The organism is Nonomuraea sp. NPDC050540 (assembly GCF_044457485.1).
GTDB lineage: Bacteria > Actinomycetota > Actinomycetes > Streptosporangiales > Streptosporangiaceae > Nonomuraea.
On sequence record NZ_JBITHA010000028.1, the window covers coordinates 1 to 55,700 of the forward strand.

The following is a 55,700-nucleotide window of genomic DNA, read 5'->3' on the forward strand; positions in this document are numbered from 1 at the left end:
CAGACGAGGTGTTGCATGAAATACTTCATGCACTGGCTTTTAACACACTGTTGAGTTCTCAAGAAACGGACGCGTTTTCCAGCGGCTCATTTCGTATTTCTATAGTTTCACCCGGCTTGCTTCCTGTCAAATCCGAGGATTTGACGTTTCGCAAATTCCGAGCAGCAAGAAACCCCTAAAAACGTACCGTGCCATCATGGGCGTGTCGAATCAACGGAGTTTTCCGGTGGCTCTACGCGTACCCGAGACGGAGTCTCAAGGGGCTTGTGCCCTGGGGCCCGTCCGCCTGACACGGCGTCCGGATCGCTCCCGGGGCGAAAACAAAGACTAGGTCGCGATCGGCGTGACGTCAAATCACCACGTCGGCGCGCCGCCGACCAGCTTCCTGACCTGCGCGGCCGACGTGAACACCTCGGCCGCCATCCCCACCGCCCGCGCCGCCCGTACGTTCACCTCGCTGTCGTCGAGGAACAGGATCCGCTCCACGGGCACCCCGAGCTGCCCGGCCGCCACCTCATAGGCACGCGGGTCCGGCTTGGCCACGCCGATCCGGCACGAGAAGGTCCGTGCAGCGAAGCGCTTCAGCCAGTCGCTGCGCTCCCACACCGGCACCAGGTCCTCGATGATGTTCGACAGCAGGCCGAGCGTGCGGCCCTCGTCGGCCAGCTCGTTCACCAGCGCCACCATCTCGGGGTCGGACTCCGACCAGCTGTCCAGGTCCGCCGCGGTCAGCGCGGCCACGTCGGCGAAGGTGGTCCCGAGCCGCGCGGCCACGTTCTCCCAGTACGCCGCGCTGCCGAGCCCCGCGTCGTAGTCCGGCCGGCAATCCCAGTAGGCCTTCCAGAACCGCTCGCCCGGCACCCCCGCGAGCTCCACGAGCCGCTCGCGCGCCTGCTCGGTCTGCGTGCGGGCGATAACCCCATAAAGGTCAAACAGAATCACGTCGCTCATGTTTCGAGCGTATTCTTCCCCGGTGACTGCCACGATCATCCGCCCAGCCCCGCCGGCGACCCGTTCGTACGCCTGGCTCCCCTGGCCGATGGCCGCACTGGCAGCCGCGGTGGCGCTGTCCGGCTCCGGAATAGCCTCGCTCAACGGTGACGAACTCGCCACGGTCAGCGCGGCCAGACGCTCCATCTCCGGGTTGTGGGAGCTGTCGCAGCACATCGACGGCCATTTCCTGCCGTACTACGTCTTCATGCACCTGTGGGTGAAGCTCGGCACGGCGGAGCTGTGGCTGCGCCTCCCCTCGGCGCTGGCCATCGGCGTCGCCGCCTGGTTCCTGACCGATCTGGGCCGCCGCCTGCACGGCACGACCGCGGGCGTGACGGCCGCGGTGATCTTCACGGCGCTACCCTCCGTGTCCTATTACGGCGCCTTCGCCCGCTCGTACGCGTTCGCCGCCGCCGCGGTGGTCTTCGCCTTCTGGGCGCTGCACCGGGCGATCGAGGAGCCGCGCCGTACCGGCCGCTGGGTCCTTTACGGCGGGGCGATCGCGCTGGTCTGCTGCACCCATCTGTTCGCCGTGCTCACGCTGCCCGCGCATCTGCTGCTCGCGCGCCGCGCGACCTGGTCGCGCATGCTGGCCGCACTCGCCATAGGCGGCCTGCCCGCCGTCGCCCTCGGCCTGATCGGGTACGGCGAGCGCCACGCGATCAGCTGGATCCCGCAACGCGGCCCCGACGTGCTGCTGAAGTTCCCCAAGATGGCGGCGGACTCGATGGAGGTCGGCCTGCTGCTGTTCGCGGCCGCCCTGCTCGGGGCGGCACTGACGTGGCGCCTGAAGGAGAGCCCCGCGCTGCTGGCCTGGCTGGTGCTGCCGCCGGTCCTGTTGCTGGCGGTCTCCCATCTGGTGACACCTGTGTATGTCGACCGCTACCTCTTTGTCACCACTCCGGCGCTGGCCCTCCTGGCGGGGCTGGCCGCGGCCAGTGTGCCGCGCCTGCCCGTCGTCGCGGGCGCCGTGCTGGCCGGGGTGACGGTCGCGCTGGCCGTACCGGCGCATCTGGACGTGCGCGACCACAACGGGCGGTACGCGGACTTCCCCGGAGCCCTCGCCAGGATCAAGACGCGCCCCGGCGACGCCCTCGTCTACGGCCAGAGCTCCGAACGCAAGGGCGTCCTCTACTACGCCGCCAAGCCCCTGCCCGACGACGTGCTCCTGGCCTCGCGGGAACCGGAGGCGCACGGCTTCGCCTGGCCCGAGCGCGACGACGTCACCGCCGCGCTGGAGGGGCGCGAACGCGTCTGGATGTTGTGGCGCGGGGCGAAGACGGCGAAGCTCCCGCGGATCGCGGCGGTACAGGCGGCGGGCTTCGAACAGGCCTCCGCCTGGCATTCGGCCGAGATCCCCGGCATCACGGTCGCCCTGTTCACGCGCCGCTGAATTCCGCTGAGCACCAACCGCAGCCGAGCACACCGAGGACGCGATGTCACCGGAAGTTTCGCGATTGTTGGCACAACCGGAGGTTTCGGTCCTTACCATAATCGCCGCGGTGATCGACCGGTGAGAGTCTCCGGCGATGGCGCCGCAGGGAGTTCCACGTGCGAAAGATCGCAGCGACCACGCTCGCCGTCCTGACCCCTCTCACCGGAGCGGGAGCGAGCGCGGCCACCGCCGCCGACCACCGTCCCGAGCGTTCGCAGGTCGTCGTCATCGGCCACCGCGGCTCGGCCGGGCACCGCCCCGAGCACACCCAGGGCAGCTACGAGCTGGCCGTGGCCATGGGCGCCGGCTGGATCGAGCCCGACCTGGTGCCGACCAAGGACCACGTGCTGGTCGTGCGGCACGAGAACGAGATCTCCGGCACCACCGACGTCTCGGCGCGTCCGGAGTTCGCCGGGCGCAGGACCACCAAGGTCGTCGACGGGCGCAACGTCACCGGCTGGTTCACCGAGGACTTCACGCTGGCCGAGCTCAAGACGCTGCGCGCCGTGGAGCGGCTGCCGGCCATCCGCCAGCGCAACACCGTCTACAACGGCTACTACCAGGTCATGACCTTCCAGGAGGTGCTCGACCTGGCGAAGAAGCTCTCCAAGAGGTACGACCGGGAGGTCGGCGTCTTCCCCGAGACCAAGCATCCGACCTATTTCCGCTCGATCGGCCTGCCGCTGGAGGAGAAGCTGATCGAGACGGTCCGGCGCAACGGGCTGAACCGGCCGCGCGGGCCCGTGGTGGTGCAGTCGTTCGAGCCGTCGAGCCTGAAGCGGGTGGCCGGCGCGCTGCGGGTGCCGCTGTGGCAGGCGCTGGGGACGACGGGCCAGCCGTACGACCTGAAGGCGGCGGGCGACCCCACCACGTACGCCGACATGATGAAGCCCGAAGGACTGGCGAAGATCGCCGGCTACGCCCAGTGGATCGGCCCGGACAAGTCCTCGGCCATCCCCCTGAACCCGGACGGCGGCACCGGCGCGCCCACCTCGCTCGTCTCCGACGCGCACAAGGCCGGGCTCAAGATCGGCGTCTACACGTTCCGGAGCGAGAACCAGTACCTGCCGCTGCAGCTACGGCGCGGGAGCGTGCCGACCGAGCACGGTGACGCGCTGGCGGAGTACCGGGCGCACATCGAGCTGGGCGTGGACGCGTTCGTCACGGACTACCCGGACACGGCGGTGCTGGCGCGCGGGGAACGTACCCGGCCGAACGGGCAGACGCCGGCCGACCAGCTCACCCCGCTCAACGCCGACGAGCCCGAGGAGGGCCGGCACTAGACGCGGACGAAGGCGGGCCCTTCCGCCGAAGGAAGGGCCCGCCCGCGTTCAGCCGACCTCGACGCCGCCGATCGACTTCTTGCCGCGGCGCAGCACCAGGAAGCGCCCCTGCAGCAGGTCCTTGGCCTCGGGCACGTACGCCTCGTCGGTGATCTTCATGTTGTTGAGGTACGCGCCGCCCTCCTTGACCGCGCGCCGCGCCGCCGACTTCGACTCCACCAGCCCGCTCTCGGCCAGCAGGTCGATGAACGGGGCTCCGAGCGCCGGCACGGCCGCCTTGGGCACTTCCGCCAGCGCCGAGCCGAGGGTGGCCGCGTCGAGCTCCTCCAGCGAGCCCTGCCCGAACAGCGCCTTGGACGCCGCCTGCACCTTGACCAGCTCGCCGGCCCCGTGCAGCAGCGTGGTGAACTCCTCGGCCAGCGCCCGCTGCGCCTCGCGGGCGAAGGGCCGCTCGGCGACGGACTTCTCCAGCTCCTCGATCTCCTCGCGCCCGCGGAAGCTGAAGATCTTGAGGAACTTCACGATGTCGCGGTCGTCGGAGTTGAGCCAGAACTGGTAGAAGGCGTACGGCGAGGTCATCTCGGGGTTGAGCCACACCGCGCCGCCGGCCGTCTTGCCGAACTTGGTGCCGTCGGCCTTGGTGATCAGCGGCACGGTCAGGGCGTGCACGTGCGCGCCCTCGACCCGCCGGATGAAGTCGACGCCCGCGGTGATGTTGCCCCACTGGTCGCTGCCGCCGAGCTGCAGCGTGCAGCCGAAGCGGCGGTGGAGCTCCAGGTAGTCGTTGGACTGCAGCAGCTGGTAGCTGAACTCGGTGTAGCTGAGCCCCTCACCGGCCAGGCGGGCGGCGACCACCTCGCGCGCCAGCATGCGGTTGACCGGGAAGTGCTTGCCCACGTCGCGAAGGAAGTCGATCGCCGACAGCTCGGCGGTCCAGTCGAGGTTGCTGACCATGACGCCGCGCGCCTCGTCGGACAGGTCGAGGAAGCGCTCGACCTGCACCCGGATCTTCGCCACCCACTCGGCCACGACCTCGGCCGGGTTGAGCGCCCGCTCGGTGCTGCGCCCGCCCGGGTCGCCGATCAGGCCGGTGGCGCCGCCGACCAGGCCGATCGCCCGGTGGCCCGCCTGCTGGATCCTGGCCAGCGTGAACAGCGGGACCAGGTTGCCCACGTGCAGGGAGGGCGCGGTCGGGTCGAACCCGCAATAGGCCGTGATCGGACCGGTCGCCAGCGACGCGCGCAGGGCGTCGAGGTCGGTGGACTGCGCGATCAGGCCGCGCCAGGCGAGGTCATCGAGAATGTCGGTCACGATCTCGGCTTTCCGGGTAGTGGATGTCGGTCCCAGCCTGCCCGATCCATACGGATGAGCGCCACTTGGATACGCTCGGTCTCCATGTGGAAGGTCCGTCGCGAGCTGGCCGCTCTCAAGATCCTAGGGGCTGTCGTGTGCGCGGCTCTCGCCGTGTACTGGTGGCTGGCGGGAGACACCCGCGGGTTGATCCTGGCCGTCCCCGCGACACTGCTGGTCGGCGCCATGGCACTGCGCGATCTCCTGGTCCCGGTACGGCTGCGCGCCGACGAGAGCGGCATCACGGTCGTCCACGGCTACGCCGGCCACCGGCACGTGCCGTGGGAGCAGATCCAGGACGTCAAGGTGGATGTGCGCACCCGGTTCGGTCTGCGCAGCGAGATGCTGGAGATCGACACCGGCGACGCCCTGCACATCTTCAGCCCTCACGAGCTGGGCGCCTCCCCCACCGAGGTGGCCGCCGCGCTGCGCCGCCGGGGGACGTGAGCCTTGTAGGGCGAGACGGTCGGGTCGCCGTCGATCCAGAACCGCCACGGCACCTCTTTGGCGGTGGAGATCCCGGTGCGCGGCCCGGACCGGACGTGGGTGCGCTCGGGCGGCTCGCCCTCCAGCACGGCGAGGGTGCCGGATCCGGTGCGGATCGCGTCGAGGCCGTTGTGCTCGCGGTGCAGGCCGAGCGCGACCGCGAGCCTGGCGGGGCCGCGCGCGAGGTCGCGGTCGGGCATCCGCCTGGCCGCCGGGCGCGTGGCGCCGCGCCGGGATCGCGCGGTCTCCAGTCCGTCCACGATCTCGCCCGCGCGCAGCAGTACCGCCGAGCCGTGCTCCTCCGGCAGGCAGACCAGGTTGGCGCAGTAGTGCATGCCGTAGGTGAAGTACACGTACAGGTGGCCGGGCGGGCCGAACATGACCGCGTTACGCGGCGTTCTGCCCCGGTAGGTGTGGGCCGCCGGGTCCTCGCCCGGCCCGCCGTACGCCTCGACCTCGGTCAGGCGCAGGGAGACGGGGCCGTGCACGAGGACGCGCCCGAGCAGGTCGGGCGCGACCTCGTGCGAGGGCCGGTCGAAGAAGGAGCGCGGCAGCGGCTTCAGGATCCGGCCGCCCATGCCGCCTGCGCGTCGACCGCCTCCCGCAGCGCGACGAGCTGGTCGCGGACCCGGTCGGGCGCGGTGCCGCCGGGCGCCTTGCGGGCGGCCAGGGCGCCGGGGACGTTGAGGACGTCGCGCACGTCGGGGGTCAGGTGCGGCGAGACCTTGAGCAGGTCCTCGTCGCTGACGTCACCGAGCTCGACGTCGTTGACCTGGCAGTAGACGACCAGGTGGCCGACGGCCTCGTGGGCCTCGCGGAACGCGACGCCCTTGCGGACCAGCAGCTCGGCCAGGTCGGTGGCCAGGGCGAAGCCGTCGGAGGCGGTGGCCTGCAGCCGGGCGGTGTTGACCCGCATGGTGGCCACGAGCCCGGCCATCGCGGGCAGCACGAGCAGGAGCGTGTCGACGGAGTCGAAGACGGGCTCCTTGTCCTCCTGCAGGTCGCGGTTGTAGGTGAGCGGCAGGCCCTTCAGCACGGTCAGCAGGGACACGAGGTTGCCGATCAGGCGCCCGGACTTGCCGCGCGCCAGCTCCGCCACGTCGGGGTTCTTCTTCTGCGGCATGATCGAGGAGCCGGTGGAGTAGGCGTCGTCCATCTCGATCCAGCGGAACTCCTGCGAGGCCCACAGGACGATCTCCTCGCCCAGCCGCGACAGGTGCATGCCGATCATGGCCGCGTCGAAGAGGAACTCGGCGGCGAAGTCGCGCTCGGCGACGGCGTCCATCGAGTTGGGGGCGGCGGAGGAGAAGCCGAGCTCGTCGGCGACCGCCTCGGGGTCGAGCGGGAGCGAGGAGCCGGCCAGGGCGCCGGCGCCGAGCGGGGAGACGGCGGCGCGCTTGTCCCAGTCGGTGAGGCGGTCGATGTCGCGGGCGAAGGCGTGCACGTGGGCGAGCAGCTGGTGGCCGAAGGAGACCGGCTGGGCGTGCTGCAGGTGCGTCATGCCCGGGGCGGCGGTCTCGGCGTGCTGCTCGGCCTGCGCCATGAGCGCCGTCTCCAGCTCCACGAGCCTGAAGACGATCGTGCGCGCGTGGTCGCGCAGGTAGAGCCGCAGGTCGGTGGCGATCTGGTCGTTGCGCGAGCGTCCGGCGCGCAGCTTGCCGCCGAGGGCGCCGAGCCGTTCCAGCAGGCCGCGCTCCAGGGCGGTGTGCACGTCCTCGTCGGCGACGGTCGGCCGGAACTCGCCCGACTTGCAGGCGCGCTCCAGGTCGTCGATCGCGCCGATCATGCGCTCGAGCTCGTCCCGCGTGAGCAGACCCGCCCTGTGCAGGACCCGCGCGTGCGCCCTGGACGCGGCCAGGTCGTACGGCACGAGCCGCCAGTCGAAGTGCACGCTCACCGACAGCCGGGTCAGCGCGTCGGCCGGACCACCTTCGAAGCGTCCGCCCCACAGCCTCATCGGCTTACCATCACTCACCGTCAGCTCCTCAATCTCCACAGCGAAGTCCTCCGCGACCATAGTGCACCTCAGGCCCGCTTGGCGTCCCGGGCGGCCGCGATCTTCGCGGGCAGCGAGAACAGCTGGACGAACCCCTTGGCCAGGGACTGGTCGAAGGTGTCGCCGGTGTCGTAGGTGGCCAGCGAGAAGTCGTACAGCGACTCCTCGGAACGCCGGCCGGTGACCACGGCCTTGCCGGCGTGCAACGTCATCCGGATGTCGCCGGTGACGTACTTCTGGGCGTCGTCGATGAGCGACTCCAGGGCGTCCTTGAGCGGCGAGAACCACAGGCCGTCGTAGACGAGTTCGCTCCAGCGCTGGTCCACGCCCCGCTTGAAGCGCGCCAGATCCCGCTCGACGGTGACGTTCTCCAGCTCCATGTGCGCGGCGATGAGCGCGACGGCGCCGGGCGCCTCGTAGACCTCGCGCGACTTGATGCCGACGAGCCGGTCCTCGACCATGTCGATGCGCCCCACGCCCTGCGCGCCGGCGCGGGCGTTCATCTCCGCGACGATCTGGTACGGCGTCAGCGCCCGCCCGTCGAGCTTGACCGGCACGCCCGCCTCGAACGTGATGACGACCTCGTCGGCCGCGCGCGGCTGGGCAGGGTCGGCGGTGTAGGAGTAGACGTCCTGGGTGGGGCCGTTCCAGATGTCCTCCAGGAAGCCGGTCTCGACGGCGCGGCCCCACAGGTTCTGGTCGATGGAGAACGGGTTCTTCTTGCTGGTCTCGATCGGCAGGTTCTTCGACTCGGCGTACTCGATGGCCTTGTCGCGGGTCCAGGCGAAGTCGCGGGCGGGGGCGACGACGCGCAGGCCGGGCGCGAGGGCGGCGAGGCCGGCCTCGAAGCGGACCTGGTCGTTGCCCTTGCCCGTGCAGCCGTGGGAGACGATCGTGCCGTTGAAGCGCTGGGCGGCGCTCACCAGGTGCTTGACGATGAGCGGGCGCGAGAGCGCGGAGACCAGCGGGTAGCGGTCCATGTAGAGGGCGTTGGCGCGCAGCGCGGGCAGGCAGAAGTCGGCGGCGAACTCCTCCTTGGCGTCGACCACGACGGACTCGGCCGCGCCGCAGTCGAGGGCCCGCTTCTGGATGACGTCCATGTCCTCACCGCCCTGGCCGAGGTCGACCGCGACGGCGATCACCTCGGCGTTCATCTTCTCGGCGAGGTACGGGATGGCGACGGAGGTGTCGAGGCCGCCGGAATATGCGAGAACTACTCTCTCGGTCATGGTGTCTTCTCCGATTCGGTGACTGATGGTGGCGCGAAGAGCCCGCGGTCAGCGGGCTAGCTTCGTCGGTCGGCCACCTTCAGCAGCGACTGCGCGACGCCGGCGCCGCCCTGCGGGTCGCGGGCGATGACGAGGACGGTGTCGTCCCCGGCCACGCAGCCGAGGATCGACTCCCAGTCGGCGTGGTCGATCGCCGAGGCGAGGAACTGGGCCGCGCCGGGCGGGGTCTTCACGATGACCAGGTTCGCGCTGGCCTCGGCCGAGACCAGGAGTTCCTCGGCGATGCGGTGGAGCCTGGCGGCCGGGGTCTCGCCGGTGCCGAGCCTGGCCAGCGGGATGCGGCCGCCGCCCTCGCCGGGCAGCGCGTACACCAGCGAGCCGTCCTCGGCACGCAACTTGAGCGCCCCCAGTTCGTCGAGGTCGCGTGAGAGCGTCGCCTGGGTGACCTCGACGCCGCTCTCGGCCAGCAGTTTGGCCAGCTCGGGCTGCGAGCGGACCGCCTGCCGCTGAAGCAGCTCGGTGATCTTCGCCTGGCGGGCGACCTTGGTCATCGGGATGGTCATCTCAGCTGTTCACCAGCCAGTGCAGCAGCGCCTTCTGGGCGTGCAGCCGGTTCTCCGCCTGGTCCCACACGGCGCTCTTCGGGCCGTCGAGGACGTCGGCGGTGATCTCGTAGCCCCGGTAGGCGGGCAGGCAGTGCAGCACGATCGCGTCACCGGCGGCGTGGGCCAGCAGTTCGGTGTTGACCTGGAAGGGCATGAGCGCGGCGACGCGCTCGTCCTTGCCGTCCTGGCCCATGGAGACCCAGGTGTCGGTGGCGATCACGTGCGCGCCCCGGACGGCGGCGGCCGGGTCGCTCAGCGAGACCACCGAGCCGCCGGTCCCGGCCGCGATGGCGGCGGCCCGGTCGAGGATGACGGCGTCCGGCTGGTAGCCGTTCGGGGCGCCGATCCGCACGTGCATGCCGGCGGTGGCGCCGCCCAGCAGGTAGGAGTGGGCCATGTTGTTGGCGCCGTCGCCGACGTAGGCGAGGGTCAGGCCCTTCGTGGTGCCGAAACGCTCGCGGACGGTCTGCAGGTCGGCGAGGATCTGGCAGGGGTGGTACTCGTCGGTCAGCGCGTTGACGACCGGGACCGTGGTGCCCTCGGCCATCGCCTCGATGCGCTCCTGGCCCGCGGTGCGCCAGACGATGGCGGCGCACTGGCGCTCCAGGACGCGGGCGCTGTCCTCGATGGGCTCGCCGCGGCCCATCTGGGAGGCGCCGCCGTCGATGATCAGAGGCAGGCCGCCCAGCTCGCCGACGCCGACGGCGAAGGAGACGCGGGTCCTGGTGGAGGGCTTGTCGAACAGGACGGCGACGGTCTTGGGCCCCTCGAAGGGGCGGTAGCCGTAGCGGTCCTTCTTCATCGCGGCGGCCAGCTCCAGCACCTCGGCCTGCTCGGCCGGGCTCAGGTCGTCGTCCTTGAGGAAGTGTCTCCTGGTCATGGTGCGGCCTCGGCGAGGATCTTGGGGAAGGCGTCCACGAAGGACTGCACCTCGGAGTCGGTGACCACCAGCGGGGGCGCGAGCCGTACCGCGTCGGGCTGCAGGGCGTTGACCAGGAAGCCCGCGTCGGCGGCGGCCTTCTGCACGGCGGCCGAGACGTCGGAGGTGAGGACGGCGCCCAGCCACAGGCCGCGGCCGCGCACGCCCTTAAGCAGCGGGTGCTCGATCGCCTCCAGGCCGGTGCGCAGCTGCACGGCGACCTTCTGCACGTGTTCGAGATCCACGTTCTCCAGTACGGCCAGCGCCGCGGCGCACGAGACCGGGTTGCCGCCGAACGTCGAGCCGTGGTCGCCCTTGGCGAACAGTGTGCCGGCCTCGCCGAAGCCGACGCAGGCGCCGATCGGCAGCCCGCCGCCCAGGCCCTTGGCCAGCGTGAGGATGTCGGGGACGACGCCGTCGGCCTGGTGGGCGAACCAGTGGCCGGTGCGTCCGATCGCCGACTGGATCTCGTCGGCGACCATGAGCGCGCCGGTGGAGTCGCAGATCTCCCTGACGGCCTGGAAGTAGCCGTCCGGCGGGGGGACGACGCCGGCCTCACCCTGAGTGGGCTCTAGGAAGACCGCGATGCACTCGCCGCCGACCTCCTCGCGCAGGGCCTCGGCGTCGCCGTAGGGGACGAACCTGACCTCGACCGGGAACGGGCCGAACTGGTCGCGGATGGCCTTCTTGCCGGTCAGCGACAGGGAGCCGATGGTGCGGCCGTGGAAGCCGTTCTCGGCGGCGACGAAGTAGCGCCGGCCCTCACGCCGGCCGTACTTGAGCGCGAGCTTGTACGCGGCCTCGTTGGCCTCGGTGCCGGAGTTGGCCAGGAAGATCTTGGCCGGCTCCTTCAGCAGCCCGAGCAGTTTCTCGGCGAGCAGGACCTCGGGCTCGTGCACGAACAGGTTGGAGGTGTGGGCCAGCGTGGCGACCTGCCGGGAGACCGCCTCGACCAGCGCCGGGTGGGCGTGGCCGAGCGAGCTGACCGCGATGCCGCCGATGAAGTCGAGGTAGCGCCTGCCGTCGACGTCCCACACCGCGCTGCCCTCGCCGCGGACCAGGGCGACCGGCGGGGTGCCGTAGTTCGGCATGAACGACTTCTCGAACCTCTCGAACAGGCTCATCAGGGCATCACCATGGTTCCGATTCCTTCGTCGGTGAAGATCTCTAGCAGCAGGGAGTGCGGGACGCGGCCGTCGAGGACGTGGGCGTGGTTGACGCCGCCCTGGACCGCGCTCAGGCAGGCGCCCATCTTGGGCACCATGCCGCTGGACAGGGTGGGCATCAGCTCTTCGAGCTCGGCGGCCTTGAGCTTGCCGATGACGTCGCTGTCGTCGGGCCAGTTGGCGTACAGGCCTTCGACGTCGGTCAGGACGATGAGCTTCTCCGCCTTGAGCGCCACGGCCAGCGCGGCGGCGGCGGTGTCGGCGTTGACGTTGTAGATCTGGCCGTCCTCGCCGCGGGCGACGCTGGAGACGACCGGGATGCGGCCGTCGTCCATGAGCGCGCGCAGGGCGCTGGGGTCGACGTGGACGATCTCGCCGACCTGGCCGATGTCGACCTTCTCACCGTCGACGACGGCGTGCTTGCGCTCGGCGGTGAAGAGGTTGGCGTCCTCGCCGGACAGCCCGACCGCGAACGGGCCGTGCCGGTTGACCAGGCCGACGACCTCGCGGTTGACCTGGCCGACCAGGACCATCCTGACGACCTCCATGGCCTCGGGCGAGGTCACGCGCAGCCCGGCGGTGAAGGTCGACTCGATCCCGTGCAGGTCGAGCGCCTTGCTGATCTGGGGGCCGCCGCCGTGGACGACGACCGGCTTGAGACCGGCGTAGCGCAGGAAGACGATGTCCTCCGCGAATCCCGCCTTGAGCGACTCTTCGGTCATGGCGTTGCCACCGTACTTGATGACGACGGTGGCTCCCTGGAAGCGGGTCAGCCAGGGCAGCGCCTCGATCAGCGTGGCCGCTTTCGTGAGCGCGGAGGCCGACCTCATGAGGAGTAGGCCGAGTTCTCGTGGACGTAGTCCGCGGTCAGGTCGGTGGTGTGGATGGTGGCCGAGTTGGTGCCCGCCGACAGGTCGATGGTGATGGTGACGTCGCGGGGACGCATGTCGACCTTGTCGCGGTCGTCGCCGACGGCGCCGCCCCGGCAGATCCACACGCCGTTGATGGCGACGTTGAGGCGCTCGGGCTCGAAGACGGCGTCGGTGGTGCCGACCGCGGCCAGGACGCGGCCCCAGTTGGGGTCCTCGCCGTGGATGGCGCACTTGAGCAGGTTCGAGCGGGCGACGGTCCGGCCGACCTTGACCGCGTCGTCCTCGGAGGCGGCGCCGACCACCTCGATGGCGATCGCCTTGGAGGCGCCCTCGGCGTCCACGAGCAGCTGCCTGGCCAGGTCGGCGCAGACCTCGGTGACCTTCTCCTCGAACTCCCTCAGCACCGGCTTCACCCCGGCGGCGCCGGAGGCGAGCAGGAGCACGGTGTCGTTGGTCGACATGCAGCCGTCGGCGTCGAGCCGGTCGAAGGTCTTCGCGGTGGCCTTGCGCAGGACCGCGTCGAGCTCCTCGCTGGTCACGTCGGCGTCGGTGGTCAGCACGACGAGCATGGTGGCCAGGGCCGGGGCGAGCATCCCCGCGCCCTTGGCCATGCCGCCGACCATGTAGCCCTCACCGCGCTTGAAGGAGATCTTCGAGACGGTGTCGGTCGTCCTGATCGCGTCGGCTGCGGCCAGGCCGCCGTCGCGGGAGAGCTGCTCGGCGGCCGTCTCGACGCCGCCGAGCAGCGCGTCCATGGGCAGTCGCTCGCCGATCAGGCCGGTCGAGCAGACCGCGATCTCGCCCGCGGAGTCCTGGAGCGAGGCGGCCACCTGCTCCGCGGTGGCATGGGTGTCCTGGAATCCCTCGGGGCCGGTGCAGGCGTTGGCGCCGCCGGAGTTGAGCACGACCGCTCGGACCCGGCCGCCGCGCAGGACCTGCTGCGACCAGAGCACGGGGGCGGCCTTCACGCGGTTGGCGGTGAAGACGCCCGCGGCGGCGCGCGAGGGTCCTTCGTTGACGACGAGGGCCAGGTCGCGGTTGCCGCTGGCCTTGATGCCCGCGGCGATACCTGCGGCCTTGAAGCCAAGCGGGGCGGTCACACTCATGGAGCAACTCCTGTCAGGGGGAGGCCGAGCTCTTCCGGCAGGCCGAGGGCGAGGTTGACGCTCTGGATCGCGCCTCCGGCGGTGCCCTTGGTGAGGTTGTCGATGGCGATGACGGCGATCAGGCGCCCGGCGCGCTCGTCGAGCGTCACCTGCAGGGCGGCGGTGTTGGCGCCGTAGGTCATCGCGGTGGCGGGCCAGGCGCCCTCCGGCAGCAGGCTCACGAACGGCTCGGTGGCGTACGCCTCGTGGTAGGCGTCGCGCAGTGCCCGCCTGGTCAGCCCGGGTACGGCGGGAGCCGTACAGGTGGCCAGGATGCCGCGGCTCATCGGGGCCAGCGTCGGGGTGAAGGAGACCCGGACCCCGGTTCCGGCGACGGCGCCGAGGGTCTGCTCCATCTCGGGGGTGTGCCGGTGGCCACCGCCGACGCCGTAGGCGCTGACCGAGCCCATGACCTCGCTGCCGAGCAGGTTCGCCTTGAGCGACTTGCCGGCGCCGCTGGTGCCGGAGGCGGCGACCACGACGACGTCGGGTTCGGCCAGGCCGGCGGCGAAGGCGGGGAACAGGGCGAGGGTCACGGCGGTCGGGTAGCAGCCGGGTACGGCGATGCGCCGGGCGCCCTTGAGCACCTCGCGCTGGCCGGGCAGTTCCGGCAGCCCGTACGGCCAGCTGCCCGCGTGGGCTCCGCCGTAGAACTCCCGCCACGCGGCGGGGTCGGTGAGCCGGTGATCGGCGCCGCAGTCGACGACAATGGTGTCGGGCCCGAGTCCGGCGGCGACGGCGGCCGAATGGCCATGCGGCAGGGCCAGGAAGACGACGTCGTGGCCGTCGAGGGTCTGGGGGCTGGTTTCCTCGATGACCCGGTCGGCGAGCTGGGGCAGGTGCGGCTGGTGGGCGCCGAGCGTGCTGCCCGCGCTGGCAGCCGCGGTGAGCGCGCCGATCCGCAGTTTGGGGTGACCGAGCAGCAGGCGGAGCAGCTCTCCGCCGGCGTAGCCGCTGGCACCGGCGATCGCCGCCCTCATCGAACCTCCTGCATGTTCATGCACTGTAACTCATGTTCTTGCTTAGAAAGATGATGCACAACAGAGGATGAACATGCAAGTGAGACCGCCCTTCCCGTCCACATGGTGAGATCGGACAAATCACCCATTTCATGCATAATCACTCACAGAACAAGGCTCTAGCGTCACGTACCTACTGGTCGGTACTGTGATTTATCCGGATCGCCGAGCCACGCGGGAGTTCTGCGCATGACCATCAGCCACGCCCAGGTCCAGGCCCAGCTCACCGGCCCCGGCCAGCTCTTCGAGACCGAGGAGATCGGCGACACGGGCGTCCGTACGTGGAAGCACGCGCCCGGCCACTTCAGGGCGCTGCTGGAGATGAGCCGCTTCCACGGGGAGAAGGTGTTCCTCGTCTACGAGGACGAGCACATCACCTTCGAGGAGCACTTCCGCCGCGCGGCCACGCTCGCCAACCGGCTCGTCACGGACTACGGCGTGGCCAAGGGCGACCGGGTGGCCATCGCCATGCGCAACTACCCGGAATGGGTGGTCTCCTTCTCGGCGGCGCTGGCCGCGGGCGCGATAGCCGTACCCCTGAACGCGTGGTGGACCGAGCAGGAGCTCGCCTACGGCGTGCGGGACTCCGGCGCGAAGGTGCTCATCGCCGACGGCGAGCGCGCCGTCAGACTGGCGGGCACCGGCGTCCCGCTGATCGTCACCCGGGGTCAGGCGCCCGCGGGCGCGCGCTCCTTCGAGGAGGTCATGGGCGAGGTCGCCGCCGACGTCACGCTGCCCGCCGTCGAGCTGGGCCCCGAGGACCCGGCCACGATCTTCTACACCTCCGGCACGACCGGGCGGCCCAAGGGCGCGCTCGGCAGCCACCGCAACCTGGGCCAGTCGCCCATGACCGTCGCCTACGGGCTGCTGCGCGCGGTCGCGCTGGCCGGAAAGGACATCGGCGCCGCGGCGGGCGTGCGCAGGGTGACGCTGCTGACGGTGCCGCTGTTCCACGTGACGGGATGCTTCTCCGCGCTGACCACGACCATGTTCACCGGCGGCGGTCTCGTGCTCATGTACAAGTGGGACGCCGGGCAGGCCCTGGAGCTCATCGAGCGCGAGAAGGTCACCGCGATGATCGGCGTGCCGACCAACGCGTGGCAGCTGATGTCCCACGCCGACTTCGGCAAGCGCGACCTGTCCTCGCTGACCACGCTCGGTTACGGCGGCGCCCCCGCCCCGCCCAAGCTGCTGGAGCGCATCAACGAGAACATGCCCGAGCGCTCGGCCTCCAACGGCTACGGCATGACCGAGACCACCGCGCTGGCCGTCGGCAACGGCGGCCCCGACTACCAGGCCAAGCCCGACAGCATCGGCCTGCCCTCCGCGGTCGTGGACGTCAGGGTCGTCGACCCGATGGGCGAGGTACTGGCCGCGGGCGAGGTCGGCGAACTGTGCGTACGCGGGCCCAACGTCATCATGGGCTACTGGAACAAGCCGCAGGCCACCGCCGAGACCTTCGTCGGCGGCTGGCTCCACACCGGCGACCTGGCCAGGATCGACGAGGAGGGCTTCGTCTACATCGTCGACCGGGCCAAGGACATGGTCATCAGGGGCGGGGAGAACGTCTACTGCGCCGAGGTCGAGGCCGCCCTCTTCGAGCATCCGGCCGTGGACGACGCGGCGGTCATCGGCGTGCCCCACGACGAGCTGGGCGAGGAGGTCGGCGCCGTGCTGCGGCTCAAGCCGGGCACCGCGACCACCGCCGAGGAGGTCCGCTCGTTCCTGGCCGAGCGCATCGCCAAGTTCAAGATCCCGGCCCACTTCTGGTTCCGCGAGGACGAACTGCCCCGCAACCCCGGCGGCAAGATCCTCAAGACACACCTGCGGCGCGAGGTCCTGGGCGGCTGACGGGCGCGCCTCCGCCCCCGGAAGTTCGGCCGTGGGCCGCATGCCCCGCGGCCCACGGCGCTCAGCCGCCGGTGTGCTCGGCGACCGCGCGGGTGGGCGGCACGACCGTGGGCAGGCGCGGGCCGTCGAAATAGCCGGGTTTGTGGGTGCGCAGCAGCGCCTGCCCGCTGCGCTCCCACAGGAAGCCGGGCCGGCCCAGCAGCCCCGCGAACAGCTCGCCGGCCTTGGCGTGGTCGCGCTCGGCCAGGCGGACGATCGGCACCGGCGAGACCGCGTCGCCCTTGAGGTAGGAGGTCACCAGGTCGCGCCCCTCGCGCCGGGCGACCAGGCCGGGCCGGTCGAAGATCTCGGCCAGCCGGGCGAACTCCGCGTAGTAGCCCAGGCCGTCGGTCTCATCGAAGATCAGGGCCACGCTCCCGGCCCGCGACACGTGCTCGGGGATCTCGGCGTCGACCCGCCCGCCGAGCCGTTCGGCCTGGTAGCCGAGATAGCCCTGGATCTTCGCCGCCACCTCCGCGCCCGCCACCACGACCTGGTCGGAGCCGAAGTAGGAGATGAAGCAGCGGCGCTGCTCGGCCTGCGTACGCCGGGCCGCGGCCAGCAGGTCCGGATTGCGGTAGGCGGCGGCCGGATTCTCCAGCGCCACGTGCGCGGCCGCCGCGACCAGCCGCCCGCGCGCCTGCGCGGTGTGCACCGACGGGGTGGCGCTGATCAGCCAGTCGCGGCCGAGCGGGATGAGCCTGCCGACCACGAACATGCCTTCGGTCAGCGGCGCGAACGCCTCCTCACCCAGGTTGGACAGCGTGCGGTAGGTCAGCTCGTCCACGTGGTTGAACAGGATGAGCGCCGGGCCGTCGAACCCGGTCACCTCGAAGACGCCCTCGACCACGTCCTTCCAGCTGAGCAGCAGCTCGTGGTCGGCCGCGTCGAGGCCCGGGTGCTCGTGCACGAACCGGTCGACGACCGTGCCGCCGCCGCCGAGCTTGTGCTGGTGCACGAAGTAGTCGACCGGCAGGAAGGCGTTCGCCTCGTCCTGCGGCCGCCCGCCGGCGTAGAAGCGGTCGAGCACGGCGGTCAGCTCGCGCTGGAACCTGCCGGACGTCGCGTAGTGCACCAGCTCGGGCTTGAGCTCCCGCGCGCGGGCCAGCAGATCCATCGACTCACTCCTCGTGTTCGCGTGATTGCAAAGAGACAGTAACGAGGCGTACGGCGCCGCGGGCCGGTTTCCCGATTTCTCCCGAGAAGTCTCCGCAGGTCACGGGGTACATAGCCACCTCCATTACCTGGCGCGTAATCGCACCGGCTATGCCCCCGATGACACGGTTCCTGTGTCGGAAACACCCGGCACCGGAAACACCCGCTTACGGGAACGCCCGCTGTCGGAATCACCCGCGAGGAGAACCGAGATGACCGCCGTACCCGTCACCGCCGACCGGACCAAGTTCCTGCGCACCGTGCTCGTCGCCGACGCCCTCGTCACCGGCGCCAACGGCCTGGCCTACCTGGTCGCCGCGCCGCTGCTCAGCGATCTCCTGGGGCCCGGCTCGGGGATGCTGCGGGCCCTCGGCGCCTTCTTGCTCGCGTACGGCGCCGCCGTGGCCGTACTGGGCACCCGCCGCGAGATCAGCCTCGCCGGCACCAAGGCCGTCGTCGCCGTCAACATCGCCTGGACGCTGGCCGGGGTGGCCGCCGTGGCGTTCGGGCTGGTGGAGTTCACCACGATCGGCGCCGTGTGGGCCATCGCCCAGGCGCTGGTGGTCGGCGTGCTGGCCGAACTGCAGATCATGGGCCTGCGCAGGGCCCGCCGCTGATCCGATAATCCGAGAGAGGACAAACCATCATGGAAAACCTGGTCGAGCGCTATGTGGCCGCCTGGAACGAGACCGACGCCGACGCCCGCGCCAAGGCCGTCGCCGACGTGTGGGCCGAGGACGGCGTCTACACCGACCCGCTGGCCGCCGTCACCGGCCATGAGGCGATCGCCGCGGTGATCGCCGGGGCGCAGGGGATGTTCCCCGGCATGGTCTTCACCCCGGGCGAGGTGTTCGAGACCCACCACAACGTGGCCCGCTTCACCTGGCACCTCGGCGCGCCCGGCGGCGAGCCGATCGCGGTCGGGTTCGACGTGGCGGAGCTGGCCGAGGACGGCAGGATCCAGCGGGTCCTGGGCTTCCTCGACAAGGTCCCCGCCTGAACCCCGTGGGGAAGGGCCCTCCCGGTCGCCGGGAGGGCCCTTCCCCACGTCCGGGAGAAAACCGTTTGAGCTCGCGCGCGGGCAGAACGGACAATGTCACCTCGTGTTCTCCCTCATCAAACGCATCGCACCCGACCTGGGCCCGTTGCGCGACTCGCGTGACTACCGGCTGCTCATGGTCTCCGGGGTGATCACGATGTTCGGCACGTTCGTCACCATGGTGGCGCTGCCGTTCCAGATGATGGAGCTGACCGGCGACTACGTCGCCGTGGGACTGATGAGCCTGGCCGAGTTCGTGCCGATGGTCGTGTGCGGGCTGTGGGGCGGGGCGATCGCCGACGCGCTCGACCGGCGCAAGATCGTGCTGTTCAGCGAGGTGGGCCTGCTGGTCACCTCGGGCCTGCTGACCGTCAACGCGATGCTGCCGCGCCCGCAGGTGTGGGTGCTGTACGTGGTCGGCGCGATCGCGATGGGTCTGACCTGCCTGCAGCGGCCCAGCCTTGAGGCGCTCATCCCGCAGGTCGTCCGGCACGACCAGCTCCCGGCGGCCGCGGTGCTGGCCAGCCTGCGCTGGAACATCGGCGCCATCGCCGCGCCCGCCCTGGGCGGCCTGCTCGTGGCCACCTACGGCACCGCCCTCGCCTACGGGCTGGACACGGCGTCGTTCGCGCTGTCACTGGTGCTGCTGTGGCGGATGCGCGCGGTGCCGCCGCACGAGGAGGCGCGGCCCGCCTCACTGAAAACGCTGGCCGAGGGCGTCCGCTACGCCTGGCGGCGCAGCGACCTCATGGGCACCTACCTGGTCGACATCGCGGCGATGGTCTTCGCCATGTCGACGGCGCTGTTCCCGTTCCTGGCCAAGCAGCTGGGCGCGCCGCAGGCGGTCGGGCTGCTCTACTCGGCCAGCGCGGTGGGCGCCCTGATCGCCTCCCTCACCGGCGGCTGGACGGCACGCGTGCACCGGCACGGCCTGGGCGTGATCGTGGCCGCCGGGCTGTGGGGCGTGGCCGTGGCGCTGGCCGCGGTGGTGCCGAACCTGTTCGCGGTCTTCTTCTGCCTCGCGCTGGCGGGCGCCGCCGACATGATCAGCGGCATCTTCCGCTCGACCATGTGGAACCAGACCATCCCGAACGAGCTGCGCGGCCGCCTGGCCGGCATCGAACTGCTGTCATACGCCAGCGGCCCCATGCTGGGCAACGCCCGCGCCGGAGCGATGGCCGCCTTCGGCGGTGCCCGCTTCGCACTGGGCGTGGGCGGCCTGCTGTGCGTGGGCGCGGTGGTCGCCCTGGCCGGAGCGTTGCCGAAGTTCCGCCGCTACGACGCCCGCACCGACGAACACGCCCTGGCCGAAAAGGCCCGCCGCGCACTGGCCGCACCCTGACGGGGTGCGGTCTCACCGGCCCTCGCGCCTCGCGAACGCCGTCAGCGCCACCGCGTCGGAGTAGACCTCCCGCACGTACTCCGCGACCCACTCCTCGATCCCGTCGAACCCCGACTCCGCCACCAGCCGAGCCGCCACCTCCGCGGCATCGAGGGGGGTCCGCCGCAACGTCACCGCCCCGCTGACGGAGTCGAGCAGCGCCCAATGAGCCCCGTCCGTCCCGTACGGCATGCCCACGGAACCCGGGTTCACGATCAGCCGCCGATCGGCCAGCCGCGCGAACGGCATGTGCGTGTTCCCCAGCACCACCGTGTCGGCCGGCTCCCCGTCCAGCACCTGCCGCCACCGCTCCAGCGAACTGTCGACGAGCACGACCTCGTCGTCACTGCGCGGTGTCCCGTGCACGAACAACGTCAGCCCCAAGCGTCCCAGATCCAGCTCCTGCCGGGCGGGCAAAGCGGCGAGCACGCCAACCTGATCATCCCGCAGCCGCTCCCCCGCCCACCGCGAGATCGCGAACTCCGACCCCTGCCCCCGAGCCGCCTCCACCAGCTCCCGGTCGGCGTTGCCGCCGACCCAGAGCGCCCGATCCCCCAGCGAGACCAGCAGATCGATCGTCTCGACCGGCATCGGCCCCGCGGCCACGTCGCCGGTCAGCACCAGCAGGTCCGCGCCCCGCACGTCCGCCTCACCCAGCACCGCCTCCAGGGCGGGCAGCACCCCGTGCACATCGGACAAGACCGCGACACGCATCCGTTCTCCTCACGTCGGCTAGAGGCTCTCCCGCCACCCGTCATACTCCTCGGCCAGCGCCTCGACCTCGCCGGCCAGCTCCGCGGGCAGGTCCTCGACGACCACGACCCACTGCGCGTCCTCGGCGTCGTCCTCGCCCGCCAGGGTCTCCCGCACCACCCGGGGCACCTCGCCCAGCCACTCCCCCAGCGCCTCGGCCACCGCCTCGGCGTCACCCCGCTCACCGAACACCAGCAGGTTTCGCACAGCCCCGTCCTTCATAGATTGCTACCGTAAAACCCTGACGGCCGAAGCGGTGAGCATAGATATGCCTGAAAGCCACTATCGCTTCCCGACTGGGTCTTCCCGCCCCCGAAAGGCTTCGTCGCGGAGGACCTCGATCGCATTCCGGGATTGCCTGCGCACACGGAGTTGATTGACGGAAGCTTGGTCTTCGAGAGCCCCCAGCGAGACTTCCACACCTCCGCGCTCTACCTTCTGGAGAAGGCGCTTCGCGGTTCGGTGCCGAGCGATCACAGGGTGCGGCGCCAGATGAGCGTGCGGCTGTCCGCGACCCAGCGCCCCGAGCCAGATCTGATCATCCTGGGCCCGGGGGCCCGCATCCAGCCCGACGCGACCTTCTACGACGCCGACGACCTTCTTCTGGCCGTTGAGGTCGTCTCCCCGGACTCCAGGGTGCGTGACAGGGAGCGCAAGCCCGTGCTCTACGCGCGGGCGGGCATCCCCTACTTCTGGCGCGTCGAGAACGCGGAGGGCCAGCTGATGGTCCACGTCTACGCACTGGAGCCGTCGACCGGGAGCTACACCGTCGCCGGAATCTTCCATGACCGGCTCAAGGTGCACGTGCCGTTCACCATCGACATCGACCTCACCGAGATCGACCAGCTCTGAAAGGCGGACACGGCCGAACGCCGTGCCCGCCTCCCGTCAGGCTCCGCGTAGCGAAGCGCCCACGCGGTCGGCGGCCAGCGCGACCGCCGCGTCACGGGCCGCCGTCGTCTCCTCCACCGTCAGCGTCCGCTCCGGTGCGCGGAAGCGCAGCGTGTAGGCCAGGGACTTGTTCCCCTCGCCCACCTGCGCCCCGGTGTAGACGTCGAACAGCCGGATCGACTCCAGCAGGTCGCCCGCCCCCTCGCGCAGCGCGGCGGCCACCGAGGCTTCCGGGGTGTCGGCGGCGACGATCAGGGCGACGTCCTGGGTGGCCACCGGGTAGGAGGACACGGCGGGCGCGTTCACCGGGCCCCGCAGGTCGAGGCGGGTCAGTTCCAGCTCCATCGCGCAGGTGCGCGGCGGCAGGCCGTAGGCCTCGACGACGCGCGGGTGCAGTTCGCCCGCGTGACCCACCAGCGTGTCGCCGGCGTAGAGGGCGGCGCAGCGGCCAGGGTGCCACGGCTCGTGCTGGTCGGCGGCGACCCGCAGCTCCACCCCTGCCTGCGCGGCCGCCATCCTGGCAGCCTCGACGGCGTCGGCCCAGGTGGCCTGGCGGCCCTTGCCCCACCAGCCGGAGCGGTCGAACTCACCGGCCAGCACGACGGCCAGCCGTTCCGGCTGGGCGGGCAGCGCGGCCTCCAGCGCGGCGAGCTCCTCCCCGTCGGGGGCGCGCTCCACGCCGAAGACCGGCGCGGTCGCCGGGGCGTCGGGCTTGGCGCGGTAGACCAGGCCGGACTCGAACAGCGCCACGTCGGGGAAGCCCCGGCCCACGTTGCGTACCAGCGTCTTGAGCAGGCCGGGCAGCAGCGTGGTGCGCATGTACGGCTCGTCGTCGGAGATCGGGTTCGTCAGCCGGGTGGCCCGCCTGCGATCGTCGTCCGCGGGAAGCTGCAGGTGGTCGAGGTCGGCCTGCCCGATGAACGGGTAGGACAGCACCTCGACGTAGCCGTGGTCGGCCAGCACCCGCCCGACGCGCCGGCGCAGGCGCTGCGTCTCGGTGAGGCCGGCGCCGGCGGGCGCCTTGGGCAGCACCGACGGCAGCCCCTCGTACCCTTCGAGCCGGATGACCTCCTCGGCCAGGTCGGCCGGGTCGGTCAGGTCGGTGCGCCACGACGGCGGCGTCACCGTGATCATGTCGGGGCCGGTGACGGCCAGCCTGGCCGCGATCTCGCCGCCGGTGACCACCGCGGTCGGCGCGACGCCGCCCCGGCGGATCGCCGGGTCGTCGCCGTCGGCGACCGTGCAGCCGACCTGCTCCAGGCGCCGCACCACGGTCTCCTTCGGGTACGGCACGCCGCCCACCTGACCCGGGTAGGCGGCCGGGATGGCGATGCGCGCCGGCTCCACCTCGACCTCGGCGTGGGTGAGCCCCGGCTGGATGGCGGCGCCGCCCAGCTCGGCCAGCATGGTGACCGCCCGCCAGGTGGCGACCACCGGCAGCTCGCGGTCGACGCCGCGCTCGAAGCGCTTGGACGACTCCGAGACCAGGTTGTGGGCGCGCGACTCGCGCGAGATGCCGGGCGCGGAGAAGTGCGCCGCCTCGATGACCACGTCGGTGGTCGTCTCGGAGATCTCGGTGGCCAGGCCGCCCATGGTGCCGGCCATCGAGATCGGCCCCGACTGGTCGGTGATGAGGATGTCCTCGGGGTGGAGTTCGCGCACCACGTGGTCGAGGGTCTCCAGGCGCTCGCCGGGCTCGGCGCGGCGTACGACGATCTCGCCGGTGAGCTTGGCCCGGTCGAACGCGTGCAGGGGCTGGCCCATCTCCAGCATCACGTAGTTGGTGATGTCGACGGCCAGCGAGACCGGCCGCATGCCGGCGCGCGTCAGCCGTACCCGCATCCAGAGGGGGCTCTGCGCGGCCGGGTCGAAGCCGCGCACCTCGCGCAGCACGAACCGGTCGCAGGCGGTGGCGTCGGCGATCCACGCCGGCCACGCCTCCTCGCCGGCGGCGGGCGGCTGGAGCGCGGCGGGGTCGCGGAAGGGCACGCCGAAGGCGATGGCCGCCTCGCGGGCCACGCCGCGCATCGACATCGCGTAGCTGATGTCGGGGGTGATCTCCATCTCGATGACGTCGTCGCGCAGGCCGAGCAGCTCGACCACGTCGGTGCCGATGGGCGTCTCGGGCGGCAGGACCATGATGCCGTCGTGGTCGTCGCCGAGCCCGAGCTCACGCTCGGAGCAGATCATGCCCTCGGACAGCCGGCCGTAGGTCTTGCGCGCGCCGACCTCGAAACCGCCGGGCAGCACGCCGCCGGGCAGCACGACCGGGACGCGGTCGCCGGCCACGAAGTTGCCGGCGCCGCAGACGATCTCGCGCGGCGTCGCCTCGCCGACCTCGACCTTGCAGTGGCGGATCGGCTTCTTGAAGCCGGTGAGCTCCTCGATCTCGAGGACCTCGCCGACGACGACGTTCTTGACGTCGTGGCCGTGGGAGATGATCCGCTCCAGCTTGAGCCCGGCAGCGGTCAGCCGCTCGGCGACCTCGTGGGCGGTGACCGGCGGCAGATCGACGTACTCCCGCAGCCAGGAAAGCGGGGCCTTCATCAGATCTCCATTCCGAACGGGAGCGAGAAGCGGACGTCACCCTCGACCATGTCGCGCATGTCCTCGGCGTTGTGGCGGAACATCAGCGTGCGCTCGATGCCCATGCCGAAGGCGAAGCCGCTGTAGCGGGCCGGGTCGACGCCGCCCGCGACGAGCACCCGCGGGTTGACCATGCCGCAGCCGCCCCACTCGATCCAGCCCTCGCTCTTGCAGGTACGGCACGGCGGGTTGCCCGGCACAGCACTGGTGCCGCGGCAGACGAAGCACTTGAGGTCCATCTCGGCCGACGGCTCGGTGAAGGGGAAGTAGTGCGGCCGGAAGCGCGTGGTGATGCCCTCGCCGAACATGACCTCGGCGAAGCGGTCGAGCGTGCCCTTCAGGTGCGCCATCGTCAGGCCCTCGTCGACCGCCAGGCCCTCGACCTGATGGAAGACCGGGGTGTGGGTGGCGTCGAGCTCGTCGGTGCGGAAGGTCTTGCCCGGCGAGACCACGTAGCACGGCACGCCGCGCTGCAGCAGCGCGCGGATCTGCACCGGTGAGGTCTGCGTGCGCAGCACCATGCCCGAGTCGGCCGACTCCACGAAGAAGGTGTCGTGGTCGGAGCGGGCCGGGTGGTCCTTGGAGATGTTGAGCGCGTCGAAGTTGAACCACTCGCCTTCGAGCTCGGGGCCCTCGGCGACCTCGTAGCCCATGGCGACGAAGGTGTCGGCGATGCGTTCCTGCATCGTGGTCAGGGGGTGACGGGCCCCCTGCGGCCGGCGGTCCCACGGGAGGGTGACGTCGACGGTCTCCTCGACAAGGACGCGGGCGTCGCGCTCGGCCTCCAGCTCGGCCTGGCGGGCGGCCAGCGCCTCGCCCACGGCCTTGCGGGCGGCGCCGATGCGCTTGCCCGCCTCGGCGCGCGCCGCCGGGGGCAGCGCGCCGATCTCGCGGTTGGCCAGCGCGATGGGCGAACGGTCGCCGGCGTGGGCCAGGCGTACCTGCTTGAGTTCGTCGAGGCTGCCGGCCGCCTTGATCGCCGTTACGGCGTCCGCCTCCATGCGCGACAGCTCGTCGGCATGCAGGGGCGTGACCTCGACAGGGTCGTAGTCAGACAAGAGAGAGCTCCGTATCCAGGGCTTGAGCGAGACTGAGTCTAGTGCTGGCCCACCGGAGCCGATGACCTACGCGAAGTCAGGCGTGCCGGTGGGCAACATAAATCGGAACTCGGCCCCGCCCTCGGGAGCACGCTGCACGGTGATCGTCCCGCCGTGCGCCTCGACCAGGCCCTTGACGATGAACAGGCCAAGCCCGGTGCCGCCGCGCCGGCGGCTGTTGCCGCGCCAGAACTGCCGGAAGACGCGCGTGGCCAGCTCGGGGCGGATGCCCTCACCCTGGTCGCGCACAGACACGGCTACTCCATAGTCGACGGCTTGAACGTCAATGCTCACGGTTCCGCGTCCGTGCCGCAAAGCGTTTTCCACCAGGTTACCGAGAATCTGGTCGATCTTGTCCTGGTCGAGCCAGGTCTCGGGCAGGTGGTCGGCGACGGCGAGCCGGAAGCGGTCCTCGGGCTCGCCCGCGGCCACGCGCCCGGCGATGGCCCGGCGCACCCGCGCGGGCACGTCGACGACCTGCCGGTGCACCTCCATGCGGCCCGACTCGATGCGCGAGACGTCGAGCAGCTCGGTGATCAGCCGGGTGACGCGGTCGGCGTCGGTGTTGATGGTGTCGAGCATGACGCGCTTCTGCTCGTCGGTGAAGCGGCTCCACTTGGCCAGCAGCGTCGCGGTGAAGCCCTTGACGCTGGTCAGCGGGGAGCGCAGCTCGTGGGCGACGGTCGAGACCAGGTCGGCGCGGCTGCGTTCCAGCCGGGCGCGGGCGCCGCCGTCGCGCAGGACGATCGTCACCCGTTCGACGTCGCCGCGGCGCTCGGGCTCGCGGACCAGCCGGGCGGTCACGTGGAGCTCCTGGCCTCCGGGCAGATGCAGCGGGCGTTCCGGGACACGGGTGCGGGTGCGCAGCCCGCCCTCCGGGTCGAGGGCCTTCCACCACTCGCGGCCGTCGTGGTCGCGCAGCGGGAAGACGTCGTTCATGTGCCGTCCGACCGCCCGTTCGACGGGTACGCCCGTCAGCCTCGCGGCCGCCTTGTTGAGCGCCAGCACCCTGCCGAACCTGTCGGTGACGATGACCCCGTCAGGAAGGTCGTCGATGCCGATCGTGCACACGGAGGCCACCACCCGACCTTCGCTGTCTTCGCCGTGCACGACCCCGCCTCCTCGACTACATGGCCGACAATAGCGGGTTTCCGCGCCCCTAGGGCACCCGCTGAGCCCGTGCGGACGCGTAGAGACACACTGCTGCCGCGGTGGCCAGGTTGAGGCTCTCCGCCTGCCCGTAGATGGGCACTCGCACCACGTCGTCGGCCAGCGCGCGTACCTCTTCCGGCAGCCCCCACGCCTCGTTGCCGAAGATCCACGCCGTCGGCCCGGACAGGTCCACGTCGTCGAGGGTGCGCTCGCCCGCGCCGTCCGCGGCCAGCACCCGCAGTCCCTTGTCCTTGAGCGCCTGTACGGCTCCCGCCACCGGGCTGCCGATCACCACCGGCAGGTGGAACAGGCTGCCGGCGCTGGCGCGTACGCACTTGCCGTTGTACGGGTCCACGGAAGCGTCGGTGAAGACCACGGAGTCGGCCCCTGCCGCGTCGGCCGCCCGCATCACGGTGCCGGCGTTGCCCGGGTCGCGCACGTGCGCCAGCACCGCCACCAGGCGAGGGGCGCCGTCGAGCGCCTCCTCCAGCGGGACGTGCACGAAGCGGCAGACGGCCAGCAGCCCCTGCGGGGTGACCGTCTGCGAGAGCTCGGCCATCACCTCGCCGCTGGCGCGGTGCACCGGCAGGTCGCGTGAGAGCGCCTCGTCGACCAGGTCGGGGTGGCGCTGCTCGGCCTCCGCGGTGGCGAACAGCTCCAGCGTCACGCCGTCGAGCTTGAGCGCCTCGCGCACCGCCTGCGGGCCCTCGGCCACGAACCTGCGGTCCTGGTCGCGGAAGGAACGCTTGGCCAGGCGCCTGGCCGCCTTCACCCGCGGCGCCCTGATGTTGGTCAGCTCCACGTTGTCCCCCAGTGCCATGCAAAAAGGGCCCACCGGAGGTGGGCCCCTTGACCGTAAAACCTCAGCTCGCGGCCGGCGCGTTCACGTTCGCCGGCAGCGCCTTCTTGGCGGCCTCGACGAGCGTGGCGAAGGTCTGGCTGTCGTTCACCGCGAGGTCGGCGAGGATCTTGCGGTCGACCTCGATGTGGGCCAGACGCAGTCCCTGGATCAGGCGGTTGTAAGTCATGCCGTTCTGGCGGGCGGCGGCGTTGATCCGCTGGATCCACAGACGGCGGAACGCACCCTTACGGTCCTTGCGGTCCCGGTAGGCGTACGTCATCGAGTGGAGCATCTGCTCCTTGGCCTTGCGGTAGAGCCGCGACCGCTGGCCGCGGTAGCCCGCTGCCCGTTCGAGGACGACCTTGCGCTTCTTCTTGGCGTTGAGCGCCCGCTTCACGCGTGCCATGTTGTATCTCCCCGGGGGTTCGCGCTACTTAGCGAGCAGCTTCTTGATCTTCTTGACGTCATTGTCGGAGACAATCACTTCGCCCTTGAGACGGCGCGTCAGCGTGGAGGACTTCCACTCGTTGTAGTGCGCGCGAGCGGCACGACGGCGCTTGACCTTGCCGGTGCCGGTAAGCCGGAACCGCTTCTTCGCACCGCTGTGCGTCTTCATCTTCGGCATCTCGCCGTCTCTCCCTCAATTCGTCCGTGCCGGTGGCCGGGTCGGTGCAGGCCGACCCGGTCGCGGCGTCTTCGTTACGGCAGTGGCGTCGTTCGGGGGTTGCCGTGTAAGGCTAACCCGAACCGCGGGTCACGCTTCCTGTGCGGAAACTTCCTCACCTGGTACGGAAGCTTCCTCACCCAGAGAAGGCTCCTCGCCGCCACGCTGTGCCTTGGCTGCGGCCTTTTCGGCCTTGGCCTCGGCCTTCTTCTTGTGCGGACCGATCACCATGATCATGTTTCGGCCGTCCTGCTTGGGCTGGGACTCGACGAAGCCGAGCTCCGTGACGTCCTCCGCCAGCTTCTGCAGGAGCCGGAAGCCCAGCTCGGGACGCGACTGCTCACGTCCGCGGAACATGATCGTGACTTTGACCTTGTCTCCCGCCTTGAGGAACCGCACCACGTGACCCTTCTTGGTCTCGTAGTCGTGCGGGTCGATCTTCGGCCGGAGCTTGATCTCCTTGATGATCGTGTGCGCCTGATTCTTGCGCGCCTCGCGCGCCTTCATCGCGGACTCGTACTTGAATTTTCCGTAGTCCATGAGCTTGCACACGGGCGGTCGAGCCGTGGCCGCGACCTCGACGAGGTCGAGGTCGGCCTCCTGGGCGAGCTTGAGGGCGTCGTGAATGGAGACGATGCCGACCTGCTCGCCGTTCGGGCCCACGAGGCGAACCTCGGGAACTCGGATACGCTCGTTGATGCGGGGCTCAGTGCTGATGGGGCCTCCTAGGTTTGCGTCCCTACGTGCTCGTCGTGCCGAGAGCTTCGCACGTACGTGTCTGTACACGCGAAAAGCCCCGCACGTCGCGCATGCGGGGCCACTGAGCTCGTCGGCTTCGTGGCCGTAAGCTCCCCGGAGTAGTCCGGCGTGATCCTGGACCCGGCCGCCGGGCGGCGACTCAGGTGGGAGGGAGACCTCCGCTTGCGCGTCCAGCAAGGCATGCCGGACCGATCAGGGAGTTACGTTACCACAACACACCGAGTTCTTCGAATCATCCCGCGCCGGGAGCGTCGGCTTGCTATCACTGTGTGCTACCGGGCCGGCTTGCTAATCTAGACAGACTAGACAGGAGGTGGGTCCATGTCCTCATGGCAGCTCCAGGAGGCCAAGCAGCGCTTCAGCGAAGTGGTGCGGCGGGCACACGACGAAGGACCCCAGATCGTCACCCGGCACGGCGAGGACGTGGCCGTGATCATCGACATGGCCGAGTATCGGCGCCTCAAGGGCCAGGAGCCCGACTTCAAGAAGTTCCTGCTCGAAGCTCCCGACTGGGACGACGACCTCGACTTCCCCCGCCAGCGCGATCTGCCCCGCGAAGTGGACCTCGGCTGGTGAGCGTCGGCTACCTCCTCGACACCAATGTCGTGTCGGAGGCCCGCAAGCGCAACGGCAGCCTGCAGGTGAAGTCGTGGATCGACGGCTCTCTGGGGCCGACGCTCTACCTGAGCACGATGTCCGTCGGGGAGATCCGGTGCGGCATCGAGCTGCGCCGCCAGCGCGACCCCCAGCAGGCACTCGTCCTGGAGCGCTGGCTGGCCCGCCTCTACCAGTCGTTCCAGGACCGGATCGTGCCCGTCACGCCGGAGATCGCCGAGGAGTGGGGGCGCCTCAACAGCGCCAGGCCGCTCCCGACGCCCGACGGCCTGCTCGCGGCCACCGCCAAGGTCCACGGCTGGAGCATCGTCTCCCGCAACGTCAAGGACTTCGCGGGCACGGGCGTCAGCATCATCAACCCGTTCGACTGGCCCGCCTGAGGATCTCCGCCTCGCCGGCCGCGCGCATGGCCTCGACCGGCACGTCCGCGCGGCCGGTCATCAGCTCCACCTGCCGCACCGCCTGGTGCAGCAGCATCGCGAACCCGCCCACCACGCGCCCGCCCGCCTCCAGCACGCTCGCCGCCGCCTTCGTGGGCCACGAAGCGTAGACCACGTCGAACAACGCCGGCACCCCCGCCAGCGACCCCGCGTGACCGTCGGCGGCGCCGCCGGGCAGCGTGGAGATCACCAGGTCCACCCCGAGCAGGTCATCGAGCTCGTCCAGCGGCGCCACCCGCAGCGCCACCCCCAGCCGCTCGGCCACCGCGGCCGTCCCGGCCGCCCGCCCCGCATCCCGTACGGCCAGCGTCACCCGCTCCAGCCCCAGGTTCCGCAGGGCCGCCAGCGCGGAACCGGCGGTCGCTCCCCCGCCCAGCACCAGCGCCGAACCCGGCCGCGGCACGCCCGCCTCGGCCAGCGCCCGCTCGATCCCGTAGACATCGGTGTTCTCACCATGGGCGGAGCCGTCCCGGAAGACCACCGTGTTGGCTCCGCCGACCTCGACGGCCAGCTCGGAGACGGTATCCAGCAGGGGCAGCACGGCCCGCTTGAGCGGCATCGTCAGCGACAGCCCCGCCCACTGCCCGGCCTCACCGCGCAGGCCCGCCATCCGCGCGGGCAGCGCCGCCTCGTCGCACTCGAAGGCGTCGTAGGTCCAGTCGTCGAGGCCCATCGCCCGGTAGGCCGCCCTGTGCAGGTACGGCGAGAGCGAATGCGCGATCGGCGAACCGAGTACCGCTGCCCGCATGAAACCCCTCCTTCTCCAGCCACAGGACCCTACCCCTGGCCGCCGATCCGGCCGACATCGGCGGCCGGGAGAACACCACCACTTGGGCGGGCCGTCGCGGCGGGGAGTGCGTCCGACGTGAGAAGCGATCCCCCCGACCTGCGCCCGCCCGCGACGGCGGGTGGCGTCGGGGTGGCTTGCCGTAACGAAAAGGGCGCCTGCCACAACGGAGAGCCTGGGAAAGGACCCGCCACAACGGTAGAGGCCCTTGAAGAGGGCCCGCCGCGACGAGAAGTGCCCGCCGTAGCGGAAGGGGCCCTGGTGGAAGGGCCCCTTCCGGGAGACGTCCGCGACGGGCGGGAGCCGCCGCCCGCTCAGCCGCCGTTCTTCTTGTACTCGTTCAGCAGCACCTGGAACTCCGCGTCCGTGGTGGCGAACTTGGTGACCTGGCTCTTCGGGTCGGTGGCGACGAAGTACAGCCACGTGCCCGGTGTCGGGTTGAGCGCGGCCTCGATCGCGTGGTCGCCCGGGTTGGCGATGGGGCCGGGCGGCAGGCCCAGGTGCAGGTAGGTGTTGTACTTCGACGGCGTCTTCGTCTCGGCGAAGGTGGCGGCCGTCTTGTACTTGCCGAGCGCGTACATGACCGTGCTGTCCATCTTCAGGTGCATCTCCGGCTGGTGGGCGAGCCGGTTGTAGACGACGCGGGAGATCTTGCCCATGTCCTCCTGGCGCCCGGCCTCCGCCTGGATGATGCTCGCGATGATCATGATCTCGTGCGGGGTGCGGCCGAGGTCCTTGGCGCCCGCCTCCAGGCCGGTCCGGTCGGCGGTCTCCTTGAAGCGGTCGACCATCTTCGTGAGGATCGCGGCCGCGCTCGACTTCGGCGGGAACTGGTAGGTCGCGGGGAACGCGTAACCCTCCAGGCGGCCCTTGGCGTAACCGGGCAGGCCGAGTCCGCCGGACTTCTTGGCGGCGGCGGTGAAGTCCTTGGCCGGGATCTTCGTCTTGTCGGCGAGCTGCGTGAAGGTGTCGCTGAGGCGCAGGCCCTCCTGCAGCGTCACCTCGGTGTACTGCCGGTTGTTCGCGTCGAGTTCGGTGACGGCGTCCGAGGCGCGCATCTGCTTGCGCAGCGTGTAGTGGCCGGGGACGAGCGAGGCGCTCTTGCCGGAGTTGGTGACGGCGTTGATGAAGGCTCTGGAGTCCTTGATGACGCCGAGGCGCTCGAGTTCTTCCGCGACGTCGGTGGCGCTCTGGCCCTGCCTGATCTCCAGGGCGACCGAGCCGCTGCCGGGGCCGGAGAAGTCGCCGGGAACGAGGCGGTCGCTCACCCACAGGTAGCCGTAGTAGCCACCGCCGCCGACGATGCCGAGCAAGACGATGAGCGCGAGCAGCGGCGCCATGAAACCGCCGCGATTGCGACGGCGGCGACGGCGGCGCCCGCGCCGGCCGTTGCCCTTCTGGCGGCGCGAGCGTCCGTTGTCGTCCTCGGAGCCGAGGAGCAGGTCCATGTCGAGATCGTTCATAGCTGCGATGGCCAATCTCCCGGTATGACCGGCCTGGCGTCAAGACCGGCGAGGGTTACCGAGCGGAACGGGGGGAACCGCCGGTCACATGCGGATGACCAGCGATGATCACTCTGAGTAGCCATGCTAGGGGACGCGGAGAGTGCGTGCGCCCCTTCCGCGGGGCGGCGCAGGGAGACTCCCTGCGGGACGGGGGGTGTCCCGACGAGCATCAGTTGGTCCCGAGGTATTCGTTCAGCTCTTCCCGGTATCTCACAAACTCACTCTCTTTATCGGTGAATTTCGTGATTCTATGCTCCGGATCGGTGGTGACAAACCAGTACCAATCGCCCTCCGCAGGGTTCAAAGCCGCCATCAGCGCCTTCTCTCCAGGGTTGGAGATCGGCCCCGGCGGCAGCCCCGCACGGAGGTAGGTGTTGTACGGCGAGCGCACCCTGGTGTCCTTCTCCGAGACCTTGAGCGTGCGGCGGCTCTGGGCGTACAGCACGGTGGTGTCGAGCTGCAGCGGCATGCCCAGTCCCATCCGGTTGTAGATCACCCTGGCGATCTTCGGGTAGTCGGCGTCCCTGCCGCCCTCGGCCTGGACGATGCTGGCCACCGTCACGACCTCCAGCGGCGTCAGGTTCACCTCGGGAGCACGCTGGGCCAGCTTCACCTCTCCGGCCGCCGTCCTGAACCGCTCCACCATCGCCGCGACCACGTCCGTGGCCGAGGAGTCCGGCTCGATCTCGTACGTCGCCGGGAACAGGAACCCCTCCACGCCTCGCGCGTACTCCGGCAGCCCGAGCAGGTCGGTGTCGATCGAGCGCAGCTCGTTCAGCGGCAGCCCGCCCTGGGCCGCCACCCGCCGGAGCACCTCCTCGGCCCGCATGCCCTCCGGCACCGACACCTTCTTCACCACCCGCGACCCCGGGTGCAGCAGCATGTCCACGGCCGCCCCCGCCGCCATGCCCTTGCGCATCCGGTAGTGCCCCGGCCGCAGCCGGTCGGCGACCGCCTTCTGCTCGGTGGCGTTGATGAACGAGCGCGCGCTCGCCACCACCCCCGCCGCCGTCAGCGCCGCGCCGACCTCTCCCGCACTGGAGCCGGGCTGGATGCGCACCGTGACCGCGCCGCTCCCCTGCCCGTCGAAGTCATCGGGCAGCAGGTACGGCTTCGCCACCAGATACCCACCCACACCCACCGCCACGACCGACGCGGCGAACCCGGCCACCAGCAGCCCCTTGGTCCGCCGGGTGAGGCCGCGCTGGGCGGGCAGGGGCACCGTCTCCGCCCCGACCTCCTCGGCCACGTCGATCTCCCCACCGGCCAGCAGTTCCGCGGCCAGCGAGCCCGGGTCGTCCTTGGCACCACCTTGCGGCGGAACGGCGGCGGCCAGCCCGGCCCCGTCCCGGGCCCGCTCCTGCCCCGCCCTGGACGCCTCGCCTCCTGGCGAGCCCTGCTCGGGCACGAAGGCCCCATGCCCGGACCGCTCACCGGTGGACGGCGCACGCGCGGCGGCAGGCTCCGCCGGCGGTGAGTCTTCTGACGGCGGCTCGTCGGGCCGGGGGTCCGGGGCCGGGCCTCCGGCCGGGTGCTCGTGTCCGCTCACCGGGCAGCCCCGTCGTCCGCCCCGGCGGGCGGATCGACGGGTCTGCCCGGTGGCTCGCCTGTGGCGCGTTCCCGGTCGAGGGCGTCCTGCAGCAGCACCACGGCCGCCGCCTGGTCGACGACCCCGCGCTGCTTCTTGGCCTTGACCCCGCTGGCCCGCAGCCCCTGCTGGGCGGCGACCGTGGTCAGCCGCTCGTCGTAGAGCCGGACCGGGATGGGCGCCAGCCGTACCGCCAGCGAACGGGCGAAGGCGCGGGCCAGCTCGGCGGCCTGCCCCTCACGGCCGGACAGCGAGGTGGGCAGGCCCACGATCACCTCGATCGCCTCGTGCTCGGCGGCGATCGCCGCGATCCTGGTCTGGTCGCCCTTGCCGCGCCTGACCGTTTCGACCGGGGTGGCCAGCAGCCCCGAGGGGTCGCTGCGGGCCACGCCGATGCGTACCGACCCGACGTCGACGCCGAGCCTTGTGCCGAACCTCATGTCAGGTGAGCTGCTCACCGACGGACCGCTCGACTGCCTGCAGCGCCTCGGCGACGGCGCCCGCGTCGGTGCCACCGCCCTGCGCGACATCGTCCTTGCCGCCACCGCCACCCCCAAGTGCCTTGGCGGCGACGCCGACCAGTCGCCCGGCCTTGAGACCACGCTCGCGTCCCGCCTCGTTGACCGCGGCAACCACCACGGGCCGTTCGGTGGGGGCCCCGGCGATCACGACGACCGCCGGGCGGTCGGCCGGGAACCTGCCGCGCACATCAAGCGCGAGCTTACGCAGGTCGTCGGCACCGGTTCCATCAGGCGCGCGGTGCGCGACGAAGGAGACTCCGTGCAGGTCACGCGCCTGCGAGGCGAGCTCGCCGGCGATCTGGAGCACCTGGGCCGAGCGCAGCTTCTCCAGGTCCTTCTCGGCGGCGCGCAGCCGGGAGACGATGCCCTCGACCCGCTCGGGCAGCTCCTCGCGGCGGGCCTTGAGCTGCTCGGTGAGCTGGGCGACGAGCAGGCTCTCGCGGGCCAGGAAGCGGAAGGCGTCGATGCCGACCAGCGCCTCGACGCGGCGCACGCCGGCGCCGACGGACTGCTCGCCGAGCACCTTGACCAGGCCGAGCTGCCCGGAGCTGTGGACGTGGGTGCCGCCGCACAGCTCGCGGGAGTAGTCGCCGATCTCGACGACGCGGACCTCGTCGCCGTACTTCTCGCCGAACATGGCCAGGGCGCCCATGGCGCGCGCCTCGGCCTGCGTGGTGTAGAAGGCGTTGACCTGGAGGTCGTTGATGAGGACGGCGTTGACCTCGTCCTCCACGTCGCGCAGCACGCTCTGCGGCACGGCGCCCGCGGCGGTGAAGTCGAAGCGGAAGCGGCCGGGCGAGTTCTCCGAACCGGCCTGCGCCGCGGTCTCGCCGAGCGCGTTCTTGAAGCCGCGGTGGACGAGGTGGGTGGCGCTGTGGCTGCGGGAGATCGCGCGGCGGCGCTCGATGTCGATCTCGGCGTGCGCCTCGTCGCCGGCTCTGATCTCGCCCTCGCGCACGCGCCCGCGGTGGACGACCAGCCCGCCGATGGGCGACTGCACGTCGAGGATCTCGGCCTCGCCGCTGCCGGTGCGGATGACGCCCTGGTCGGCGAGCTGGCCGCCGCCCTCGGCGTAGAAGGGGGTACGGCCCAGCACGATCTCGACCGTGGTGCCCTTGCCGGCGACGGGCACGGTGGCGCCGTCGACGAGGATGCCGAGGATGGTGGAGTCGGCCTCGGTGGCGTCGTAGCCGAGGAACTCGACCTTGCCCGCCTTCTCCAGCAGCGTGCCGAAGACGGAGATGTCGGCGTTGCCGGTCTTCTTGGCCTTCGCGTCGGCCTTGGCGCGCTCGCGCTGCTCCTTCATGAGGCGGCGGAAGCCGTCCTCGTCGACCCGCAGGCCCTGCTCGGCCGCCATCTCCAGAGTGAGGTCGATGGGGAAGCCGTAGGTGTCGTGGAGCTGGAAGGCCTGGTCGCCGGAGAGCGTGCTGCCGGACTTGCGCTTGGTCTCCTCGACCGCGACGTCGAAGATCGCGGTGCCGGTGCGCAGCGTGCCGAGGAAGGAGGCCTCCTCTGCGTCGACGACCGCGTGGATCTGCGGGGCGTCGGCCTTGAGCTCGGGGTAGGTCTCGCCCATCGCGTCGATGGTGACGTCGGTGAGCTCGTGCATGTAGCGCTCCTCGCCCGAGCCCAGCAGGCGCAGGTTGCGGATCGAGCGGCGCAGGATGCGGCGCAGCACGTAGCCGCGGCCCTCGTTGCTGGGCGCGACGCCGTCGGCGACCAGCATGGTGCCGGTGCGGACGTGGTCGGCGATCACCCGCAGGCTGATGTCGGCGCGCGGGTCGCGGCCGTAGCGGGTCTTGGTGAGCTCGGCGGCCTTGTCGAGGATCTTGTAGGTGGTGTCGATCTCGTAGAGGTTGTCGACGCCCTGCAGGATCGTCGCCATGCGCTCCAGGCCCATGCCGGTGTCGATGTTCTTGGCCGGCAGCTCGCCCGCGACGTCGAAGTCGATCTTCGAGCGCACCGCGCTGAGCTGGTACTGCATGAAGACGTTGTTCCAGACCTCGAGGTAGCGGTCCTCGTCGGCCACCGGGCCGCCGTCCCTGCCGTACTCCTGGCCGCGGTCGTAGTAGATCTCCGAGCAGGGGCCGCCGGGGCCGGGCACGCCCATGTGCCAGTAGTTGTCCTCCAGGCCGCGGCGCTGGATGCGCTCCATGGGCACGCCGACCTTGTTGTGCCAGATGTCGATCGCCTCGTCGTCGTCGAGGAAGACCGTCACCCAGAGCTTCTCCTCCGGGAAGCCGAAGCCGCCGTCGGACTCCGCGTTGGTCAGCAGCTCCCAGGCGAAGGGGATCGCCTGGTCCTTGAAGTAGTCGCCGAAGGAGAAGTTGCCGAGCATCTGGAAGAACGTCGCGTGGCGCGTGGTCTTGCCGACCTCTTCGATGTCGGGCGTGCGCACGCACTTCTGCACACTGGCCAGCCGGGCCGCCGGAGGCTTGCGCTGCCCCAGGAAGTACGGCTTGAACGGGACCATGCCCGCGGGCACCAGCAGCAACGTGGGGTCTTCGGCGATCAGGCTGGCCGAGGGCACTACTTTGTGCCCACGCTCCTCGAAGAAGCGCAGGAAGCGGCGAGCGATTTCTGCCGACTCCATGTCAGCCATCCTTTGCAATCAGTGGTGGTTGTCACCGTTGTCGAGCCCGAAGCGGGCGCGCAACGTGGTTTCGCGCTCGGCGGCCTCGCCGAGCGCGTCCGAGGTAAAGTCTCTCACCTGCTCCAGGAGCCCCGCCGCGTTGTCCACGGTACGGCGGGCCACATGCTCGGGACGCAGAGCCTGCAGCCTGCGCATCACCCAGACCGCGGTGAACGCGCCGAGCGACAGGTAGAACAGGCGGCGGATCATCGGTGCCGCCTCACCCGGGGGCGCGGACGGCGGGCCTGGATCGCCCTGCGCACACCGTAGCTGAGCGCCGAGACCTTGATCAGCGGGCCCGTGAAGATGGTCTGGGTCACCCCGCTGAGCTTGGCCGCGTGCGAGCTGACCTGCTTGACGTCCTTCGTGATCGCCTCGACCGCGACGAGCTGGCGATTGGCCTCGTTGACCGTGACGCTGACGTCTTCGAGCAACGGCACCACCCGCTCGCTCAGGTCGGAGACCATCTTGGTGGTCTCGGTGAGCAGCCGGGCGAGCTTGACGAGCACCATGGCCAGCACGCAGACCAGGACTATCCAGCCCGTGGCGGCGATCAGCCCGGCGACCTCTCCAGCGGTAAGCACTCCGCTCATCTCCCTCTTACGCTGGGCCGGAACGCCAAGACCCTATCGCGTCCTCCCGACAGAAGAGGGCATCAAAGGCCGGCGGCGGGACGCAGCGCGCCCGTCGGCGCACGTGCCGCCGCCGTCACCCGCCATCGCACCGCGTCCCCTGCGCGCTCCCCGACACGGGCACGGACCTCGGCGGGCTCGCTGAAACGCCGAAAGCCGGGCCCGGGTGAAACGCAGGGGCGGGCCCGGGTGAAGGGCCGAGGGGCGGGGGAGGTTCGGGTGCCGGTCAGGCCGGTTCGCGTGGGCCACCGCCCAGCGCGTCCACGCAGAGCTGGGCGAAGCCGTTCAGGCAGGGCAGCAGGAGCAGCCAGCCCGCCAGCGCCCAGCCCAGGTGGATGTGGGTGAGCACGTGCGCGGCGGCCGCGACGCCCTGCGCCCGCAGGCCGTCGGCGCGCTCGTAGGTGATGCGGCGCAGACCGGCCGGGTGGGTCTCGGCGGCCACGACCCGCAGCGCGACCGGGCCGCGCCGCTCGATCCAGGCGCCGACCTGGGAGCACTGCCCGCACGTGGCCGCCACGTACACGGTCGCGGGCACCGCGGCCGGCCGCCGGCGCGGCAGCCAGGCCCGCACGGCGGCCCGGTAGGCGGCCCAGTCCGCGCCGAAGCGCCGCGTGAGCTGTTCGCCCTCGTGCCAGGCGGCCAGCCCGGCGCCGTAGGCGAGGCTGATCGCCGCGGCGGCGAGAAAGCGCACGTCGAGTACGGCCAGCAGCACATACCCGGCGGTCATCGCCACCTGCATGGGATTGCGCACATAGGCGTAAGGCCCGCCGGTCACCAGCCGCCGGGGCGGGTCGTAGGGAAAGGGCGTGCCCCCGCCCGTCCTCGCGAACTCGCGTACCGCCGAGGCCCCCATCACGAACGGCACCGCCAGCGCCTGCGCCATGAGCGCCAGCACCCACGCGGGCTGCCGCCACACCCCGAGCAGCAGCACGGGCGCGACGACCCCGAGCCCTACGGCCAGCACCACCTGGAACCCGGCGCGGGCCATCGGCAGCGTCCCCCGCACGGTCCAGCGGATCAGCAGCAGTCCGGGCACGAGCGCGAGGCCGACCGCCACCGCCTCGCCGTACAGCCAGTCGGGCCCGAGCACCACCACGGGCTCGGCCAGCGGCATCACCGCCAGGTCGAACCAGGCCAGTCCCGCGGCGCCGAGCGCCGGAGGTGCGTCGGGGAAGGCCAGCGCGGGCAGCGCGCCCCACAGCAGCGCCCAGCCGAGCAGCAGGTCGAGTGGTACTCCGGCCAGCGTGCCGCCCTCGGCGTGGAAGGTCCACCAGCCGCCCTGGTTGACGGCCATGAGCACCATGGCGTTCCAGCCGGTGGCCAGGATGGCGGCGGCGGCGCGCGGCGGACCGAGCCGGCCGGCGCGCGCGGCGAGCAGGGCCGCCACGAGGACGGCGGCCAGCGGCAGCATCAGGCCGAGCCCTCTGATCAGGGCGGCGCTCACCGCGCACCGGCGAAGGTCCGGGCCAGGTAGCCGGCGGCCTCGGTGGCGGCGTGGCGCTGGATCGGGCCGAAGTACCAGGAGGGGTCGAAGGTCCTGCGGTAGCTCAGCGCGACGGTGAGGCGACCGCCGTTCCAGGTGAACGCGGCTTCGCGCAGTTCCAGCCAGCGGGCCAGCGTGGTGTCGCGGGCCACCTCGAACACCACCCGGCCAGGGGCGCTCTCCTTCACCCTCAGCGTCATCGAGCGCGGCTCGGGCTCGGCGCCGATGCCCAGGGAGCGGCGCGGGCTGAAGACGATCTCGCGCGTCGCGCCGGCCTCGAGCCCGGTGCCGCTCGCCGACAGCGCCCGCGGGAAGCCGAGCTTGAGCAGGACCGAGGTGTAGGGCGCGAAGCGGGGCGGCGCGGCCAGCGCGGCGGCCACGTCCCCCGGCGCGGTGACGGACGCGCTGACCACCTCCTCGCGTGGCATCGACGTGGCCTCGCCCGCCCCTTCGAGCACGACCAGCAGGAGCAGCGGTGCGGCGAGCATCTGCGGGCCCCGGGGCCCCTGGGCGCGCAGATAGTCGGCGAACGCCCCGAACAGCGCCCCCACCAGGTAGAACAGCGGCGCGGCGAAGACCAGGCAGACGATCCCCTCGCCCAGCAGCGGGCCGGCGAGCGCGAGCGCGACGGTGATGACCGCCATCACCAGCCCGATGGCCGAGCGCGGCTTGGCGACCAGCACCACGGTGATGGCGATGACCGCGGGCACGCCCACGTAGAACACCGCCGTCTGCTCCAGCCCTCCGGCGTGCAGCAGCTTGTAGGCCGCCATCGCCGCGAACAGCGCGCTCACCACGCCCGCCAAGGTCATGCGGGCGGCATTCCGCTCCATCGCGAACCCCTTAACCGAATGCTTTAATCGAACGCTCAAATCTTACGGCAGAGCGGGGCCGGGCAGAAGACCCGGGTCGCACTCAGCCGGTGGCGCGCACCAGTTCGATCTCGAAGCCCGCGGCGTTCTCCAGGTAGGCCGCGTGGTGGGCGGGGCCGCCCGCGTAGGGGTGGCGGTCGGCGAACAGGAGCGTCCAGCCGTGCTCGCGCGCCTCCTCGGCCAGCGCGTCGGGGTCGTCCACGTGGAAGGCGAGATGGTTGAGCCCGGCGCGCAGCCGGTCGTGGCGGCCGGGCACGCGGGCCGGCGACTCCTCCAGCACCACGTAGGTGCCGCCGAGCAGCCAGGACCGCCCGCCCGCCCAGCTCTGGAACGGCGCGTAGCCCAGCCGCTCGAACAGCCAGGAGAAGCCGGGCAGCACCTCGCTCAGGGAGTCGACCCACAGCTCGACGTGGTGCAGCGTGCCGTGCACGGCGCTCACTCGCCCCGGAGGAAGGCGCGGATCTTGGCCCACCGCTCGGCGACGGGCGCTTCCGCGCCATGCCTGGTCGGCTCGTAGTAGCGGCGCTCGCGCACCTGCTCCGGCGCGTAGTCCTGGCGGACGACGCCGTGGTCGAAGTCGTGCGGGTACTTGTAGCCGTCGCCGTGGCCGAGCTTGGCCGCGCCCGGATAGTGGGCGTCGCGCAGATGGCCGGGCACCTGGCCGATGAGGCCCTTGCGCACGTCCGTCGCCGCGGCGCCGATGGCCTTCACCACGGCGTTGGACTTGGGGGCCATCGCGCAGTGGATGACCGCGTGCGCCAGGTTGATCTGACCCTCCGGCAGGCCGATGAGCTGGACGGCCTGCGCCACGGCCACCGCGGTCTGCAGGCAGGTGGGGTCGGCCATGCCGACGTCCTCGGAGGCGAAGATGACGATGCGCCGGGCGATGAAACGGGGGTCCTCACCGGCCTCGATCATGCGGGCCAGATAGTGGAGGGCGGCGTCGGCGTCGGAGCCGCGCATCGACTTGATGAAGGCGCTGATGACGTCGTAGTGCTGGTCGCCCTGGCGGTCGTAGCGGACGGCCGCCTTGTCGACGGCCTTCTCGACCACCTCGACGGTGATGTCGTCGGCCAGGAGCGCCGCCGCCTCCAGGTAGGTCAGGGAGCGCCGGGCGTCGCCGCCCGCCAGCCGTACGAGATGGTCGAGGGCCTGCGGGGCCAGGCTCGCGCGGCCGCCCAGGCCGCGCTCCTCGGCGACGGCGCGCTCCAGGACGGCGCGGATGTCGTCGTCGGACAGCGACTCCAGGGTCAGCAGCAGCGAGCGCGACAGGAGCGGGGAGATGACGGAGAAGTACGGGTTCTCGGTGGTGGCGCCGATGAAGGTGACCCAGCGGTTCTCGACGGCGGGCAGCAGCGCGTCCTGCTGGGCCTTGTTGAAGCGGTGGACCTCGTCGACGAACAGCACGGTCTGGCGGCCGGTCATGCCGAGCTCGCGCCGGGCGTTGTCGATGGCGGCGCGCACGTCCTTGACGCCCGCCGAGACGGCGGAGATCTCGACGAAGCGGCGCTTGGTGACGTTGGAGACCACGTACGCGAGCGTGGTCTTGCCCGTGCCGGGCGGCCCCCAGAGGAACAGCGACATCGGCGCCTCGCTCTCGACCAGCCGCCGCAGCGGCGTGCCGGGACCGAGCAGGTGCCGCTGGCCGATCACCTCGTCGAGGGCGCGAGGTCGCATCCGCACGGCGAGCGGCTGCGGAGTGGCCTCCTCCGCCGCCGAATCGAACAGGCTATCCACAAATCGAGACTACAGGGTCCACACCGCTCTCGCTCCCGAGTCGCCGGCGCGGAACACGTAGTACGCGGCCACGAGCGCCGCCACGACCGTGAGCACGGAAAGGACCAGCCCCACGGTCTTGTTGCGGGCGGCGAAGACCAGCAGCAGCGACAGGGCGCCGAGGGCCAGCGTGGACAGCAGCAGCGGGGTGGCGAAGCTCTCGTGGGTGGCGATGCGCCGGCCCAGGTCGCCGTCGGCGGTGGCGAACCGGGCCTCCTTCAGCGCCATGCCGCTCTGCCTGGCCGCGAAGACGGCGCCGGGCGCCAGCACCGACAGGGCCACCACCGCCCAGGCCAGTTGGGGCCGCCAGCGCGAGACCGCGGCGTAGACCACGGAAACGGCCACGAGCAGCGGCGTCAGCACCACGGCGAAATGGATGATCAGGGGGTGGGCGGGGAGCCCGAGGATCTCGTTGAACATGGCAGCACTCCGTTCTCATTTCAACTACGTATGAGGCAAGGACCTGGTTCCCGTCCCTTCCGCCACTTACGTACACCACATAAGGGAGGCCGGTAGCATTCGCGAAGTTGTTTGGTCATGTGTCGGCAAAGATGGAGGACATATCCGTGAGCGGCGACGACCGCCAGAGCGAGCTGGCGCGAGAGCACAAGGAGCGGCAGGCGCGGCGTGCTGCTGGGGAGAACACCAAGGGCAGGCGTAACACCCTCATCGGCGGCGGCGTGGCCCTGGTCCTGGTTGCCGGCGGCATCGTGGCCGCCACCACCCTCCTCGGCGGCGGCGACGACGCCAAGAAGGTCGCGGCGACGTCCTCGCCGTCCCCGTCGTCCAGCGCCTCCTCGGAGCCCGAGCCGTCGATGACGCCGAAGACCGGCCCGATCAGCTGCACGTACACCAAGGACACGCAGGACGTCCCGAAGAAGTTCGTCGGGTTCCCGCCCAAGAAGCCGGGCGACTCCTTGAAGATCAAGACGATGACCGTGGTCACGAACCGCGGCGACATCGTGATCCAGGTGGACCCGAAGTTCACCCCGTGCACGGTCAACTCCATGGCGTTCCTGGCCAAGAAGAACTTCTACGACAACACCAAGTGCCACCGCCTGGTGGTGCCGGAGAACTCGGGCCTGTTCCTGCTGCAGTGCGGTGACGCGCTGGCCAAGGCGGACGGCAAGAGCCCCACCGACGGCCAGGGCACCGCGGGCTACGTCTACGGCGACGAGGCCGCCGGGGCCATGCCGTACACCCGCGGCGTGGTCTTCCTGACCCAGCCCACCGACGCCCAGGGGCAGAACTCCAGCCAGTTCGCCATCTCGATGTCGGACGAGAACACGCAGCTCGACCCGGCCTACTCGATCCTCGGCACGGTGACCAGCGGCCTCGAGATCATCGACCAGGCGTCCAAGGAGGGCTTCATCGTCAACCCGGACGACATCACGGGCGACGGCGGCTCCACGGCGCCGAAGAACCCCTTCATCATCAAGGATGTCAAGATGTCCACCAAGTGATGGTGATTCCCGTCACAAGCGGCTGATCGGCCGCTTCCGCGGAGCCAGAGTGGATCTGGACCCAAAGGAGTGGCCGCATGCCGGAAAACCAAATGCCGGAAAACCTGCCTTTCGAGTTCTTCTTCTCGCCCGAGTTCAGCGCGAACCCGTACCCGATGTACGCGGAGCTGCGCGCCAAGGGCCCGATCCACCGGGTGGACTTCCCGCCGGGCGCCGAGGCGTACGTGGTGGTCGACTACGAGCACGGCCGGGCGGCGCTGGCCGACCCGCGACTGTCCAAGAACATCGACAGCGGCCCGGAGTGGTTTCGCGACGCGGTCCGCGTCGGCGATCCGATCCTCGCCGACAACATGCTCATGTCGGACCCTCCCGACCACACGCGGCTGCGCAAGGTCGTTCAGCGGGCCTTCACCCCGCGCCGCATCGAGCTGCTGCGGCCCAGGATCGAGCAGATCACCGGCGAGCTCCTCGACGGGATCGAGGGCCGGGGCCGGGCCGAGCTCGTCTCCGACTTCGCCTTCCCGCTGCCGATCGTCGTCATCTGCGAGCTGATGGGCGTACCGGCCGAGGACCGCGAGCTGTTCCGCGAATGGTCGGCCGCGCTGGTCGATCCCGCGATCGACGAGGAGCAGCAGGCCAGCCGGGCGCGGGCCACCGAGTCGCTGCGCGCCTACTTCGCCGACCTGATCGCCGCGCGCCGCGCCGCGCCCGGCGACGACCTGGTCAGCGTGCTCGTCACCAGCCCCGAGCTCGACGACAAGGAGCTGCTGTCCACGCTGGCGCTGCTGCTGATCGCCGGGCACGAGACGACCGTCAACCTCATCGGCAACGGCACCCTGGCCCTGCTGCGCGACCCGGAGCAGTTCGCGCTGCTCAGGAGCCGCCCCGAGCTGGTGCCGAACGCCGTGGAGGAGTTCCTGCGCTTCGACGCGCCCGTCGAGCGCGGCACGTTCAGGATCGCCGTCGAGGACCTGGAGATCGCCGGAACGCCGGTCGGCAAGGGCGCCTTCGTCCACGTCTCCATCGGCGCCGCCGGCCGCGACCCGCGGGCCAACGCGCACCCCGACGGGCTCGACGTGGCCCGCCAGGACACCCGGCACGTCTCCTTCGGCCACGGCATCCACTTCTGCCTGGGCGCGCCACTGGCCCGCCTGGAGGCCCAGGTCGCCTTCGCGATGCTGCTGGAGCGGCTGCCGGACCTGCGGCTCGACTGCCGTGAGGACGAGCTCTCGTGGCGGCTGAGCGGTTCGATCCTGCGCTCGCTTTCCGCGCTGCCCGTGGCGTTCTAGGGTGATCTCCGTGCCGGAGAAACTACCGTTCGAGTTCCTTTTCGCGCCCGACTTCAGCCGCGACCCCTACACCGCCTACGACGGCCTGCGCGCCGGGGGTCCGGTGCATCCGATCGACTTCCCGCCCGGGATGGACGCCTTCCTGATCATCGACCACGAAGTCGGGCGCGCCGCGCTCAACGACCCCAGGCTGTCGAAGGACATCACGGTCTTCGGCGACTACTTCCGCAAGCTCGCCGACACCAACGACCTGCTGTTCCAGTCGAACATGCTCCAGGTCGACCCGCCCGAGCACACCCGCCTGCGCCGCGTGGTCTCCAAGGACTTCACCCCGCGGCGGGTCGAGGCCCTGCGCCCGCGCGTCCAGGAGATCACCGACGAGCTCATCGACGCCATGGAGATGAACGGCAGCGCCGAGCTGATCGACGAGTTCGCCTTCCCGCTGCCGATCATCGTCATCTGCGAGCTGCTCGGCGTGCCCGCCGAGGACCGCGAGCTGTTCCGCGATTGGTCGGGGCGGCTGGTCAACCCCAGCTTCGACCCCGAAGGCACAAGGGTGCGGCAGCAGGCGGCCCGCGACACGCACGCCTACTTCGCGAGCCTGGTCGCCGAGCGGCGCGCCGACCCACGCGATGACCTGGTCAGCGCCCTGGCCAACGGCGGCGACCTGGACGAGCGCGAGCTGCTGTCCACGCTCACGCTGCTGCTGATCGCCGGGCACGAGACGACGGTCAACCTCATCGGCAACGGCATGCTGGCCCTGCTGCGCAACCCCGACCAGCTCGCGCTGCTGCGCGGCGAGCCGGAGCTGCTGCCGGACGCGATCGAGGAGTTCCTGCGCTTCGACGGGCCGGTCGAGCGCTCCACTCCCCGCTTCGCCGCCGAGGACATGGAGATCGCCGGGGTGGCGGTGCCGCGTGGCGCGATGGTGCACATCTCGCTGGGCGCCGCGGGCAGCGACCCCGCCGCCGTCTCCTCGCCGCGTGAGCTCGACATCACCCGCCGCGACAACCGCCACCTCGCCTTCGGCCACGGCATCCACTTCTGCCTGGGCGCGCCGTTGGCCCGCCTGGAGGGGCGGATCGCCATCGGCACGCTGCTGGCCCGCCTGCCCGGCCTCGCGCTGGACTGCGCGGAGGAGGAGCTGGCGTGGCGGCCGCCGGGCTCGGTGGTGCGGGGCCTGACGCGGCTTCCCGTCCGCTTCTGATCGCCGGTACGGCCACCGCCCGCCGCTCGGGGTCGCGGCGGGCGGGGCCATGCTCAGCCCCGGACGTGCCAAGCGCCGGACTTCGCCAAGCGCCGGACCGTGCTCAGCGCCAGGTGACGCGCAGGGCGGTGGCGACGTCCAGGGGCGAGCCGCCCGCCTGCGCGGCCAGGATCCCCGCCCCTTCCGGCGAGCGTGTGTAGAGCGGCTCGCCGAGGCTCACCCAGCGGTTCCACGCCTTCGCGAACGCCTGCGCGTCCTTCCTGCGCTCGCCGAGGGCCTCGGGCACCGCGTGGTGGACGACCGCGTTCGGCTCCGGGTGGCCCGCCATGAGCGCCCGCCCCTGCCGGCGTCCCGGCTCGACCAGGTAGCGGGGCACCAGGTAGCGCGGCGCGACCGGCGCGGTCAGCACCTCGTCCAGCGCGAGGCTGAAGCGCCGCGAGGCCGCCTCCGGGACACCGCGCAGCTCGATCCAGTAGGCGCCGGCGCCGTCCGGCTCCACGTGCACCGCCCGCGCGCCCTCGGGCACCTGCCCGGCCGCGTGCAGGGCGTCGGCCACGGCGCAGGCGATCGCGGGCAGGTCGAACTGCCCTGCCACCTCGCGCAACGCCGCCTGTCCCGCGGTGGCGCGGCGGGCGCGCCGTACCAGGAGGAAGGCGGCGGCGCCGAGCGGCAGCCCGCCGGGAAGCGCCAGCGGGAGCGCGTCGGCGACCAGGACGGCGGGCGCCTCGGCGAAGCCCGCGGCGAGCCAGGCGGCGGTGCCCGCGACCCATCCGGCGGCGCCCGCGAGCAGGTGCGGGCGGCGATCGAGACGGGGGCGCGGGCTGATGCCGCTCTCGGCGGGCACCGCGCGCGGCGGCTCCGGACGGCTCACCGCCGGGCGGGCGGCGGCGCGGGCGGGCTCGACGCGCAGGCTGTGCACCGGCAGGTCCTCATACGGCGAGCCGACCCGCCACAGCTCCCGCACCCTGGCCCGGTCGGCCGCCCGCTCCAGCATCGACGTGTTGAACCGGTCGAAGCCGGACACCGGAGGCGGCGCGTAGGGCGACAGCTCGGGATGCACGTGCGCGACCCCGGCGGCGATCGTCCCGGAGTCGGTCAGCCCGAAGTAGCCGTCGTGCTTGCGGACGAACCGCTCCCAGTCGGCCGACCCCTTGGGATGCTCGGCGCTGACGCAGACCACGGACCAGGTGTTGGCCACCTTCTCCGGCCACGCCGGGTCCGCGCGCAGCCCGCGCCCGCGCATCTGCACGACCGCGCCCGCAGTCGTGGCCTCGGTGAGGTCGACGACCGTGTTGACGCCCTTGGCGTCCCAGCCCTCGCCGAGCATCGCCCGGGTGCCGACCAGGACCGAGCAGCCGCCGGACTCCAGGAAGCAGGTGGCGAGGGCGACCCAGGCGCGGCTGTTCCAGGAGCCGGTCACCTCGACCACGCCCCGCGCGCCGGGCGGGATCGGGTCCAGGCGGGCCGTACCCTCGCAGAACGCGGCGAAGGCCGCGGCCGTGGCGGCCGGTGCGGCGACCGTGCGGCCGGTGACGAGCATGGGGTGCAGCCGCGCGGTACGCGGGTCGGCGGCCAGCGTCTCCAGCACCAGCCTGGCCGACCCGGCCTGCTCGTCCAGCACGCCCGACAGGCGCGCGGGCAGCGTGGCGGTGGCCCGCTCGTGGTCGCACAGCACAAGCGCGCGCATCCGCTCCCCGAGCGCGACGTGCTCGGCGGCCAGAATCTCCGCCACCGCCACCGTCTTGGCCTCGCTGCGCGCCACCACCCGGTCGACCGGGGTACGGCCGGCCCGCACGCCACGCGCGGTCAGCTGGTAGCCGATCGACGGCAGCGCCAGCCGGATCGCCTCGACGGCCGCCGCGTCCGCGGGCTCGCCGCCCCGCCGCAGGCAGCGGCGCACGTAGTCGTCGAGCAGGCAGACCCAGTCGTCGGCCGTGGGCCGGTGACGGTGCTCCTCACGGACGCGGGCGCCCTCCGGCAGCGGCAGCAGCCCGGCGTGGTGCAGGCGCAGCGCGGCGGCGGCCAGCGCGGGCTCGCGGCGTTCGAGCCGCTGCCAGGTCATCGCGTCGTCGCCGCGGTGGACGAGGCGGCTGTCGAGCCATCGCAGGAAGCCCACGGTGGCGAAGCCGGGGTCGAGCAGGTCGGTGGTGAGCTCGGCGAAGCGCTCGGCCTCGGCTGCCAGCCACGCCTGCTCGTGCGCGGTCGGGCAGGTCAGCCACGCCAGCTCCGCGTACGGGGCCAGGTGGCCCTCGCGGACCACGGCCGGGATCGAAGGACCGCGCACCACCGGCCCGAACAGCTCCTCGACCAGCTCGCCCTGCGCCGGGGTGAGCCGGTCGGGCGGGGTGGCGGTCAGCCCGATCACGGTGGCCTCCGGCAGCCGCCGCAGGACCTCGGCCAGCAGCTCGCCCCAGGTGTCGAGCAGGTGGTGGCACTCGTCGAGCAGCAACGTCACCCGGCCGAGCGCGGCCAGGCGCTCCACCAGCTCGCGGCCCGCCGGGCGCAGCCGGTCGAGGTGGGAGGGCCGTCTGCCGCCCTCCTCGTCGATCTCGGCGTCGGGGTCGAAGCTGGCCAGCGCCTGGTAGGTCAGGACGGTGACGTCCTCGCCGAGCAGGCGCGAGGTGCCGGCGCGGGCCTTCTCGCCGAAGGCGCGCCACTCGGCCAGCCATTGGCCCTGGATGGCCGTGTTGGGGCCGAAGGCCACGATCGGGGCATCCAGCCTTCTGGCCGCCTCCAGGGCCGTGAGCGTCTTGCCGGTGCCGGGCGGTAACACGACCCAGGCCCGGCGCCGTCCGGCCGCGAACGCCGCCTCCAGCGCGTTCAGGGCCTGTCGCTGGTGGCGGCGCAGCGGCTTGGGGGCGGCGAGACCGGCATATCTCACGCGGACCTCACGCTCGCGGCTACTCCTTGGGCTTGGCGTCGACGCCGGCTTCCTTGCGCTGCTCGGCCGTGATCGCGGTCGGGGCGCCGGTCAGCGGGTCGAAGCCGGAGGCCGTCTTGGGGAAGGCGATCACGTCGCGGATCGACTCGCCGCCGGCCAGCAGCATGCAGATGCGGTCCCAGCCGTAGGCGATGCCGCCGTGCGGGGGCGGGCCGTACTGGAAGGCGTCGAGCAGGAAGCCGAACTTGCTCTCGGCCTCCTCCTTGGAGATGCCGAGCACGTCGAAGACGCGCTGCTGCATCTCGGCCCGGTGGATACGGATCGAGCCGCCGCCGATCTCCATGCCGTTGCAGACCATGTCGTAGGCGTAGGCCAGGGCTTCGCCCGGCTTGTCCTGGAAGTCGGCGGCGTACTCCGGCTTGGGGCCGGTGAAGGGGTGGTGGACCGCGGTCCAGCCGCCCTCGCCGTCCTCCTCGAACATGGGGGCGTCGACGACCCAGAGGAAGGCCCACCGCGAGTGGTCGATGAGGTCGCAGCGGCGGCCGATCTCCAGGCGGGCGGCGCCGAGCAGGTCGCGCGAGGAGTTGCGGGCTCCGGCGGCGAAGAAGATCGCGTCGCCGGGGGCCGCCTTGACGAAGGCCGCGAGCCCGTCCTGCTCCTGCTGGGAGAGGTTCTTGGCCACCGGGCCGCCGAGCGTGCCGTCCTCCTGGACCAGCACGTAGGCCAGGCCCCTGGCGCCGCGCGACTTGGCCCAGTCCTGCCAGCCGTCGAGCTCCTTGCGGGTCTGGGAGGCGCCGCCCGGCATGACGACCGCGCCCACGTAGTCGGCCTGGAAGACGCGGAACGTGGTGTCCTTGAAATACGCGGTGACGTCGACGAGCTCCTGGCCGAAGCGCAGGTCGGGCTTGTCGGAGCCGTAGCGGGCCATCGCGTCGGCGTAGGTCATCCGCGGCAGCGGGGCGGGGATCTCGTAGCCGAGGATCTCCTTCCACACGCGGCCGATCAGCGCCTCGCCGACGGCGATGACGTCCTCCTGGTCGACGAAGGACATCTCGATGTCGATCTGGGTGAACTCCGGCTGCCGGTCGGCGCGCAGGTCCTCGTCGCGATAGCACTTGGCCAGCTGGTAGTAGCGCTCGAGACCGGCCACCTGCAGGAGCTGCTTGAACAGCTGGGGCGACTGCGGCAGCGCGTACCAGTTGGACGGCTGCAGGCGCACCGGCACCAGGAAGTCGCGCGCGCCCTCCGGCGTGGAGCGGGTGAGCGTGGGCGTCTCGACGTAGACGAAGCCGAGCTCGTCCATGACCTGGTTGGCCAGGAAGGTGGCCTTGGAGCGCACCCGCATGGCGTTGCCGACCTGCTGGCGGCGGATGTCGAGGTAGCGGTACTTCAGCCGCGCCTCCTCCGACACCCCGGTGTTGCCCTCGATGGGGAAGGGCAGCGGCGCCGACTCGCTGAGCACCTCGACCTGGGTGGCGACGACCTCGATGTCGCCGGTGGGCAGCTCGGGGTTGGCGTTGCCCTCGGGCCGCACGCGTACCTCGCCGACCACCTTCACGCAGTACTCGGCGCGCAGGTCGTGGGCGTGGTCCTCCTCGCGGAAGACCACCTGGGCCGAGCCGGAGGCGTCACGCAGGTCGATGAAGACCACGCCGCCATGGTCGCGGCGCCGGGCCACCCATCCTGCGAGCGTCACCTGCTGCCCGGCGTGCTCCTTGCGGAGCTCCCCGGCCTTATGCGTGCGGATCACTGCACTTTCCCCTTCAGAACGTCCACGACCTGGGCCAACGGCACCTCGGTCTGCTCAGCGGTGGTCAGGTCTTTCAGTTGTACGGCTTGCGCCGCCAGGTCACGCTCACCCAGGATCAGCGCGAACCGGGCGCCGGAGCGGTCCGCGCCCTTCATCGCACCCTTGAGCCCCTTGCCGCCGAAGGACATGTCGGCGGCGACGCCCGCCGCGCGCAGCCGGCCGAGGAGCTTGAACATGGTCCGGGCGGCCTCGTCGCCCAGCGCCACACCGTACACCTCGCAGCGCGGCGGGGTGGCGGGCTCGATGCCCTCGCGGCCGAGGGCGATGACGGTGCGGTCCAGGCCGAGCCCGAAGCCGATGCCGGGCAGGCGCGGACCGCCGATGGCCTCCGACAGGCCGTCGTAGCGGCCGCCGCCGCCGATGCCGGACTGCGCGCCCAGCAGCGGGTGGTCGAACTCGAAGGTGGTGCGGGTGTAGTAGTCGAGGCCGCGTACCATCCTGGGCTCGTCCTGCCACGGGATGTCCAAGTCGGCCAGGTACTGCTTGACGCGGTCGTGGTAGGCCTTGCAGTCGGCGCACAGGTGGTCGCCGATGAGGGGCGCGTCCTCGAGCTGCTCGCGCACCTCGGGCCGCCGGTCGTCGAGCACGCGCAGCGGGTTGATCTCGATGCGGGCGCGGGTGGCCTCGTCGAGGTCGAGGCCGCGCAGGAAGTCCTGCAGGCGGGTGCGGTAGAGGGGGCGGCACTCGGCGCAGCCCAGCGAGTTGAGCAGCAGGCGCACCTGGGTCAGGCCGAGCGCGGTGTACCACTGCCAGGCCAGCGCGATGGTCTCGGCGTCGACGGCCGGGTCCTCGCTGCCGACGGCCTCCAGGTCGAGCTGGTAGAACTGCCGGTAGCGGCCCTCCTGGGGCGCCTCGGCGCGGAAGACCGGGCCGCCGGTCCAGACCTTGACCGGCAGCTGCCCGCGGTGCAGGCCGTACTCCAGGACCGCGCGCAGCACTCCGGCGGTGAACTCCGGGCGCAGCGTGAGCGAGCGGCCGCCGCGGTCGGTGAAGGTGTACATCTCCTTGCTGACGACGTCGGTGGACTCGCCGACGCCGCGCGCGAACAGCTGGGTGTCCTCGAAGACCGCGGTCTCCAGGTAGGAGTAGCCGGCGCGCCTGGCGGTCTCGGCGAACGCCTGGCGGATGGCGTAGAACGTCGAGGCCTGCGGAGGAACGTACTCCTTGACGCCCTTTGGTGCTTGGAAGCTCATTAGATCCCTCGTGTGGGACCGGCGTGCGGCGCTGCTTCCTTCAGGTAAGGATTGGTGGCGCGCTCGCGGCCGATCGTGGTCTGTGGTCCGTGGCCCGGCAGGACGATCGTCTCATCAGGCAGCGGCAGGCACTTGGCGGCCAGGCTGCGCAGGATCGTCGGATAGTCGCCGCCCGGCAGGTCGGTGCGGCCGATGGAGCCGGCGAACAGCAGGTCACCGGAGAACATGATCTCGTCCTCGGGCAGCCGGAAGCTCACCGACCCCCTGGTATGGCCGGGGGTGTGGTCCACGACGAGCTCCAGTCCGGCCAGCTTCAGCACGGCGCCGTCGGACAGCTCCTTCACCTCGTCCGGCTCGCTCAGCGTGATGCCGCCGAACAGCTGCGCGGAGGTCTCGGACCAGCCTTTGGCGGGATCGCTCAGCAGATCGCGGTCTTCCGGGTGGATCCACGCGGGAATGTCACGCGCGCCGCACACCGGGGCCACGGACCAGACGTGGTCGAGGTGCCCGTGCGTCAGCACGACCGCGACCGGCTTCAGCCGGTGCTCGCGCAGCAGCTCGTCTACGCCGTCCACGGCGTCCTGACCAGGGTCGACGATCACACATTCCTCGCCGGCGGCGGGCGCGACGACGTAACAGTTGGTCTGGAAGGCCCCTGCGGGGAACCCTGCGATGAGCATCTGCCTCAGCTGATCTCGTTGAAAAAGCCAATGGGAATGTAACCGAAGGGTACCGGTGCGGGTCGCCGGGCTGCGAACCATTGCCCTTTGGCCGATACGATTCGCCCACCTCAGTTGATTGACTATGGGAGGCAAAGCGGTGGCCACGGGGAAGGACCGGCAGAAGCAGCTGGCTCGTGAGCACTACGAGCGGCAGATGCAGCGCCGCATCGAGCGCGAGCAGCGTAACAAGCGCACTGCGATCATCGGCTCCAGCATAGGCGTCGTCGTCGTGGTCGGCGGCATCGTCGCCGCCGTGGCCCTGTTCAACGGGGAGCCAGGCACGGAGGCGGCGGCCTCGCCCACGCCTGCGGCTTCCGACTCGGCCCAGCCGAGCACCTCGCCGAGTCAGGTCGCGGCGGCTGCGCCGTTCGATCCGAAGACCGGCAAGTGCGGCTATGTGGCCGACAAGAACGGGACCGTGAAGGACGTCGGCATGCCTCCGGCCAAGGCGAGCGTGAAGCCGGCGGCCAAGACGCTGACGTTCGCCACGAACCTGGGCGACATCCAGGTGGAGCTGAACAACGCCAACGCGCCGTGCACCGTCAACTCGCTGGAGTTCCTGGCGAAGAAGAACTACTACGACGGCAGCAAGTGCCACCGGCTGGGCAACGAGAAGTTCCCGATGCTGCAGTGCGGCGACCCGACGGCCAAGGCCGACGGCAAGAGCCAGACCGACGGCATGGGCGGCCCCGGCTACGTGATGGCCGAGGAGAACCTCAAGGGCGCCGCCTACAAGCGCGGTGTGATGGCCATGGCCAAGACGAGCGCGCCCGGGTCGACCGGCAGCCAGTTCTTCCTGGTATATGGCGACATCGGACTCACCCCGGATTACACGCCAGTCGGTACGATCACCAAGGGGCTCGACATTCTCGACAAGGTGAACAAGGCGGGCGTTATCACGCCGGGTCCGGACGGAACGGGAGCGCCCAAGGAAACCCTCCAACTCAAAGACGTGACAATCTCTGGCAAGAGCTGACGTAATACAACTAGGGACGGGTAGTCCCGAAGGGTCTGATGGAAAGTGCGGGAGGACACGGTGAGCACCGACCCGTGGGGCCGGGTAGACGACGACGGCACCGTCTACGTGCGTACGGCTGAGGGAGAGCGGGCCGTCGGCTCCTGGCAGGCCGGTGAACCCGAGGAAGCGCTGGCCTACTTCCATCGCAAGTACGACGAGCTGGCCGGGCAGGTGCAGCTGCTGGAGCAGCGGCTGAAGGGCACCGACCTGGCGCCGGCCCAGGCCGAGGCCAGCATCGTCAAGCTGCGCGAGGCCGTCGCCGACGCCCATGCCATCGGCGACCTGGCCGCGCTGACGGCCCGCCTCGACGGGCTGTCGGAGCTGGTCGCGCACCGCCGCGAGGAGGTCAAGGCCGCCCGCGAGCACGCGCGCGTCGAGGCCAAGGCGGTCAAGGAGCGCATCGTCGCCGAGGCCGAGCGCATCGCCGAGGAGACCACCCACTGGAAGTCCGGCGGCGAGCGGCTTCGGCAGCTCGTCGAGGAGTGGAAGGCCGCCGACCGCATCGACCGCGCCACCGAGGCCGGCCTGTGGAAGCGGCTCTCCGCCGCCCGCACGGCCTTCGCCAAGCGCCGCAAGACCTACTTCGCCGGGCTCGACGAGCAGCGCGAAGGCGTGCGCGCCGAGAAGGAGCGCATCGTCGCCGAGGCCGAGGCGCTGGCGGAGTCCACCGACTGGGGCCCCACCGCCTCGGTCTACCGCGAGCTGATGCAGCGCTGGAAGTCGGCGGGACGGGCCTCACGCGACGCCGAGGACGAGCTGTGGGCCCGTTTCAAGGCCGCGCAGGACGTGTTCTTCCAGGCCCGCTCCGCCGTCTTCGCCGAGCGGGACGCGTCGCTCGCGGCCAACGCGGAGGCCAAGGAGGTGCTGCTCGTCGAGGCCGAGAAGATCCTCCCGGTCACCGACGCGCGGGCCGCCCGCGGCGCGCTGCGCCACATGCTGGAGCGCTGGGAGGCCGTCGGTCCCGTGCCGCGCGAGCAGCGCGACCGGCTCGAAGGCGGGCTGCGCAAGATCGACGAGGCCGTGCGCAAGGCCGAGGACGCGGAGTGGAAGCGCTCCAACCCCGAGGCCCGCGCCCGTGCCCAGAGCACCGTCGACCAGCTCCGCACCTCCATCGAGCAGTTGGAGAAGCGCCTGGCCAAGGCCGAGGCCGCCGGCCGGGCCAAGGACGTCAAGGAGGCCGAGGAGGCGCTGACGGCCCGCCGTTCCTGGCTGGAGGAGGCCGAGCGCACGCTCGCCGAGTTCAGCTGAGCCTCGCCACGGCGAACGCCGGCCGGTCACGTCCGGCCGGCGTTTTTCGTGCGTCCACGTCCGCGGCTTCACCGGCTCCGGGGTGGACCGGGAGGTCGTCTTCGTCACCATGAACTACGCGAGCACCGAGCCGGGCACCCTGCCGGTGTCGGTGCGGAACATCACCATGCGCGACACCCGCGCCGACGCCGTGCTCAACCTCGACGGCCTCGCAACGGACCACCTGACGGACGTACGCCTGGACAGGTGCCGGCTCACCGGGATCACCGGGCCCGACAAGGTCGCGTTCACCGACGGCCTGAGGCTGCGCGAGGTCTTCGTCAACGGCGTCGAGGTCTGACCGCGTGAGAAGGTGGCCGCCATGGACGCCTTCCACCGCAAGCTCCACCACATCGCCCCCGGCGGGCTGACGGCCGACACCGCGCAGACCGGGGGCATGCGCCGCCTGGCAGCCATCAGCGGCGCCTCCGTGGGCTCCAGCCGCCTGTGGATGGGGCAGACGCACGTCGCCCCGTCCACGACCTCGGCCGACCATCACCACGGCGAGTCCGAGACCGCCATCTACGTCGTCAGCGGCACCCCGCGCTTCGTCTTCCTCGACCCCGACGGCGGCGAGGAGGTGCGCATCGACGCCAAGGCCGGCGACTACATCTACGTGCCGCCGTTCGTCCCGCACCGCGAGGAGAACCCCGACCCCTCGCAGGAGGCCGTCGTGGTCATCGCCCGCAGCACCCAGGAGGCCGTCGTCGTCAACCTGCCCGGCCTGCGGTAGCCCTGATCTTGCCTTCCATGCGAACATGTGTTCGTGAGCGAAGCGACGATCCTCCACGCCGACCTCGACGCCTTCTACGCCTCGGTCGAGCAGCGTGACGACCCGCGCCTGCGTGGCCGTCCGGTCATCGTCGGCGGCGGCGTGGTGCTGGCGGCCAGCTACGAGGCCAAGGCCTGCGGGGTCCGCACCGCGATGAGCGGCGGCCAGGCCCGCCGCCTGTGCCCGCGCGCGATCGTGGTCGAGCCCCGCATGTCCGCCTACTCCGAGGCCAGCAAGGCCGTCTTCGACGTCTTCGAACGCACCACGCCGCTGGTCGAGGGCCTGTCCATCGACGAGGCCTTCCTCGACGTCGGCGGCCTGCGCGAGATCTCCGGCCCGCCCGGCCACATCGCCGCCAAGCTCCGCCGCGACGTACGCGAGCAGGTGGGCCTGCCCATCACCGTCGGAGTGGCCCGCACCAAGTTCCTGGCCAAGGTGGCCAGCGGCGTCGCCAAGCCCGACGGCCTGCTCGTCGTCCCGCCGGACGGAGAGCTGGACTTC

The 55,700-nt window shown here is 71.2% G+C and carries 53 protein-coding genes and 2 pseudogenes (1 of these 55 running past the window's edge); 18 read left to right on the forward strand and 37 right to left on the reverse strand.

Translation table 11 applies throughout. From position 1 onward, the window contains the following. Positions 1–354: 354 nt before the first annotated feature. Positions 355–951, reverse strand: a complete 597-nt coding sequence (locus ACIBI5_RS50395) for an HAD family hydrolase (protein WP_397258326.1) — start codon at positions 949–951, stop codon at positions 355–357. Between the two features lie 22 nt (positions 952–973). Here ACIBI5_RS50395 and ACIBI5_RS50400 point away from each other — a divergent pair, with 22 nt between their 5' ends. Both ACIBI5_RS50400 and ACIBI5_RS50405 read left to right on the forward strand, forming a co-directional pair. Further along, positions 974–2,386 (forward strand): glycosyltransferase family 39 protein, encoded by a 1,413-nt coding sequence (locus ACIBI5_RS50400; RefSeq protein ID WP_397258328.1) that lies wholly within the window; start codon positions 974–976, stop codon positions 2,384–2,386. 158 nt (positions 2,387–2,544) lie between these two features. Beyond that, positions 2,545–3,711: a glycerophosphodiester phosphodiesterase gene (locus ACIBI5_RS50405; RefSeq protein ID WP_397258330.1), complete on the forward strand. Its 1,167-nt coding sequence runs from the start codon at positions 2,545–2,547 to the stop codon at positions 3,709–3,711. Between the two features lie 48 nt (positions 3,712–3,759). Here ACIBI5_RS50405 and tyrS read toward each other — a convergent pair whose 3' ends face one another. Further along, a complete protein-coding gene (gene tyrS, locus ACIBI5_RS50410) occupies positions 3,760–5,022 on the reverse strand; it encodes a tyrosine--tRNA ligase (protein WP_397258332.1) in 1,263 nt (420 codons plus the stop codon). Positions 5,023–5,106: 84 nt separating this feature from the next. On the opposite strand from tyrS, the gene ACIBI5_RS50415 reads away from it, so the two are divergent. Beyond that, complete coding sequence (locus ACIBI5_RS50415; protein WP_397258334.1) at positions 5,107–5,508, forward strand: PH domain-containing protein; 402 nt, start codon at positions 5,107–5,109, stop codon at positions 5,506–5,508. On the opposite strand, the gene ACIBI5_RS50420 is transcribed toward ACIBI5_RS50415, so the two are convergent. Genes ACIBI5_RS50420 through argC form a run of 9 tightly spaced genes read right to left on the reverse strand, consistent with a single transcriptional unit; the run spans position 5,448 to position 14,459 of the window. After that, entirely contained in the window at positions 5,448–6,125 is a 678-nt protein-coding gene (locus tag ACIBI5_RS50420) for a DNA-3-methyladenine glycosylase (RefSeq protein WP_397258336.1), read from the reverse strand. The two genes, ACIBI5_RS50415 and ACIBI5_RS50420, sit on opposite strands and share 61 nt — an antisense overlap. Then, a complete protein-coding gene (gene argH, locus ACIBI5_RS50425; RefSeq protein ID WP_397258338.1) occupies positions 6,107–7,564 on the reverse strand; it encodes an argininosuccinate lyase in 1,458 nt (485 codons plus the stop codon). Before argH ends, ACIBI5_RS50420 begins: the two co-directional genes overlap by 19 nt. Positions 7,565–7,572: 8 nt before the next feature. After that, complete coding sequence (locus ACIBI5_RS50430; RefSeq protein ID WP_397258339.1) at positions 7,573–8,772, reverse strand: argininosuccinate synthase; 1,200 nt, start codon at positions 8,770–8,772, stop codon at positions 7,573–7,575. A 56-nt stretch (positions 8,773–8,828) separates the two neighbouring features. Next, positions 8,829–9,335, reverse strand: a complete 507-nt coding sequence (locus tag ACIBI5_RS50435) for an arginine repressor (RefSeq protein ID WP_379627459.1) — start codon at positions 9,333–9,335, stop codon at positions 8,829–8,831. Between the two features lies 1 nt (position 9,336). Further along, entirely contained in the window at positions 9,337–10,257 is a 921-nt protein-coding gene (argF, locus tag ACIBI5_RS50440; protein ID WP_397258341.1) for an ornithine carbamoyltransferase, read from the reverse strand. Then, positions 10,254–11,420, reverse strand: coding sequence for an acetylornithine transaminase (locus ACIBI5_RS50445; protein ID WP_397258343.1), 1,167 nt, complete (start codon positions 11,418–11,420; stop codon positions 10,254–10,256). The genes argF and ACIBI5_RS50445 overlap by 4 nt, the downstream gene beginning before the upstream one ends. Further along, on the reverse strand, positions 11,420–12,292 hold the full coding sequence (argB, locus tag ACIBI5_RS50450; RefSeq protein WP_397258345.1) for an acetylglutamate kinase: 873 nt from the start codon (positions 12,290–12,292) through the stop codon (positions 11,420–11,422). The genes ACIBI5_RS50445 and argB overlap by 1 nt, the downstream gene beginning before the upstream one ends. Then, positions 12,289–13,440: a bifunctional glutamate N-acetyltransferase/amino-acid acetyltransferase ArgJ gene (gene argJ, locus ACIBI5_RS50455; RefSeq protein ID WP_397258347.1), complete on the reverse strand. Its 1,152-nt coding sequence runs from the start codon at positions 13,438–13,440 to the stop codon at positions 12,289–12,291. The genes argB and argJ overlap by 4 nt, the downstream gene beginning before the upstream one ends. Beyond that, the gene (gene argC, locus ACIBI5_RS50460) at positions 13,437–14,459 is read right to left on the reverse strand and encodes an N-acetyl-gamma-glutamyl-phosphate reductase (RefSeq protein ID WP_397258349.1); all 1,023 of its coding nucleotides are present in this window, start codon (positions 14,457–14,459) and stop codon (positions 13,437–13,439) included. Before argC ends, argJ begins: the two co-directional genes overlap by 4 nt. A 228-nt stretch (positions 14,460–14,687) precedes the next feature. On the opposite strand from argC, the gene ACIBI5_RS50465 reads away from it, so the two are divergent. Next, positions 14,688–16,349: a class I adenylate-forming enzyme family protein gene (locus ACIBI5_RS50465; RefSeq protein ID WP_397258351.1), complete on the forward strand. Its 1,662-nt coding sequence runs from the start codon at positions 14,688–14,690 to the stop codon at positions 16,347–16,349. A 61-nt stretch (positions 16,350–16,410) separates the two neighbouring features. Here the strand turns inward: ACIBI5_RS50465 and ACIBI5_RS50470 are convergent, their stop codons facing one another. After that, positions 16,411–17,505 (reverse strand): hypothetical protein, encoded by a 1,095-nt coding sequence (locus ACIBI5_RS50470; protein ID WP_397258353.1) that lies wholly within the window; start codon positions 17,503–17,505, stop codon positions 16,411–16,413. A 250-nt stretch (positions 17,506–17,755) separates the two neighbouring features. On the opposite strand from ACIBI5_RS50470, the gene ACIBI5_RS50475 reads away from it, so the two are divergent. From ACIBI5_RS50475 to ACIBI5_RS50485, 3 genes are all read left to right on the forward strand, one after another. After that, positions 17,756–18,160 (forward strand): hypothetical protein, encoded by a 405-nt coding sequence (locus tag ACIBI5_RS50475; protein ID WP_397258355.1) that lies wholly within the window; start codon positions 17,756–17,758, stop codon positions 18,158–18,160. A 29-nt stretch (positions 18,161–18,189) separates the two neighbouring features. Continuing rightward, positions 18,190–18,543 (forward strand): nuclear transport factor 2 family protein, encoded by a 354-nt coding sequence (locus ACIBI5_RS50480; protein ID WP_397258357.1) that lies wholly within the window; start codon positions 18,190–18,192, stop codon positions 18,541–18,543. A gap of 103 nt (positions 18,544–18,646) precedes the next feature. Then, positions 18,647–19,924, forward strand: a complete 1,278-nt coding sequence (locus ACIBI5_RS50485) for an MFS transporter (protein ID WP_397258359.1) — start codon at positions 18,647–18,649, stop codon at positions 19,922–19,924. A 12-nt stretch (positions 19,925–19,936) separates the two neighbouring features. On the opposite strand, the gene ACIBI5_RS50490 is transcribed toward ACIBI5_RS50485, so the two are convergent. Beyond that, positions 19,937–20,677, reverse strand: a complete 741-nt coding sequence (locus tag ACIBI5_RS50490; RefSeq protein WP_397258361.1) for a metallophosphoesterase family protein — start codon at positions 20,675–20,677, stop codon at positions 19,937–19,939. A gap of 18 nt (positions 20,678–20,695) precedes the next feature. Beyond that, a complete protein-coding gene (locus ACIBI5_RS50495; protein ID WP_397258363.1) occupies positions 20,696–20,923 on the reverse strand; it encodes a hypothetical protein in 228 nt (75 codons plus the stop codon). Between the two features lie 135 nt (positions 20,924–21,058). On the opposite strand from ACIBI5_RS50495, the pseudogene ACIBI5_RS50500 reads away from it, so the two are divergent. After that, positions 21,059–21,568 (forward strand): annotated as a pseudogene (locus ACIBI5_RS50500) (Uma2 family endonuclease); the annotation flags it as partial. Positions 21,569–21,604: 36 nt separating this feature from the next. On the opposite strand, the gene ACIBI5_RS50505 reads toward ACIBI5_RS50500, so the two are convergent. The 7 genes and pseudogenes from ACIBI5_RS50505 to infC form a co-directional block, all read right to left on the reverse strand. Continuing rightward, positions 21,605–24,154, reverse strand: a complete 2,550-nt coding sequence (locus ACIBI5_RS50505; RefSeq protein WP_397258365.1) for a phenylalanine--tRNA ligase subunit beta — start codon at positions 24,152–24,154, stop codon at positions 21,605–21,607. After that, positions 24,154–25,194, reverse strand: a complete 1,041-nt coding sequence (gene pheS, locus ACIBI5_RS50510) for a phenylalanine--tRNA ligase subunit alpha (protein WP_379636452.1) — start codon at positions 25,192–25,194, stop codon at positions 24,154–24,156. The genes ACIBI5_RS50505 and pheS overlap by 1 nt, the downstream gene beginning before the upstream one ends. Positions 25,195–25,317: 123 nt before the next feature. Next, entirely contained in the window at positions 25,318–26,400 is a 1,083-nt protein-coding gene (locus ACIBI5_RS50515) for an ATP-binding protein (protein ID WP_397258367.1), read from the reverse strand. Between the two features lie 49 nt (positions 26,401–26,449). Next, complete coding sequence (locus tag ACIBI5_RS50520; RefSeq protein WP_397258369.1) at positions 26,450–27,262, reverse strand: TrmH family RNA methyltransferase; 813 nt, start codon at positions 27,260–27,262, stop codon at positions 26,450–26,452. Between the two features lie 43 nt (positions 27,263–27,305). Next, positions 27,306–27,689, reverse strand: a complete 384-nt coding sequence (gene rplT, locus ACIBI5_RS50525; protein ID WP_184961802.1) for a 50S ribosomal protein L20 — start codon at positions 27,687–27,689, stop codon at positions 27,306–27,308. A 24-nt stretch (positions 27,690–27,713) separates the two neighbouring features. Then, on the reverse strand, positions 27,714–27,908 hold the full coding sequence (gene rpmI, locus ACIBI5_RS50530; protein ID WP_379624731.1) for a 50S ribosomal protein L35: 195 nt from the start codon (positions 27,906–27,908) through the stop codon (positions 27,714–27,716). A gap of 243 nt (positions 27,909–28,151) precedes the next feature. After that, positions 28,152–28,664 (reverse strand): annotated as a pseudogene (gene infC / locus ACIBI5_RS50535) (translation initiation factor IF-3); the annotation flags it as partial. Between the two features lie 363 nt (positions 28,665–29,027). Here infC and ACIBI5_RS50540 point away from each other — a divergent pair. Further along, positions 29,028–29,282 carry a type II toxin-antitoxin system Phd/YefM family antitoxin gene (locus ACIBI5_RS50540; protein WP_397258371.1) on the forward strand — a complete coding sequence of 85 codons (255 nt, stop codon included), beginning with the start codon at positions 29,028–29,030 and terminating at the stop codon, positions 29,280–29,282. Further along, entirely contained in the window at positions 29,279–29,701 is a 423-nt protein-coding gene (locus ACIBI5_RS50545; RefSeq protein WP_397258373.1) for a type II toxin-antitoxin system VapC family toxin, read from the forward strand. Before ACIBI5_RS50540 ends, ACIBI5_RS50545 begins: the two co-directional genes overlap by 4 nt. Here the strand turns inward: ACIBI5_RS50545 and ACIBI5_RS50550 are convergent. The 12 genes from ACIBI5_RS50550 to ACIBI5_RS50605 all read right to left on the reverse strand — a co-directional run bounded on the left by ACIBI5_RS50550 (position 29,676) and on the right by ACIBI5_RS50605 (position 41,977). After that, on the reverse strand, positions 29,676–30,509 hold the full coding sequence (locus tag ACIBI5_RS50550) for a shikimate dehydrogenase (RefSeq protein WP_397258375.1): 834 nt from the start codon (positions 30,507–30,509) through the stop codon (positions 29,676–29,678). The two genes, ACIBI5_RS50545 and ACIBI5_RS50550, sit on opposite strands and share 26 nt — an antisense overlap. A gap of 353 nt (positions 30,510–30,862) precedes the next feature. Next, positions 30,863–32,011 (reverse strand): endolytic transglycosylase MltG, encoded by a 1,149-nt coding sequence (mltG, locus tag ACIBI5_RS50555; protein WP_397258377.1) that lies wholly within the window; start codon positions 32,009–32,011, stop codon positions 30,863–30,865. A gap of 211 nt (positions 32,012–32,222) precedes the next feature. After that, positions 32,223–33,602 carry an endolytic transglycosylase MltG gene (gene mltG, locus ACIBI5_RS50560; protein WP_397258379.1) on the reverse strand — a complete coding sequence of 460 codons (1,380 nt, stop codon included), beginning with the start codon at positions 33,600–33,602 and terminating at the stop codon, positions 32,223–32,225. Then, a complete protein-coding gene (ruvX, locus tag ACIBI5_RS50565) occupies positions 33,599–34,081 on the reverse strand; it encodes a Holliday junction resolvase RuvX (RefSeq protein WP_397258381.1) in 483 nt (160 codons plus the stop codon). Before ruvX ends, mltG (ACIBI5_RS50560) begins: the two co-directional genes overlap by 4 nt. Before the next feature lies 1 nt (position 34,082). Next, complete coding sequence (alaS, locus tag ACIBI5_RS50570) at positions 34,083–36,755, reverse strand: alanine--tRNA ligase (protein WP_397258383.1); 2,673 nt, start codon at positions 36,753–36,755, stop codon at positions 34,083–34,085. Positions 36,756–36,773: 18 nt separating this feature from the next. Next, positions 36,774–37,004: a hypothetical protein gene (locus ACIBI5_RS50575; RefSeq protein WP_397096907.1), complete on the reverse strand. Its 231-nt coding sequence runs from the start codon at positions 37,002–37,004 to the stop codon at positions 36,774–36,776. Then, positions 37,001–37,387, reverse strand: a complete 387-nt coding sequence (locus tag ACIBI5_RS50580) for a DUF948 domain-containing protein (protein ID WP_397258385.1) — start codon at positions 37,385–37,387, stop codon at positions 37,001–37,003. The genes ACIBI5_RS50575 and ACIBI5_RS50580 overlap by 4 nt, the downstream gene beginning before the upstream one ends. A 265-nt stretch (positions 37,388–37,652) precedes the next feature. After that, positions 37,653–38,870 (reverse strand): methyltransferase family protein, encoded by a 1,218-nt coding sequence (locus tag ACIBI5_RS50585; protein WP_397258387.1) that lies wholly within the window; start codon positions 38,868–38,870, stop codon positions 37,653–37,655. After that, positions 38,867–39,742, reverse strand: coding sequence for a hypothetical protein (locus ACIBI5_RS50590; RefSeq protein ID WP_397258389.1), 876 nt, complete (start codon positions 39,740–39,742; stop codon positions 38,867–38,869). The genes ACIBI5_RS50585 and ACIBI5_RS50590 overlap by 4 nt, the downstream gene beginning before the upstream one ends. An 82-nt stretch (positions 39,743–39,824) precedes the next feature. Beyond that, a complete protein-coding gene (locus ACIBI5_RS50595) occupies positions 39,825–40,211 on the reverse strand; it encodes a VOC family protein (protein ID WP_397258391.1) in 387 nt (128 codons plus the stop codon). Between the two features lie 5 nt (positions 40,212–40,216). Further along, complete coding sequence (locus ACIBI5_RS50600; protein WP_397258463.1) at positions 40,217–41,458, reverse strand: replication-associated recombination protein A; 1,242 nt, start codon at positions 41,456–41,458, stop codon at positions 40,217–40,219. A 69-nt stretch (positions 41,459–41,527) separates the two neighbouring features. Beyond that, complete coding sequence (locus tag ACIBI5_RS50605) at positions 41,528–41,977, reverse strand: DUF2231 domain-containing protein (protein ID WP_397258393.1); 450 nt, start codon at positions 41,975–41,977, stop codon at positions 41,528–41,530. Between the two features lie 146 nt (positions 41,978–42,123). On the opposite strand from ACIBI5_RS50605, the gene ACIBI5_RS50610 reads away from it, so the two are divergent. The 3 genes from ACIBI5_RS50610 (at position 42,124) to ACIBI5_RS50620 (ending at position 45,516) form a co-directional block, all read left to right on the forward strand. Beyond that, positions 42,124–43,020, forward strand: coding sequence for a peptidylprolyl isomerase (locus ACIBI5_RS50610; protein WP_397258395.1), 897 nt, complete (start codon positions 42,124–42,126; stop codon positions 43,018–43,020). A 77-nt stretch (positions 43,021–43,097) separates the two neighbouring features. Continuing rightward, positions 43,098–44,309 carry a cytochrome P450 gene (locus ACIBI5_RS50615; RefSeq protein ID WP_397258397.1) on the forward strand — a complete coding sequence of 404 codons (1,212 nt, stop codon included), beginning with the start codon at positions 43,098–43,100 and terminating at the stop codon, positions 44,307–44,309. A 10-nt stretch (positions 44,310–44,319) separates the two neighbouring features. After that, positions 44,320–45,516, forward strand: a complete 1,197-nt coding sequence (locus ACIBI5_RS50620) for a cytochrome P450 (protein ID WP_397258399.1) — start codon at positions 44,320–44,322, stop codon at positions 45,514–45,516. 103 nt (positions 45,517–45,619) lie between these two features. Here the strand turns inward: ACIBI5_RS50620 and ACIBI5_RS50625 are convergent, their stop codons facing one another. From ACIBI5_RS50625 to ACIBI5_RS50640, 4 genes are read right to left on the reverse strand one after another with little or no spacing between them, the layout of a single operon-like run. Further along, a complete protein-coding gene (locus ACIBI5_RS50625) occupies positions 45,620–48,397 on the reverse strand; it encodes a DEAD/DEAH box helicase family protein (protein WP_397258401.1) in 2,778 nt (925 codons plus the stop codon). Positions 48,398–48,416: 19 nt separating this feature from the next. Further along, a complete protein-coding gene (aspS, locus tag ACIBI5_RS50630; protein WP_397258403.1) occupies positions 48,417–50,147 on the reverse strand; it encodes an aspartate--tRNA ligase in 1,731 nt (576 codons plus the stop codon). Beyond that, positions 50,144–51,400: a histidine--tRNA ligase gene (gene hisS, locus ACIBI5_RS50635; RefSeq protein WP_397258405.1), complete on the reverse strand. Its 1,257-nt coding sequence runs from the start codon at positions 51,398–51,400 to the stop codon at positions 50,144–50,146. The genes aspS and hisS overlap by 4 nt, the downstream gene beginning before the upstream one ends. After that, positions 51,400–52,080, reverse strand: a complete 681-nt coding sequence (locus ACIBI5_RS50640; RefSeq protein ID WP_397258407.1) for an MBL fold metallo-hydrolase — start codon at positions 52,078–52,080, stop codon at positions 51,400–51,402. The genes hisS and ACIBI5_RS50640 overlap by 1 nt, the downstream gene beginning before the upstream one ends. A 139-nt stretch (positions 52,081–52,219) precedes the next feature. Between ACIBI5_RS50640 and ACIBI5_RS50645 the strand changes: the two genes are divergently transcribed. From ACIBI5_RS50645 to dinB, 5 genes are all read left to right on the forward strand, one after another. Continuing rightward, positions 52,220–53,098 carry a peptidylprolyl isomerase gene (locus ACIBI5_RS50645; RefSeq protein ID WP_397258409.1) on the forward strand — a complete coding sequence of 293 codons (879 nt, stop codon included), beginning with the start codon at positions 52,220–52,222 and terminating at the stop codon, positions 53,096–53,098. Between the two features lie 60 nt (positions 53,099–53,158). Further along, complete coding sequence (locus tag ACIBI5_RS50650) at positions 53,159–54,388, forward strand: DUF349 domain-containing protein (RefSeq protein ID WP_379624685.1); 1,230 nt, start codon at positions 53,159–53,161, stop codon at positions 54,386–54,388. An 82-nt stretch (positions 54,389–54,470) separates the two neighbouring features. Then, positions 54,471–54,728 (forward strand): hypothetical protein, encoded by a 258-nt coding sequence (locus ACIBI5_RS50655; RefSeq protein WP_397258411.1) that lies wholly within the window; start codon positions 54,471–54,473, stop codon positions 54,726–54,728. A 21-nt stretch (positions 54,729–54,749) separates the two neighbouring features. Beyond that, complete coding sequence (locus ACIBI5_RS50660; protein ID WP_397258413.1) at positions 54,750–55,160, forward strand: cupin domain-containing protein; 411 nt, start codon at positions 54,750–54,752, stop codon at positions 55,158–55,160. A 33-nt stretch (positions 55,161–55,193) separates the two neighbouring features. After that, positions 55,194–55,700, forward strand: partial view of a DNA polymerase IV gene (gene dinB, locus ACIBI5_RS50665; protein ID WP_397258415.1) — the start only. 675 nt of this gene lie beyond the right edge of the window; the window shows 507 of its 1,182 coding nt (coding positions 1–507); it begins with the start codon at positions 55,194–55,196; its stop codon lies off the right edge, out of view.

Bases quoted from the DNA above. Each gene is read 5' to 3' on its own strand.
- ACIBI5_RS50395 (WP_397258326.1), bottom strand. From the start codon at position 951: ATGAGCGACGTGATTCTGTTTGACCTTTATGGGGTTATCGCCCGCACG.
- ACIBI5_RS50415 (WP_397258334.1), top strand. From the start codon at position 5,107: ATGTGGAAGGTCCGTCGCGAGCTGGCCGCTCTCAAGATCCTAGGGGCT.
- ACIBI5_RS50420 (WP_397258336.1), bottom strand. From the start codon at position 6,125: ATGGGCGGCCGGATCCTGAAGCCGCTGCCGCGCTCCTTCTTCGACCGG.
- argH (WP_397258338.1), bottom strand. From the start codon at position 7,564: ATGGTCGCGGAGGACTTCGCTGTGGAGATTGAGGAGCTGACGGTGAGT.
- ACIBI5_RS50430 (WP_397258339.1), bottom strand. From the start codon at position 8,772: ATGACCGAGAGAGTAGTTCTCGCATATTCCGGCGGCCTCGACACCTCC.
- ACIBI5_RS50435 (WP_379627459.1), bottom strand. From the start codon at position 9,335: ATGACCATCCCGATGACCAAGGTCGCCCGCCAGGCGAAGATCACCGAG.
- argF (WP_397258341.1), bottom strand. From the start codon at position 10,257: ATGACCAGGAGACACTTCCTCAAGGACGACGACCTGAGCCCGGCCGAG.
- ACIBI5_RS50445 (WP_397258343.1), bottom strand. From the start codon at position 11,420: ATGAGCCTGTTCGAGAGGTTCGAGAAGTCGTTCATGCCGAACTACGGC.
- argB (WP_397258345.1), bottom strand. From the start codon at position 12,292: ATGAGGTCGGCCTCCGCGCTCACGAAAGCGGCCACGCTGATCGAGGCG.
- argJ (WP_397258347.1), bottom strand. From the start codon at position 13,440: ATGAGTGTGACCGCCCCGCTTGGCTTCAAGGCCGCAGGTATCGCCGCG.
- argC (WP_397258349.1), bottom strand. From the start codon at position 14,459: ATGAGGGCGGCGATCGCCGGTGCCAGCGGCTACGCCGGCGGAGAGCTG.
- ACIBI5_RS50465 (WP_397258351.1), top strand. From the start codon at position 14,688: ATGACCATCAGCCACGCCCAGGTCCAGGCCCAGCTCACCGGCCCCGGC.
- ACIBI5_RS50470 (WP_397258353.1), bottom strand. From the start codon at position 17,505: ATGGATCTGCTGGCCCGCGCGCGGGAGCTCAAGCCCGAGCTGGTGCAC.
- ACIBI5_RS50475 (WP_397258355.1), top strand. From the start codon at position 17,756: ATGACCGCCGTACCCGTCACCGCCGACCGGACCAAGTTCCTGCGCACC.
- ACIBI5_RS50480 (WP_397258357.1), top strand. From the start codon at position 18,190: ATGGAAAACCTGGTCGAGCGCTATGTGGCCGCCTGGAACGAGACCGAC.
- ACIBI5_RS50490 (WP_397258361.1), bottom strand. From the start codon at position 20,677: ATGCGTGTCGCGGTCTTGTCCGATGTGCACGGGGTGCTGCCCGCCCTG.
- ACIBI5_RS50505 (WP_397258365.1), bottom strand. From the start codon at position 24,154: ATGAAGGCCCCGCTTTCCTGGCTGCGGGAGTACGTCGATCTGCCGCCG.
- pheS (WP_379636452.1), bottom strand. From the start codon at position 25,194: ATGGAGGCGGACGCCGTAACGGCGATCAAGGCGGCCGGCAGCCTCGAC.
- ACIBI5_RS50520 (WP_397258369.1), bottom strand. From the start codon at position 27,262: ATGGCACTGGGGGACAACGTGGAGCTGACCAACATCAGGGCGCCGCGG.
- rplT (WP_184961802.1), bottom strand. From the start codon at position 27,689: ATGGCACGCGTGAAGCGGGCGCTCAACGCCAAGAAGAAGCGCAAGGTC.
- rpmI (WP_379624731.1), bottom strand. From the start codon at position 27,908: ATGCCGAAGATGAAGACGCACAGCGGTGCGAAGAAGCGGTTCCGGCTT.
- ACIBI5_RS50540 (WP_397258371.1), top strand. From the start codon at position 29,028: ATGTCCTCATGGCAGCTCCAGGAGGCCAAGCAGCGCTTCAGCGAAGTG.
- ACIBI5_RS50550 (WP_397258375.1), bottom strand. From the start codon at position 30,509: ATGCGGGCAGCGGTACTCGGTTCGCCGATCGCGCATTCGCTCTCGCCG.
- mltG (WP_397258377.1), bottom strand. From the start codon at position 32,011: ATGAACGATCTCGACATGGACCTGCTCCTCGGCTCCGAGGACGACAAC.
- ruvX (WP_397258381.1), bottom strand. From the start codon at position 34,081: ATGAGGTTCGGCACAAGGCTCGGCGTCGACGTCGGGTCGGTACGCATC.
- alaS (WP_397258383.1), bottom strand. From the start codon at position 36,755: ATGGAGTCGGCAGAAATCGCTCGCCGCTTCCTGCGCTTCTTCGAGGAG.
- ACIBI5_RS50575 (WP_397096907.1), bottom strand. From the start codon at position 37,004: ATGATCCGCCGCCTGTTCTACCTGTCGCTCGGCGCGTTCACCGCGGTC.
- ACIBI5_RS50580 (WP_397258385.1), bottom strand. From the start codon at position 37,387: ATGAGCGGAGTGCTTACCGCTGGAGAGGTCGCCGGGCTGATCGCCGCC.
- ACIBI5_RS50590 (WP_397258389.1), bottom strand. From the start codon at position 39,742: ATGGAGCGGAATGCCGCCCGCATGACCTTGGCGGGCGTGGTGAGCGCG.
- ACIBI5_RS50600 (WP_397258463.1), bottom strand. From the start codon at position 41,458: ATGCGACCTCGCGCCCTCGACGAGGTGATCGGCCAGCGGCACCTGCTC.
- ACIBI5_RS50605 (WP_397258393.1), bottom strand. From the start codon at position 41,977: ATGTTCAACGAGATCCTCGGGCTCCCCGCCCACCCCCTGATCATCCAT.
- ACIBI5_RS50615 (WP_397258397.1), top strand. From the start codon at position 43,098: ATGCCGGAAAACCAAATGCCGGAAAACCTGCCTTTCGAGTTCTTCTTC.
- hisS (WP_397258405.1), bottom strand. From the start codon at position 51,400: ATGAGCTTCCAAGCACCAAAGGGCGTCAAGGAGTACGTTCCTCCGCAG.
- ACIBI5_RS50640 (WP_397258407.1), bottom strand. From the start codon at position 52,080: ATGCTCATCGCAGGGTTCCCCGCAGGGGCCTTCCAGACCAACTGTTAC.
- ACIBI5_RS50660 (WP_397258413.1), top strand. From the start codon at position 54,750: ATGGACGCCTTCCACCGCAAGCTCCACCACATCGCCCCCGGCGGGCTG.